This window comes from uncultured Bifidobacterium sp. (assembly GCF_959020145.1).
Classification (GTDB): Bacteria; Actinomycetota; Actinomycetes; order Actinomycetales; family Bifidobacteriaceae; genus Bifidobacterium.
Genome location: NZ_CAUEQY010000011.1, coordinates 1 through 57,671 on the forward strand (window position 1 = coordinate 1; position 57,671 = coordinate 57,671).

Consider the following 57,671-nt stretch of genomic DNA (forward strand, 5'->3'; position numbering starts at 1 on the left):
TTGCATAATGACGATTATTCGTTTCAGATACACTGTTTTGTCACCAAAGATGGATAGTGTGAAGCCATGAGTACCACTTTGAATTCGGGTATCGATCCGGCATCGTTCTCCGCCGTGACCGGCCCTGCGCAAGATCTGTTCCGCTATGCCAACGGCCCATGGATCGACATGTATCGTCTTCCTGATGATCGTTCCCGTTATGGTTCGTTCGATAAGCTCGCTGAAGATGCCGAAAACCAGATTCGTGAGATTCTCGAAGACGACGACTGCCCTGCCGAGAAGTCCCACGCCCTGTATGCGAGTTTCCTTGACGTCGACGCCATCAACGCTTCCGGACTCGCGGCCATTGAAGACCAGTTGAAGGCTATTGACGTCGCTGCCGACAAGGCTGAACTCACCCGCTCTTTGGGCGCGATGAACCCGGCTGGCGGCCCTGACCTGATCGGCATTGCCGTGTATGGCGATCCGGGCGCTCCCGAAACCAACATCATCCATATTGAACAGTCTGGCTTGGGACTGCCCGATGAGGCGTATTACCGTGAAGACCATTATGCGCCGATTCGTGAAGCATACGTCGATATGGTGGCCAAGCAGTTGAAGAACGCGAAGCTCGCCGCCGATGACGAGCAGGCCGAAGCTCAAGCCCAGCGTTTCCTCGACGTGGAGACACGTATCGCCGCGAACCATTGGGACAATGTGGCAACCCGTGATTCGGTGAAGACCTATAATCCCACCGATTATGCGGAATTGAGCGGAATGCTCGCCGATTATGATCTCGACACATGGATCGAATCCTGGCAGTCCGCATATGATCAGACTTCCGCCGCTCAGGTGCAGCCGCTTGATTTCCGAGGCATTTTCAACCATGTGGTGGTGCATGAGCCCAGCTTCCTCACCGGTCTTAACGCATTCTGGAAGGCCGCGGATCTCGACGATCTCAAGCTGTGGGCACGCGTGCATGTGATCATCGGCTCCACCTTGGAGTTGCCGCACGAATTCGATGAGACGAATTTCGAGTTCTATGGCAAGACGTTGTCTGGTCAGAAGCAGCAGCGCGTGCGTTGGAAGCGCGGCGTTTCGCTGGTCAACGGCATCTGCGGCGAGGATGTCGGCCGCGAATATGTGAAGAGGCACTTCCCCGAGTCGTCGAAGCAGCGTATGGAACAGCTGGTCGGCAATCTGATCGACGCCTACCGCGTGTCCATTTCCAACTCCGCCTGGCTTGGCGAAGAAACCAAGCAGAAGGCGTTGGAGAAGCTCTCCAAGTTCGTGCCGAAGATCGGCTATACGAACCATTGGCGTGACTATTCCGCGCTTGATGTGCGCGAGAATGCCGGTTTTGCCGAGAACATGCGTGCCGCCAACCTGTATGAGACCGGCTATCAGCTGGCCAAAGTCGGCAAGAGCGTCGACAAGGACGAATGGCTGATGAATCCGCAGACGGTGAACGCCTATTATGAGCCGACCATGAACGTGATCGTGTTCCCGGCCGCCATTCTGCAGCCGCCGTTCTTCGACCCGAACGCCGAAGACGCCGCGAACTATGGCGGTATCGGAGCGGTGATCGGCCATGAGATCGGCCACGGCTTCGATGATCAGGGTGCCCAGTACGACGGCGACGGCAAGCTCAACGACTGGTGGACCGAAGAAGACAAGGCCAATTTCGAGCAGCTCACGCAGAAACTCATCGACCAGTACAACGCGTTCGTGCCAACGCAGCTTGCCGAAAAATACGCCGACGATCCAGCTCAGGCTCCGCATGTGAACGGCGCTTTGACCATCGGCGAGAACATCGGCGACCTGAGTGGCGTGAACATTGCACTCAAAGCATATGCGTTCGCTCTTGACGAGGTGGCAGGCCGTGAGAAGAACGGTTCCATGGAGGCCATTGAAGCTTCGCTGGCTGAGGCGCCGGAAATCGATGGTTTCACCGGTTTGCAGCGTTTCTTCCTCAGCTACGCGTCCATCTGGCGCACCAAGAATCGTGACGAGCTGGCGGAGCAGTATCTGCAGATCGACCCGCACTCCCCCGCCGAATGCCGCACGAACGGCATCGCACGCAACGTGGATCTGTTCTACAAGGCGTTCGACGTGAAGCCGGAGGACGGCATGTGGCTCGATCCCGATCAGCGCGTGCGCATCTGGTAACAAACCACATCATCGGCTGGCAATCGGAGCCAAGCATGCAAGGCATCGGTGCCGCCTAATATATGTCGCCGTCGAATTCCCCGGTATCTCCCGAGAATTCGGCGGCTTCGTCATCTTCGGGAACCACGATTTCGACCGGCGCCACACTGCCCTGCCTGACGAACGGATCGGCTCCCACACGCGGTTCCGTTCCTTTCGCTTCCGGCTGGTGCTGGTCGTTCGGCTTGACGAACTTACGCAACGTGGTGACTCCCCGGTTAAGGTCGTGCCCTGCGGCGCTGGCTTCCAGCACTATGCGTGACTGCGGTTTGCCGTTCTGATCGGCCCACGTTTCCGTGGCGAGCGCGCCCGTCACGATAACCGGCTCGCCTTTCTTCAGAGATTGGCAGATGTTCTCGGATAGGTTCCGGTACGCTTTCACCGTGATCCATGTGGTGGGAAGATCCTTCCATTGCTGTGTGCGATTGTCGAAATACCGTCTGGTGCTCGCCATTCTGAACGAACTGGCATGGGGCATGCCGTCCTTGTTGAATTGCGTGGGATTGGCGCCCACATATCCGGTGATGGTGATGAGAGCTTGCTGTTGTGCCATGATCGGCCCTTTCTGTCGCATTGGTAATAAAGGGGCCGCGGAAAGCACCGATGAAGGTGCGAAAGCAACGCGCAGTCGGAGAAATGGGTTGCGAGAGAGGGGTTCTGCACGCCTTTCCGCTTCCTTGCGTTTCCGCGGTAGAACCACTATCCCTGATTCGACCATACTGGCACAAGCGCAACCGGCAAATGTGGATAAAGGACGCCGTTTCGGGCGAGTCGTGGATAGTCGGTGGATAAATCTCACTTATCCACCGCAAGGCACTGCCGATATATGCATGGTTTTTCGTTTGTTTTCCCCATAAATGTTTTCCTCACAATCATGCTTCCTCCTACCTGTTTCCAGATAAAAAAAAACGGAAGATTATGGCATATCCATAATCTTCCGTTTATATGGTGAAATAATCAGAAAAAATACGATTATTACTTCAGCAGCGCGGCGACACGATCGGCAATCACCCGGGCTGCGTCGGCGACAGGCACGGCTTCGGCGTTCTCGCCATTGCGGTCACGCACTTCAATGGTGCCATTGTTGACAGTGTCGCGGCCTGCGACGGCGATCAGCGGCACGCCGATAAGCTCGGCATCCTTGAACTTGACGCCCGGGGAAACCTTCTTACGGTCATCGAAGATCACTTCGATGCCCTTGGCTTCCAGATCGGCGATCAGTTGCTCGGCGGCTTCGAATGCAGCCGCATCCTTGCCGGTGGCCACCACATGCACCTGGGCGGGAGCGATGATGGCCGGCCATGCCAAGCCCTTCTCGTCATGGTGGGTTTCAGCAATACAAGCCATCACACGAGACACGCCAATGCCGTAGGAGCCCATCCACACCGGCACGGTCTTACCGTTCTGGTCGAGCACCTTCAGGCCAAGCGCGTTGGAATACTTCAAGCCAAGCTGGAACACCTGGCCGATTTCCACACCGCGTTCGAAGCTCAGCGGACCGGAACCATCCGGGCTCATGTCGCCATGGCGAACCTGCACGGCTTCCACAACGCCATCGGCTTCGAAGTCACGACCGTACACGAGATCGTAGTAGTCGACGCCGGCTTCGTCGGCACCGGTGAACCATGCGGAACCGCGGGCGATATGCGCGTCAATGAGGTAACGCAACGCTTCGCCGGTTTCGTTGGCGTTTTCAGCCTTTTCACCGCCGCGAGCCTGCGGGCCAAACGCCATCGGGCCAATATAGCCCTTGACGAGTTCCGGATGCTTCTTCAGATCCTCGTCGGTGGCCTCTTCGATTTCAGCCGGAGTGAACTGCGCTTCAAGACGCTTCATGTCAACGGTACGATCGCCAGGCACGCCGACGACCACCAGTTCGCGCCACGGCTCGTCATGATCGTCGTCCTGCGGATGCATCACGGCGATTACCACGTTCTTCAGAATGTCGGAGGCCTCCCACGCGCGGCCATCGGAACGCGGATGGTTGGCGTTGGCAAATTCAACCATCTGATCGATGGTTTCAGCATTCGGCGTCGGACGCTTTTCAGCGGCCGGAGTGTTGCTGAAGTCGATGGCTTCCGGTTCCGGAGTGGTCAGCGCCTCAACATTCCAAGCCTTGCCGCTCGGCGACTGTGCGAAGGTATCTTCACCGATTTCCATCGGGGCAAGGAACTCTTCGGATTCGAAGCCGCCCATCGGGCCGGCCATGGCGTGCACCGGCACATACTTCAAATCGAGACGGTTGAAAATACGCTCGTAGGCGCCACGCTCGTCCATATACGCCTTGACAAGGCCTTCCTTGTCAAGCGTGAAGGAGTAGGCATCCTTCATGATGAATTCACGGCCACGAATCAGGCCTGCACGCGGACGGAATTCGTCACGATACTTGGTCTGAATCTGGTAGAGGGTAACCGGCAGATCCTTGTAGGAGGAGTACAGGTCCTTGACCAGCAGGGTGAACATTTCCTCATGGGTCGGCGCCAACAGATAGTCGGCCTCGTGGCGGTCCTTCAAACGGAAGATGTTGTCGCCATATTCTTCCCAACGATGGGTGGCCTCATACGGCTCACGCGGCAGCAGACCGGAGAAGTGAACTTCCTGGGCGTCGATCGAAGCCATTTCCTCACGGATGATGTTTTCGATCTTGTTCAGAACATTCAGGCCCAGCGGCAGCCAGGTCCAAATACCCGGAGCGGCCTTGCGCAGGTAGCAGGCGCGCTGCAGAAGCTTATCCGATACGACATCGGCATCGGCGGGATCCTCACGCAGAGTGCGCAGGAACATGGTGGACATACGAAGTGCTTTAGTCATATGCCCAAAACTACTCAGGCAAGGGGACGTAAGCCCAATCCAACCACCCGTTCACCGACGTATGGCAACGCACGGACGGAACACAACAGTCATATCCGTCGAATCCCAAAAATCATCATACATGTCAAACAAGGCAATCGCCATACTAGAACAGCGCGTCCTGCGCGAACTCGTCACCGTCGGGAACGGCAATGTTCTGCCGGAACGCGGCGATGCCATCATGAGCCAACATATCGGATGCCTGCGCCGAGGCGAGACGCAACTCACCATCCAATCGCACCGCATCGGGCGAAACCAAGAACATGCGTTCGTTCACACCGTTCAAATACAGGCCTTGCAGGCCTTCCACACGAGACAGCGCCACATACCCCATGCCAGGCGCGAAGGTGCGCCGCAAATCCATCACCGCACGCTCGAGCGTCATACCTTGCGATTTGTGGATGGTGATCGCCCACGCGCAGCGCAACGGCACTTGGTTGACGCTGGCGAGCACTGTGTCGCCGTCCATCATTTCCCAGCAATTCGGCTTCATGGTAACGATATTGCCGTTTTCAAATTCAACGATCGGCCATCCGCCCTTGTTTTCGGCGGCAAATCCGCGCACGGTACCCAATGATCCGTTCACGAATTGGTGGTCGGTGTCGTTGCGTACGGCCATCACCGCAGCCCCGGTTTTGAGCTGCAAACGTTCGGGGGCAAGCATGTTCTTCTTCAAACGTTCCACCAGATTGACTGGTCCTGCGGCTTCGGCGAAATATTCGTGCGGCTCCTCGTTGATTTCGAACAGGCGCATGTCGTTGAGCGTGTCCGCCTGCTTGTTGACGGGAAACAGATTGACGGCCTGTTGACCAGGTTCGGGGATTGTGCCCAGTCTGGTGAGGAGCACATTGCGATCGTCGTCGTTCACGCAACCGTTGCGAATATCGGTCAATACGGTGAGCAGACTGCCGTCATCCTGACGATGCTGTTCGGTCAGGTAACAGATTGCGGGATTCAATTCCCGCCATACCAATGATTCGGTGACGAAACCATCTGGATTGAGTCCCGCTTTCGCATATCGTTCGCGGGAAGCCACGAATTCCGGGCTTGGTGTGACCAAATCGTGGTTGCGCCCACTCACACTCACTGGCGGAAGCTGGAAGAAATCGCCGGACAGCACCACTTGAAGCCCTCCGAACGGGCGTTGGTCACGTCGAATAATGCGGCACACCTGATCGACCATGTCGAACAGCCACGCATGCAACATGGAAACCTCATCGATGACGAGAATGTCAGCGCCCTGCAGCTTACGTTTGCGTCGGGTACGTATGGTTTTGATCAGATTGTCGGTGAGCGCGTTGGCAAGTCCGACACCGCTCCATGAATGAATGGTCTGCCCGTTGATATGCGTGGCCGCGATACCGGTGGACGCCGTCACCGACACCGCCGCACCTTCGGCACGGGCCTGACGCACGAACTCATTGAGCACGTAGGTCTTGCCAGCACCCGGCGCACCCGTCAGGAAGACGCTCGCGCCACTTTGCAGAATCGCCAATGCCTCAGCCTGCCGCATGCCGCACCGCCTTTCCTGTTCAATCGACCATCAATTTCGAAGAAACGGCTTCCTTACGCAATCAGTTTGTCGACAACCTGAAGCACCCCGTGATCGGCATTGGATGGAGCCACAAAATGCGCGGCTTGTTTCAACGCGGGGTGCGCATTGCCCATGGCGAACGACCACTGCCCTGCCGAAAGCATCTGCAAATCGTTGAGATAATCGCCAAATACCGCCGTTTGGGCCGCAGTGACGCCAAGCACGCGCTGCAACGCTTCGACGCCCTGTTTCTTATTGGTTGTAGCATTCATGATGTCGACCCACAGTTTGCCGGAAACCACCACCTGATAATCGTTCTTCAGTGGCGTCAGCTTTTCCGCGGCCATCGCTTCGGCATCGTCGAAATCGAGAATCGCCAGTTTGAGCATGGTGTCGCTTTCGCCGTTTGATGCGATCACATCTTCAAGCACGCTATGCAGATCGTCCACAATCTCCAGTGCCGCATAATATTTGCCGACTTCGTCAAGGAACGGCTTGTCCGTGCGCTGCACGTATGCCGCGCGCAGGCCACAAAGCACCAATCCCATATCGTATTCGCCAGCCGCGGCAGAAGCGTTCACCGTGTCGATGGTCCAGCGGGTCACATCGGTATCGACGCCGTGCACTTCGGCGATATTACCGTCAATGGCCACGACATTGCCGTTTTCCGCGATATACGAAAGTTCGCCGCCGTCAAGCACCTGCGCCGCCTTATCGGCGAACATGGCACGCAAGGTAGCGTACTGGCGTCCGGATGCCGGCACGAATTCAACGCCTCGTGAGCGCAACCGGGCAAGCATCGGCCAGAAACCTTGAGGAATCTCGCTATGCTCATCAAGCAGGGTGCCGTCCATATCGGCAACCACCAAGCGAATGTCTTGCGGGATTTCGATGCTGGTCCAATCAGCTGCGCTCACTGGAGTCCTTTCCATGTTTTCGTTGGAATATCAGATTTTCCAACGATTGTGCGATATGTGGAATCAGTTGTTGTTCAAAATGCTGGTTGCCACGATCTGATCGGCGATCGCCTTGGCTTCGGCTGCGTCAGGACCGGGCGCCGCTGCCATGAAAGCCTTACGGTAGTAGCGCAGTTCGTCCAGGGATTCGATGATGTCGGCGAGCGCGCGATGTCCACCATTCTTCGGCGGCCGGTTGTTGTATACGGCAGGATACCAGCGGCGGGCAAGCTCTTTGAACGTGCTCACGTCGATTACACGGTAGTGCAGGTGTTCCATGAGATTCGGCATATAACGGTCGAGGAATTTTTTGTCTGATCCGATGGAGTTGCCTGCGAGCAGCGGCTTGACGCCGTCCGGGGTGAAGCGGGCCACGTATTCGGTGACTTTCCGTTCGGCCTCTTCGACGCTCAGGCCGTTCTCCCATTCGTTGATGAGTCCGGAACGGGTGTGCATGGCACGCACGAAATCGTTCATATTGGCAACGGCCGCATTAGACGGCTTGATCACGAAATCAATACCCTCGTCAAGCACGTTGAGGTCAAAATCCGTCGGTACCACGGAGATCTCGCACAGTTCATCGTGGAAAATATCCAAGCCGGTCATTTCGCAATCGATCCAAATCAGTCGCGAACCTTTCGCCGTATACGTTTCGCCGTCATGTGCGTCAACCATTTTGCCTCGTTTCCTTTGCGTGTGCGCGTGCCGCTTGGCACGCTTCAGCTGAACATTCGAAGATACCGCGAGGTAGGGAGATTGGAAGGCCTACGCACCGGGAAGTCACACTTGTTTTAGCGATTTGCTTCGTACATCAAACACCGCTACTTGGCGATAGGGCGACGTTCGGTTATAAATATTCACGTTGCAGATATGAGTAAAGCCTCTTACTTTCGGTCTTTTCCGAGAAGTAAGAGGCTTTTACCGATTTTGATTACTGGAATTCAGCAATCACTGGCGGCCGGAGTAGTTCGGAGCTTCGGCGGTCATGACGATGTCGTGCGGATGGGATTCGCGCAAGCCAGCGTCGGTGATACGGATGAAACGGCCACGTTCCGGCATTTCGGCGATGTTGTGAGCGCCGATGTAGAACATGGACTGGTGCAGGCCACCGATCATCTGGTACAGCACTGCGTTCAGCGGTCCGCGGTACGGCACTTCGCCTTCAACGCCTTCCGGAACGACCTTGTCGTTAGAGGTGACGTCGGCCTGGAAGTAGCGATCCTTGGAGTAGGACTTCTTGCCACGCGGAGCCATGGCGCCGAGGGAGCCCATGCCACGGTACAGCTTGTACTGCTTGCCGTGCAGCAGCACCTTCTCACCCGGAGCTTCCTCGCAGCCTGCGAGGGTGCCGCCGAGCATGACGGTGGAGGCACCGGCAACCAGAGCCTTGGCGATGTCGCCGGAGTAGTGAATGCCACCGTCGGCGATGCACGGCACGCCAGCGGCACGGCAGGCCTGAGCGGCCTCGTACACTGCGGTGAGCTGCGGCACACCGACACCGGCCACCACGCGGGTGGTGCAGATGGAGCCTGGGCCCACGCCGACCTTGACTGCGTCAACACCGGCGTCGATCATGGCCTGAGCGCCCTGACGGGTGGCCACGTTACCGCCGATGATGTCAACGCCCTTGAACGCGGAATCGGACTTCAGACGGCGAATCATGTCGAGAGCCAGCTTGGCCTCACCGTTGGCGGTGTCGACCACGAGCACGTCCACGCCGGCTTCCATCAGAGCGGAAGCACGGTTGTAGGCGTCACCCAGGAAGCCGATGCCGGCGGCAACGCGCAGACGACCCTGTTCGTCCTTGGTGGCGTCCGGATACTGCTCGGTCTTCACGAAGTCCTTCACGGTGATCAAGCCGGTGAGGCGGCCTTCATCGTCAACCAGCGGCAGCTTCTCGACCTTGTGCTTGGCCAGCAGGTCGTGGGCGTCTTCCTTGGAGATGTTGGACGGGCCGGTGATGAGGTTCTCGCGGGTCATGACCTCGGAAACCTTGAGCCGGTCGTAATCCTCGGAGGCGATGAAACGCATGTCGCGGTTGGTGATGATGCCGACGAGCTTGTTGTCGTTGTCAACGACCGGCAGACCGGAGATATGGAAACGGCCGCACAGCTTGTCGAGATCAGCCAGCGTCACATCCGGGCTGACGGTCAACGGATCGTTGATCATACCGGATTCGGAGCGCTTGACGATGTCAACCTGAGCGGCTTGGTCGTCGATGGAAAGATTGCGGTGCAGCACGCCGATGCCGCCATTACGAGCCATGGCAATGGCCATGTCGGACTCGGTGACGGTGTCCATTGCGGCGGAGATCGCCGGGACCTTCATCGTGATGTTGCGGGTCAGATGGGTGGTGGTGTCCACTTCGGACGGAATGACATCCGTCTCGTTCGGCAGCAGCAGCACATCGTCATAGGCGAGGCCAAGCTGTGCGAAAATCGGAGGAAGTGGAGCGTACGTGGAATCTGCATTCATATCAGGAATTGTAGCCATAGACCCACTATATGAACGCGGGCTGACTTACCGCGACACGGCAGAACAAGCGGCAAACAAGGGTGTTACGAAAGTTAACTAATACCGCAAGGCAAAGCGTTTAATCAGTTTTTCCGACGCTTCGACGACCGCACCGACGCATGTCCTCCGCCATCCGCAGCATCCTCCTCCAGCATCTCGGGAATCCTATGCTTCACATACGGATACATGGTGGCGACGGTCAGCACCACGGCCGCAATCAGGAATCCAACAAGCACGTATTGGGCCTTGAAAAACAGCGTCATAATCGAGCCGAACGCGATCAGTGCCGCCCAACCCCACAGAATCAGCACAGCCCCCTGCACGGAATGACCGATGCGCAGCATGCGATGATGCAAGTGCATGCGGTCCGGATGCATCGGAGACTGTCCCTTGCGCAAGCGGCGCACAATCGCAAGACACATGTCGAGAATCGGCAGGAACAATACCAGAATCGGCAGCAGAATCGGCATGAACACCGGCAAGTAAATGCTGGCATGAATACTGGCCGGGTCAAGGCGGCCCGTCATCACAATCGACGCGCACGTGATCAAATAGCCGAGCAGCATGGAACCGGAGTCTCCCATGAACAGCTTCGCCGGATGCCAGTTGTGCATCAAAAAGCCCACGCACATGCCGACCATGGCAATGTCGATCAATGTCGCCATCGAAGCGTACGAAGGCGAGTTGCGGGCGATGATGTATGAATAAATGGCGAATGCGATGCCGCCGATCGCCACAATGCCCGACGACAGACCGTCCAACCCATCCACGAAATTGACCGCATTGATGGACGCGACGATCAAAAACGCGGTGATGGCCATCGACAGGCTCGGCGACGCCGTCACCAACGAGCCAAGCGGAAGCGAAATGATCTGCAGACCGCCCCATGCCACGAACACGGAAATCAACAGCTGACCGGCAAGCTTGAGCATCCAATCAAGATCCCACAAGTCGTCGGCCATGCCAAGCAGACTGATCATAATGGCGCCGGCGAGAATCACCCACGCCTGTTGCGATTGCGCGAACAATCCTTGAATGAACGGAATGCGGGATGCGAACAGCATCGACACGGTGAAACCGATCAGCATGCCCAAACCACCCAGTCGCGGTGTCGGAATGGTATGCACGTCTCGCGCACGCACTTCGCCGACGGCGCCGATCTCAATGGCGATATGGCGAATCAACGGCGTGATCAAATAGGTGACGCCGCCAGCAATCGCAGCAATGAACAGATAGATTCTCATACGCCCAAAGCACCGCCATTCAACGTCAAGGCCTTTCGGATAACCGGCTCGTGAATCACTCCCTCTCGAAGAATCGCAATGCCATCACGCCCATGAGGGTCAGCCGCCACAACCGTGGAAGCCACATGACCGGGAGTCGCTCCCCCGTCCAAATACAAATCAACCGCATCGCCAAGCGCCTGCACGGCCTCGTCAACGGTTTGCGCGCTTTCATCGCCGGAACGGTTGGCACTGGTGGCGGCCAACGGTCCGGTAGCGCGCAGCACACGCAAGGCGGCCGCGGAATTCGGAATGCGCACGCCCTGCGTGACCTTGCCGGTGGCGGGATCGGTACGTACCGTGGCGAGCGTGCAATCGTTATCGGCCACGGCGATCGGAGAGAACGCGCCCGGCATGAACATGGCGGACAGGCGGTTCAGCGGCACCGGCAGATCCAAATGCAGCTTCTCCATGCTTTCAATAGACGGCAATAGCACTTGCAACGACTTGTATTTCGGTCGTTGCTTCGCCGCGAACACCTTGCGGATCGCCTCAATGTTGCGCGGATCGCACGCAACGCCGTAGACCGTGTCCGTAGGAATCACAATCAATCCGCCGTCACGTACGATTTCGACAGCCTGGGCAAGGGATTCGTCTGAAATAGCGCGAATCTCGCTCATGACACCTCCCTTTTCGGCTTGCTGACCCCACCATTGTAAGGCAGGATTCTTCAACTGCGTTGAAACTGACCTTATGCGCCCAGATACGCCTTGCGCACCTGCTCGTTGTCCATCAGCTCCTTGGCGTCGCCTTCCATGGTGATGCGCCCGGTTTCGAGCACATACGCACGATCGGCGATCGACAGGGCCATATTCGCGTTCTGTTCGACCAGCAGCACGGTAATGCCCTGATCGTGCAGCTTGCGAATAATGGCGAAGATCTCTTTGACGAGTTTCGGAGACAGTCCCATCGACGGCTCGTCCATCAGAATCGTGTTCGGGTGGCTCATCAGGGCGCGGCCCATCGCCAGCATCTGCTGTTCGCCGCCGGAAAGCGTGCCCGCCTTCTGGTTGCGGCGTTCCTTCAGGCGTGGGAACATGTCGAACACCATGGCAAGATCGTCCGCCATGTGAGACCGGTCTTTGAGACTGAACGCGCCCATTTCAAGGTTTTCCTGCACGCTCATGCGCGTGAACACGTGGCGTCCTTCGGGAATATGCGCCATGCCGAGGGTCACGATCTTATTGTTCGGCGTTTTCAGCAGGTCCACGCCGTTGAACAGCACCTCGCCGGAAACCGCCGGAGTAAGACCTGTGATGGTATGCAATGTCGTGGTTTTGCCAGCACCGTTCGCACCGATCAGCGACACGATCTCGCCGTCGTTCACCGTCAGACTGATGTTTTTGACCGCTTCGATGGCACCGTAGGAGACGGAAAGATTCTTGATCTGTAGCATCAGGAGTCTTTCCTTTCGGTCGTTTCAGACGTTTCGACGGCATTGTTTTCAGCATCGTCCGCACCAAGATATGCGGAGATGACCTGCGGATTGTTGGCGATTTCCTCTGGCGTTCCGGAGGCGATGGTACGCCCGTAATCAAGCACTTGAATACGCTGGCACACGTTCATCACCAGGCTCATATCATGTTCGATCAGCAGAATGGCGATGCCGAAACGGTCGCGGATCGTGTTGATGCAGTTCAGCAGATCCTCGGTTTCCGTAGGATTCATGCCTGCCGCAGGCTCGTCAAGCAACAGCAGTTTCATGCCGGTCGCCAACGCTCGTGCGATTTCCAGCTTACGTTGCGCTCCATACGGCAGATTCGCGGCTTCGGTTTCGGCCAATCCTTCCAGTCCGAAAATACGCAGCAGGTCTATGGCTTTGGCATGCATGTCGCGTTCCTGCTTCCAGAAGGTCGGCGTGCGGAAGATCGCACCGCCCAGCCGGTAGGTGAAGGATTCGTTGAACGCCACAAGCACGTTCTCTTCGACCGTCATTTGATCGAACAGTCGAATGTTTTGGAAGGTTCTTGCGATTCCCGCACGCACGACCTGATACGTTTTCTTACCGTTCATGCGTTTGCCGTCGAGGAAGAACTCACCTTCCGTGGGCTGGTAAACGCCGGTCAGCAGGTTGAACACAGTGGTCTTGCCTGCGCCGTTCGGCCCGATCAGACCGACAAGTTCGCCCGCATTGATGGTCATGTTGAAGTCGGATACGGCTTTGAGGCCTCCGAAGGTGATGCCGAGATGCTCGGCCTTCAGAATCGGCTCGCTCATGCCTGCACCTCCTTGTCTTCGCTGGATGTGTTGATTTCGCTAGATGCGGTAGTCTCGCCGGTTTCCTTGGTTTTCTTAGATGCCGATTGAGACGCACCCGATTTGCCGTGCATCTTCACGCGTACCGGATAGAACCACTTGTTGACGAATTTCGGCAGCGAGAACTCCCAATTGCCGAACAATCCCTGCGGACGGAACACCATGATGATCACCAGCACCACCGAATACACGAGCATGCGGTATGCGGAGAACGCACGCAGCAATTCCGGCAAAATCGTCAGACCAACCGCGGCGACAATGGAACCCGTCAGCGAACCCATACCGCCGAACACCACCATGATCACGTAATTGATCGACTGCAGCCAACCGGCCATGCTTGGCGTGAGCGCACCGATATATTGCGCGAAAATACCACCCGCAATACCCGCGAAGAACGCGGAAATCGCAAAAACGAGCACTTTCATATAGGTGATGTTGATGCCGGAAGCGCCAGCCGCGATCTCATCATCACGAATCGCCTTGACCGCACGACCATAACGGGAACGCGCGAACATGAACAACAGCACCACGGTCACGACGGTGATACAGAACACCACATACAGATTGGCGAGACGGTCGATGCCGATCAGTGCCTGCCCCTGCTGGCCGTCCGCAAGTCCCTTGCCGCCGGCCACTTTCAGATTCTGGATGATCACACGAATGATCTCACCGAAACCAAGCGTGATAATCGCAAGATAATCGCCGTGCAAACGCAATGCCGGAATGCCGACAAGCACACCGAACACACATGCCACCACACCGCCGACGAACGTGACCAGCAGGAAACGCACCGTATCATCCATCTGAACGCCGTTGGCAACCAGCAGCTTGCTCATCAACGCGGCGGAATATGCGCCGATCGCCTCGAAACCGCAGCAGCCGAGCGTAAGCTGTCCGAGCACACCGATCGTCAGATTCAACGACGTGGTCATGATCACCGCAATGCAGCAAGTCATGAGAATACCCTTGACATACAGGGAAATAGCGCCCGTTTCACATACCGCAACAAGAATGCCGAACAGCACAAGCACGCCAATGGCACACAATGCATACGATTGCTTCGTGGAAAGCATTGATTTCTTCATAATCACACCTTCTCGCTTTCCGGCTCGCCCATCAGACCGGACGGCTTGACCAGCAGCACGATGATGAGAATGCCGAACACAATGGCGTCGGAGAACGCCGACGTGATCACACCGGCCGTAATCGTACCGATATACGCCTTGGTAAGACTCTCGGCCACGCCGATCAGCAAGCCACCGACCATAGCGCCCGGAATGGAACCGATGCCGCCAAGCACCGCGGCGACGAACGCTTTCAAGCCCAGCATGGCACCCATCATCGGAGAGACCTGCGGGTAGGAAATGCAGTACATAAGCGCCGCCACCGCAGCCAGGCCGGAGCCGATGGCGAAGGTCAACGTGATGGTGGAGTTCACGTTGATGCCCATCAGAATCGACGCTTCCTTGTCTTCGGACACCGCACGCATGGCCTTGCCCTGCTTGGTGAGGGAGACGAACAGCTGCAACGCGACCATGATGGCGATGCCGAGCAGCACCGTTATGATGGTCGCTCCGTCGATTTTGAGTTTGCCAAGCACCAGCGTTGGAATTTCAACGATGGTTGGCACGGTCTGATAATCAGCGCCGAACAGCGCCTGGGAGCCGTTTTCAAGCAGCAGGCTCATGGCGATCGCAGTGATCAGCGCCGTCATATTATTGCCTTTTTCACGCACCGGCTTGTACGCGGCCCTTTCCACGATAATACCCACCGCCACGCACACAAGCACCGCCGGAATCACGGCGAACCATGCGGGCAGACCGCAGGCGATAATGAACGGAATGGTAAGCATCAGCGCGTAGGAGCCGACCATGATGAAGTCGCCGTGCGCGAAATTGATCAGTCGGATGATGCCGTACACCATGGTGTAGCCGAGGGCCACAAGCGAATACACGCTGCCGATTTTCAGACCGTTGAAGATCTGACCGATGAACATAATGACCGAATCGCTCATCATCCCTCCTTTCTTGTTGTTTCGTCAGTTGAAGTCTTGTTTTTCTTGATTCCTCGCGTTTTTTCGCTATTTCGCCGGCTGGATGGTGTCTTTGTATGTCGGTTCGCCGTCGCTCATTTCCAGCACAATCACCGATTTCTTCGGAGAACCATGCTTGTCGAGCGTGAATGCGCCGGTCACGCCGGAGAAGCTCATACCTGCGATGGCGTTGCGAATATCGGCACGAGTGGCGTTTTCACCGGCTTGTTCGATGGCCCGCTTGAACATGTAGACGGAATCGTAACCGAGCGCGGTGAAGGTGTTCGGCGATTCGCCGTTATTGGCCTTCTTGTATGAGGTGATGAACTGCTGCACCTTCGTGTTGGACTTGTCATCCGGCGAATAATGCGTGGTGTACAGCACCTTGTTGTAGTTCGCTTTGTTTCCCGTGGTTTTGAGGCCGTCGTAGCCGTCGGGGCCCATGATGTAGCCCTCATAGCCGACCGCTCGCGTCTGTGGCACAATGTACGGGCCAACCGTGGAATAGTAGTACGGCGCATATAGGAATTCCGCACCAGAAGCTTCGATTTTCTGCAGCTGCGACGAGTATTCGGTATCGTCGGCGCTAGAGGAATTCTCTTCCGCCACCACGTCGAGTCCGTTCTTCTTCGCCGCCGCGACAAAAGCCTTGCCCACACCAGACGAATACGGATCGCCCGTGCCATACAGCACGGCCACTTTCTTGACCTTCAATGTTTCGGCCGCATACTTGGCGGCGATCTCGCCCTGGTAGGAGTCCTTGAAGCAGGTGCGGAACAGGTATCCGCCCGTTTCCACGGAATCGGCGGTTGCGGCCGGAGCGATGGTCGGCATCTGGTTCTGGTCGGCGAGCGGCGCGACGGCACCGGAGGTTGACGAAATGGTCGGTCCGAGCACGGCGATCACGTTCTTGTCGCCGGCCAGACGGTTAAAGGCGTTGGATGCCTCGATCACATCACCCTTGTCGTCCATGGATTCCAGTTTGATCTGTTTGCCGAAGATTCCCCCATCGGCGTTGATTTCCTTGACCGCCAGTTTGAACCCGTTCACTTCGGCTTCGCCATAGGCTGCGGCTGCACCGGAATTGGTGGTGACCGAGCCGATGGTGATCACATCGTTATCCGCGATGGTGGCGCTCTCATTACTGGTGGCGTACATGTTGCCGCCCGAACAGGCTGTAACACTCACTCCCATAACCGCCGCAAGACAGAGTGCGGCCAGTTTTTCGGCATTCTTGATTTTCACTGCCGTTCCTTCTCTTCTTGTCAGCGCAACCGGACGCCTCATCTTGTGGATGCTTCCGCAACCGGTATGCTTACCGCTGAACTGGTCTAATGCAATGGTCGGACTTCCAACTGGAACTCTATTGCAACAGAAAAACCACGTTCCCCTGGAAAAATCTCTTATTCTGAGACGCGTTGCATCACTGCTTTTTCGCGGTCATGTATCGCGGGCGACCTGTGTAATCGTTATGCACCATCACATTGCTGAATCCATATGACAGCGCGAATGCAGACAATCGTTCACCTTGCGTAATATCGTGTTCCATTACCAGCAAACCGCCGTTTTTCAGCAGTTTTGCGGCACGGGCGATAATGCGTTCCGGAATAAGCGTGCCATCTGCGGAACCGCCGTATAGCGCAAGATCGGGATCGTAGTCGCGTACTTCCGGTTGCTGCGGAATATCCGCAAGAGGCACATACGGAGGATTGGTGAGCACGATATCGATCGTGCCGTCCAGCTGGTTCAGCGTCGGCATTTGCGTGGCATCAGCGATTTCCAGATGATAGTTGCTGGCGATGCTGGGGTACTTTTTTGCGGTTTCGTTGAGATTGACGCGGGTCCATTGCGCGGTTTGCTCGCTTTTTTCGACCGCCCACACCTCGCTGCCGGGCACTTCCGTCACGAATGACAGGCCGATTGCGCCGCTTCCCGCGCACAGATCGACCACTTTCGCCGAATACATGCCGTGCTTGGTGATCCAGTCGACACCTTCCTGCACCACGAGTTCGGTTTCCTGACGCGGAATGAACACGCCCGGACCAACCTTCAGATCGAGGTAGCGGAAGGGCGCGTGGCCGGTGATATGTTGCAGCGGTTCACGCTTGGACCTGCGATCCACCATGGTGTGGAATCGCTTCAACGCAGCGTCTTCACCGCTCTGCTTCGCGCCTTGCTTCGCCAGTTCGGATGTTTCGCTTCCCATCAGCATGGCCTTGTCGACGGTCTGCAGGTCGACGCCGAATACTTCGGCGGCCAATAATTTGGCATCGTGCTCCGGAGTGTCAACACCGGACGCACGCAACATGGCCGAAGCGGATCGCACGAGTTCGAATACGGTAGCCATCGGCCGCCTTTACTTCTGATGGGCCAAGCGATCGGCTTCGTCAGCCTGAATGTCGCTGTCGATCACAGCCTGCAGATCGCCGTCAAGCACGGCGTCAAGGTTGTACGCCTTGTAGTTCGTGCGATGATCGACGATACGGTTCTCCGGGAAATTGTAGGTGCGGATTCGTTCGGAACGATCCAGCGAACGCACCTGGGAGTGACGCATGTCTGCGGCCTGTGCGGCTTCCTCCTCGTGCTTCATGGCGAGCAGGCGGCTCTTCAACACGCGCAGTGCGGCCGCACGATTCTGGATCTGGCTCTTCTCATCCTGCATGCTCACCACGATGCCAGTCGGAATGTGGGTCATACGAACTGCGGAATATGTGGTGTTCACGGACTGGCCGCCCGGGCCAGAGCTCATGAAAATGTCGATTTTCAGATCTTTCTGATCGATTTCGATCTCATCGTCATCTTCATCGGCTTCCGGGAATACAATGACGCCCGCTGCGGACGTCTGAATACGACCCTGCGATTCGGTGACGGGGATACGCTGCACGCGATGCACGCCACCCTCGTATTTGAGGGATGCCCATACGCCGTCTTCCGGAGCGGGAGTGCCCTTGGCGCGGATGGCGAGCTGCACGTCTTTGACGCCGCCCAGTTCGGTGGTGTTTTCGCTTTGCAGGGTGACGGTCCAACCGCGCTTTTCCGCATATCGCATGTACATGCGTAGCAGATCGCCGGCGAACAACGCGGCTTCCTCGCCGCCGGTGCCCGCCTTGATTTCCATGATCGTATCGCGCGCATCATCGGGATCGCGCGGAATCAACGCGGTGCGCAGTTTCTCCTCAACTGCCGGAAGCTCGCTCTCCAAACGTTTCGCTTCTTCCGCGAAATCCGGATCTTCGGAAGCCATTTCCTTGGCTGCCTCCAGATCGTCTTTCACCTGCTTGTATGCGGTGTATGCGGAAACGATGACGCCCAACTCGGCGTGACGACGTCCCAGCTTACGCATCTTATCCGGATCCGACGCGACTTCCGGCTCGGCCATCTGCTGTTCGATATTATGATATTCCTCAAGTGCGGTAACTGCCGCGGGGAACTGCTCGTCTGCCAATGTACGCCTTTTCTATCTGCTTATAAATCTGCGCTTCAGCGTGAACGCTTCGCTGAACTCCACTCAACCTGTCCATCATATAAGGTGCCTTGGAAACGCTGCCGAAGCGCGGTATTTCGCAGGCATCCCACGCATCTTACGAATATCCCGATCGCATGCACGCCAGCGCATGCGCATCCGTCGCATAATGAAAAACGCCAGCCCATAATCGGACTGGCGTTTTTCATTGCCTAAGCAATAAGACTCACTTGGCCTTCTTGCCGTAACGCTTCTCGAAGCGAGCCACGCGGCCACCGGTGTCGAGGATCTTCTGCTTGCCGGTGTAGAACGGGTGGCAGTTGGAGCACACGTCGACGGTCATGTGATCGCCGTTGTAGGTGGAACGGGTGACGAAGGTGTTGCCGCAAGAGCAGGTGACCTGCACTGCGTGGTAATCAGGATGGATACCCTGCTTCATAGTTTGTCTCCTAGAGATTCGGGGGACCCGGGTCGCTGAGCCCCTATGGCAGAGCGTGAACCGGATAACCTTGCAGAGTATATCAGAAGCCTTGACTTTGTGAAAGAGTGGGGCGTCACGGGCTTGAACCGTGGACCGGCGGATTATGAGTCCGATGCTCTAACCGACTGAGCTAACGCCCCACGTTGCAACATGCGAACATGCCAACTTGGCAAGTTTAGCAAATGGGTGGACTAGTTTTGCTTCATGAAACGCAGCGGATTGTCGATAAAGCGTCGCAAACCGATTTCCGCAGCGCCCATCAAGGCCGGACGATCGACGATATCCGCCACAAGCACGCTTGCCTCGACTTCCGGATACGCCAGCACTTGCGGGCGTACCATGCGTTCGATTCTGCGAATCAGTTCAGGTTCGAAACGCGCCCACAAGCCACCGAGCATCACCACGTCGACGTCACAGACATTGATGGTCGATGCGATTACGGAAGCCATGGCCTCCAATGCTTTTTCCACAACGGCCACGGTCTGCGCATCGCGCTGGTGCCAGCGGTCGATCAATTCGTCGATGGCGCTGCGGGTCGCGGCGGCATCGCTGCTGGCGATTCCGGCCGCGCTCACCATGGAACGCCTGCCCGCATACACTTCAAGGCAGCCGCGACGGCCGCAACGGCAGACGGGACCGCGCATGTCGACGGAAACATGGCCCAATTCGCCACCGAAACCGTGATCACCGCTCACCACACGCCCTTCGCGGATCACTGCACCGCCGATACCCACGTCGGTCGACATGTAAAGAAACGAATCCGTCGGCTTGATCCGCCCAGAATCCTTACGCTGCGTGGCATAGCCGGGAACCTGTGCCAACGCGGCGGCATTGGCCTCGTTGCAGGCAACAGGATCAAGTCGCTTGACCACATCGAACTGCTTGAGATCCAAACGTTCCCAACCGAGATTGCGCGCGCCAAGCAATCGCATATCATCGGTGACGAGACCCGGCAATGCCAAACCGGTACCGGCAAGCACATAACCTTTCTTGGCAAGCGCTTCTTCCTGCTGCAAAGCCAGTTCGTCGAGACGGGCGAAAATCGCCCGCTCATCGGCGTTGGCCATGTCGGCGTCGACCCACTGCTCCCCCACAACGGAACCGTCAAGATCGAGCACCACCACGCCATAACCGTCGGTGTTGGCCTGCAATCCCATGCCGCACAGGCGTCCACCTTTGATTTCAAGCGGAATGCTGGGGCGCCCATACAGCGATTGGCCGGAAGGCGCGCCTTCCACCAGAATCTCATTGTCGAGCATCAACGACACCAATACCGACATGGCCGCTTTGGTCAATCCGGTTTTCTTGGCAAGATCGGCGCGACTCATTGGTTCGGTGGCACGCAACAGCGAGTCGAGCACCACGGAAAGATTATGGTTTCGCAAATCGTCTTGATTGATACTCCGCAGTGAAGCCATGGTTCCCTCCTCTTTGACGCGTCTTTGCCGAAAAAGCGCACCGTCTCTATAGTCAAATCACTTTATGATGGTACACTAGACATTATAGTTCATTCATCTAACTAAATGAGGTGGCGGACCGTGCGAATTCCTTGCACTTCGTTGCGCCAGCTCACTGCAAGGAGACACAATGACTCGAACTCTCGTGGCCGGCGTCGACACCTCGACCCAGTCCTGCAAAGTGCGCGTGACCGACGCCGAAACCGGTGAAATGGTGCGCTTTGGCCAGGCCAAACACCCCAATGGCACGTCTATTGACCCGAAATTCTGGTGGGACGCGTTCCTCGAGGCAGCCCAGCAGGCCGGCGGACTTGACGACGTTGAGGCACTGGCCGTTGGCGGTCAGCAGCACGGCATGGTGATTCTCGACCAGCAAGGCAACGTGATTCGCGACGCCATGCTGTGGAACGATATAAGCTCGGCGCCGCAGGCCGCGGCCCTCATCGAAAAGATGGGCGAGGCTCCCGCCGAAGAAGGCGAACCGGAAGATGTGATTGCACGTGGTAAGCAGCGTTGGGTCAAGGCCGTTGGCTCCTCCCCCGTTGCTTCCTTCACGCTAACCAAGGTGGCGTGGGTGGCTGAAAACGAACCGGAAAACGCCAAGAAGATCGCCGCGATCTGCCTGCCGCACGATTGGCTGAGCTGGCGTATCGCCGGCTACGGCCCGGTCGCAGAAGGCGAGGACGCACACTTGGAAGCGCTGTTCACCGACCGTTCCGACGCTTCCGGCACCATCTATTACGATGCCGCTTCCAACGAATACCGCCGCGATCTGATCGCCATGGTGCTTGAGCCAGCGGAAGGTGCCGAAGCGGCACGCGAGCATGCCGACGCAATCATGCTGCCGACCGTGCTTGGACCGCACGATGCCGCCGCAGTCAAGGCAAGCCCGGAAATCGCCGGCAAGAACGTTGAGGGTGGTTGCATCATCGCACCGGGCGGCGGCGACAACGCCATGGCGTCCCTCGGACTTGGCATGAGCGTGGGTGACGTTTCCGTTTCATTGGGCACTTCCGGCGTGGCAGCAGCCATTTCCGAAAATCCGACCTACGATTTGACCGGTGCCGTTTCCGGCTTCGCCGACTGCACCGGCCACTACCTGCCACTGGCCTGCACCATCAACGGATCGCGCATTCTTGACGCCGGCCGTGCAGCCCTCGGCGTCGACTACGACGAACTCGCATCCCTGGCATTCGCTTCCGAACCGGGCGCCGGCGGTATTACGCTGGTGCCGTATTTCGACGGCGAACGCACGCCGAACCGTCCGGACGCGACCGCAACCCTTTCCGGCATGACGCTGGCCAACACCACACGCGAGAACATGGCCCGCGCGTTCGTTGAGGGCTTGCTGTGCTCCCAGCGCGACTGCCTAGAGCTTATCCGTTCGCTTGGCGCTGAGATTTCCCGCATTCTGCTTATCGGCGGCGGCGCGAAGTCCAAGGCAATCCGCACGCTCGCGCCGAGCGTGTTCGGCATGGACGTGACCCGCCCGACCACCGACGAGTATGTTGCCATCGGCGCCGCCCGTCAGGCCGCCTGGGTGCTGTCCGGCGAAACGGAACCGCCCGCATGGCCGCTCACCATCGACGGCGTGGAAACCGGCGAACCGACTGAAGCCGTGTACGAGGCCTATGCAAAGGCCCGCGGCTGATCAATCAGCATAAATCGCACTAAAACAACGCAAAATGGGTGCCGTCACAACCAACCGCAACGGCACCCATTTTCGTCTCAAACAAAATCGTGCGATATTCCGATCAAATCGTGAGGTCAAAACTGAAATCGTGCGACAACACGTCTAGCAGTAGGGCAACACGCGAATTCGCTCTGAGGGAACACCGTAACCCAACGTCAGACGATACCCTCGACATCGGCGAAGGCGGGATCGCGTTCGGGAATCTCGCGGATTACATGCGCCGGATTGCCGACTGCGATCGAATTGGCGGGAATGTCTCGTGTAACCACAGAACCCGCGCCGATAATGGAATTCGAGCCAATCGTGACGCCAGGCGTGACCGTAACGTTCGCACCAAACCACACGTTGTCACCAATCGTCACCGGCGAAGCATGTTCCCAGCCAGCCAGTCGCGTTGCCGCATCCAAGGCATGATTCGGCGTGGCAATGGTACAACGCGGGCCGATCAGGCAATCCTCGCCAAGCGTTACATATCCGCCGCCGCACACCATGAAATCCTTGTTCAAGAACGTGCCGCGGCCAATGGTCAGGCCGATGCCATAATCCACATTGAACGGCGGCGTGAATTGTACGCCCTCCCCCGCGTCGGGAACGAGCTCGTGGAACAGGCGGTAGGCCTCGTCAGGATCATCGAAGAAGATGCGGTTGATCGTGGCGCAGGTACGCATGGCCTCGCCAGTAAACTTCGGCAGCGACTTCGATTTGCGGTATTGCGTCGGCTTGCCGGCGAACAGCCTAGTCAGATCCTCGTCGGACGCGATCTGCGTCTCCGTCTCCTTCGTCATGCCCGTCTCCTTCGTCACGATTTCCACCACGCTATAGTGAACGCTCACACTATACTATATTCATCTACTTGACCTGGCATACGACATACTATCCGATGTATCGCGGCATCCGCCGAGCAGCATGTATCGTTGGCCATTGGGTCCGCACGCCGGACATTCGGGCAATCCGGAACCGTTCGGATCGCCCGTCGCCGCGAAATTCGTCCAATACCGAATCATGACACGAGACAAATCGTAATGCGCCAACGGGAAGGCTTGGCATAGGGGATGCCACGAAACACGGTAATTACAGAGTCCGTATCGGAGAATCCATCGACGAGTCCTTGTCGAAGCGCGACCTGTCTACGCATGAATCCCCTTATCATCGTCCGTGGGCAATGTCAGGCGGAACGGCGGAATCAGCATGCCGTCGCCGTCGCAGATGAGTCCGGATTCCGGATTGTTGCTCCACGCGTACCGCACCTCATCTGGCCTGCGCGCCGTCATGCGCGCCACGATATCACAGCCGTCCAGCCATGCCTCGGCCCGCGCGAATGTGGCGCAGTCGCGCCATAGAAATTCGATTTCCTGGGGAGCGTCACCGTCCAACGTCATCAGCCGGCGGCCCTCCGATCGGATCCGCTCGTCCGAGCGACTCCGCCACACACAGTGCATCCGCAACAGATCTCCGCAGACCTCGATGGTTTCCACGGCCGGTTGAGGCTGAGCCTGGCGACCGTATACCAAATCCATCGCGGCATTGAACACGCGATCCGCGACGAGCTTCTTGTCATACGGATGCAGATCGTTGCCCTCGCCGGCGTCAAGCGTCACCACCGTCGCAACGTTTTCAAGTTCGTTCGCGACGTTCCATTCCTGTTCGCGGACGAGTGGCCAGCCTCCATCCTCAATGGCGTCGATGTCGAATTTTGGAAGCTGGACGATCAGAAACGGCATATCCGGCTGATGCCATTTGACGCGCCACAATTGAATCATGGCCTTCAGCTCGTCGCCATATCGCATGGCGCGGTCGCCGGTGTTCGATTCGCCCTGATACCACAACACAGCGCGCACCGCATATGGAAAACACGGGGCGAGCATGGCATTGTACAGGCCGGTCGGCTTCCATCTGACGAAATCCTCGAATGGGCAATCGCGGTCAGCTTCGGCGGTCACGGCATACTGCCAGATGCCGGACAGATCGAAGACATCGTCTCCGATGGTCAGTGTCATCCGTTTGCCGGGCGTCACACGGCCGCCGGGCCGTTCAACGACCAGACGCATGCGGATTTCGTTCGCGCCGGCGCGCAACACGCCGGCTGCGACCGGATAGTCCCGCGGCTCATACACATTGCTTCGCCCACCGACCAACACACCATTGACCCACGTATGGTCGGCATCATTCATGGTGCCCAGACGCAGTAGGGCGGGCTTCCCCGCATCCGACGGAGGCAGGAACACGGTTTTTCTCATGGTAATCTCGCCACGGAAACCGGCAAGTCCGCGATCCTTGTACCATCCAGGCAGGCGTATGTCATGCCATGCCACGTCGCGCGGCTCGATGTTCTTGGATTCCGGACAGTCCCACGCGATCAATGGCAGCCATTCATGGTGGGCATCGGCCACAGCCTCGTATCCAAGCGCTTGGTACCACCGGTCCCGTTCGGCAACGGAATCGCGGCTTTTCTTCGATGCCACGCCATCGCCAAGATACGGCTCAAGATCAGCGAGCGCTTCGGGGAACGCCCGCAATGCGTCGGCATCCATCCAGGATTCAATCGGCGATCCACCCAATGAAACGTTCAACAGGCCGACGGGCACATTCAGCCACTGACGGATCCTGCGTCCGAAGAAATAGGCGAGCGCGGAGAAATCTCCAAGGGTTTCCGCATCGCACCCCTGCCAGAACGCATGGTCATGATCGCTGCGGGGACCGTTGAAGTCACAATCGGGAATCGCTTTGTATTGCCGCAGCAATGGGTCAGGCTCACGATTCCACTCCAGCGGATAGTCCGCACGCACCCAAGCCATGGGCAGTTCCATGTTCGACTGTCCCGAACACAGGAACACTTCTCCCGCATAGCATTGGCGCGAGATGCATTCGGTTCCGTCCTCATAACGCACCGTCAAATCGTACGGTCCGCCTGCTTTGATCGGACCGTACGGCACGCTCCATGAGCCGTCGTCCCCCACCCGCGTAGTCCGGTCCTTGCCATCGAGGCGTACCAGCACGCCGCGTCCAGGGTCGCCGGCGCCCCAGATATGTATGGTCGCACCGGCCTGCAGCACGCAACCGTCGTCAAGCAGTTTCGGCAATTGCAAAACCATGCTCGTCCGCTCCTCATTGCCCATAGAATTCAATCCCGTCGAGTATGCCGGCTGACGGCGGACGCTCTGTCGCCAGCCGGCACTGTCTACTGGTTATCGGAAAGCTCCCGATAGTCGAAGTAGTCGAATTCGGCCTGCGCGTCGTAGCCGGACAGATCGACGCAGGCAAGTCCCACGAACGCGCCGGTGAAGAAGCCGCCGTAACGTTGGTTCACGTAATCGTCGGACAGGATCTTCGCATCGAGCCTGACTGGAATCTCGGTGAAATGTTCCCCGTCGAAGGAATATTCGTAGGAATAGTATTCCGTGCGGACCTTGGTGCGCAGCCATACCGCCTCAGCCTCTTCGGGCACTACGATGGCGTCATCCTTGAGGAACGACGTATATTGGTTGAAATCGTTCTGAGCCACTTCGATGACCCTTGCGTGACGTTTCTCATCCCAAGTGATAAACGCCCATGACCAGCATAGGTCATCGTAATAGTTGGTCAGGCCTGCCATCTGCATGTAATTCTTCGGATCGAAACGCACCTTGGTTTCGGCGTCGAAATCAAATGCCTGCCAGCGACGAGCCACAAGAGACAAGTCAAACAGGTTGCACAGCGAGCCCTGACCACGCAATGCCAGTTTGCCACCGCCCACCGTGCCTATGGCGTCGGTGAACGGGACGCGTAGCGTGTTCCAATTCGGACCGAGCTCGCCGGAATCGAACTCATCATGTTCGTCACGCGTCGTTGGGGCCAAAGTCTCGATGGCATCTTTCGGAGCATCAACGTAACGCTGTCCGCCGTGACCTCCGATCACGCGCGGCCAACCGTCCTCATCCCATTCGACTTTCTGGATGGAGGTCTCGCGTCCGAGTGTGCACCATCCGCGGGTGCCATGGGCCGGTTCGGTATCATGACGCCACGGACGACCGCATAGGGAGGCGTAATACCACTCGCCGGACGGGGTGTCCACCAACGCTCCATGGCCCTGCTTCTGCAAATAGGTGTCAGGAGTGTCGAAGTTACCGATGAACGGGCCATTCGGCATAACTTCGAAGGAGCATTCGTCAAGGGTACGGGAACGCGCCACAGATTCCTGATGCTCATACACCGTGCCGCCTTCTGCGGCAAACAGGTAGTACCAACCATCCTTCTTGTATAGGTGGGGACCTTCGGTGATCTTCACCGAGGTGCCATCCCAGATGGTGCGGGCCGTTTCTGGCTTGAGCTTCATGGTGTCGACGTCGAATTCCGTCAATGTGATACCGTCGAACTGGTGGTGGTATTCACGGAAATCCCATGTCTGCTGCACCAAGTATTTGCGGCCGTCGTCGTCATGGAACAGGCTGGCGTCAAAACCGACCCCGTTGATGCGAACCGGCTCGCTCCATGGCCCGTGGATGTCCTCGGCGGTGACCAAATAATTAGTGCAATCCTTGAATGCACCATTGACCACCTTGACATCAGTGTAGATCAGCCAGAACCTGCCATCCGCATAGCTTAGGTCAGGAGCCCAGATGCCTCCCGAAGAGGGGTTTCCTCTCATATCAAGCTGGCTGGACCGGCTCAACGGGCTTGGAAGAATGTTCCAATGCACCAGGTCCTTGGACTCATGCAGGCGAACGCCTGGGAACCATTCGAAAGTGGAATTGGCAATGTAATAAGTGTCACCGACGCGAATCATTGAAGGATCGGCATGAAAACCGGTGAGCACCGGGTTGGAAATCTTCATAATGTACCTCTTGCATAAAAGATGAAGCCCGGAAGACGGAAAGGAACATCTTCCGGGCGTGGGTTGTCACATTCCGTCAGCCCTTGACCGCACCTGTCAGGCCGCCGACGATCTTCTTCTGGAAGATGGTGAAACAGATCAGGGCCGGAATCATAGCCAGAGAGGTGAAGGCCAACACCTGTGCGGTGTCAACGGAGTGTTCAGAGCTGAACATCTGTACGCCAAGTGGCAATGTGTACTTGTTGGCATCACTGAGCACGAACAGCGGCAGCATGTAGGCATTCCAGCTTCCCACGAAGGTAAGGATTCCAGTGGTGGCCACGCCAGGCATGGACAGCGGAATGACCATGCGCCAGAAGAAGCCAAGGCGGGAGCATCCATCGAGAAGACAGGCCTCCTCAAGCTCATTAGGAATCGACTGTAGGAACGGCACCAAGATGATGATGGTCTGAGGAAGTCCGAAGGCAATTTGCGGAAGGATCAGACCCCACAGGGAGTTGGCCAGACCCAGATTGCGAATCAGCAGATACAAAGGTGTAATGCCAACGGTCATCGGGAACATGAGACCAGCAGAGAACAACGCGTACATAAGCGGCGCATAGCGGAATTTGTATCGGGCGATGACAAAGCTCACCATGATGCTAAGCACCACGACGCCTACCATGGTGGCGATACCCACGATGGTAGAATTCTTCAGTTCCGTCCAGAAAATATCACTTTCGAAGACCGTCTTGTAGTTGTCGGGGACCCATGGGTTCGGCATCCCGGACGGATGGTTGGTGATCTGCGAATTGGTACGGAAACCGCCGAAGATAATGTACAGCACCGGAGTGATGCAGATGGCCACAAGCACCAGGGAGAAGAAGTAGACGATTGGGTTGCCCCATGGCGTCTTGGACGACTTACGGTAACCATTCTTCTTGCTGTACTCGCTTTTGTTGGAATGTCCTGCGATTGTTGCGGCAGTCATCACTTCACCTCACTTGCCAGGGCAGCAACCTCACGATGCTGCACTTCTTTTGCGCGCTTCCTGGCACGCTTCTCGGCTTCTTTCTGTTCAGTAACAGCACCGTCCAAGTCACGGTTCAGCACGAACTTCTGATAGACGAGTGCGATGATCAAAGAGATCACGAAGATGATCAGAGCAACGGCGGAACCATAGCCATAGTTGCCGGCTCCACGACCTTCACGCACCATGTAGGTGGCCATGGTGGACACACCAGCGGTGGTCGACACATACTTGCCCCACACGATATAGACCAGATCGAAAAGCTGCAGAGAGCCAATCATGGAAAGGAACACCCAGATCCGCAACGTCGGAGCAAGCAACGGCAACGTGATGCTTTTCTGCATCTGCCAGAAACTCGCCCCATCCACTTTGGCTGCTTCATACAGTTCATCGGGAATGGATTGCATGCCGGCGAGCATCAGAATTACGGCGAAACCGACGTATTTCCAGCTGATCAGCAACAGCAGCGTCCAAATAGCGATTTTCGGGTCGGCCAGCCAATCGGGACCATTGATGCCGAAGTTGGCCAGAATCTCATTGATGGCGCCCTTCTTCTGTAGCAACAGGCTCCATCCTGTGCCGACGATGACCTCGGAAACGACATACGGCACGAAGATGAGGGTGCGGATGAGACCACGCCCCTTGAACTTCTGGTTCAGCAGCAATGCGAACAGGATGGCGAGCGGAGCCTGGATGACCAACGAGCCGATCACGACCTCGAAGGTATGCAGAATCGCCGCCTGGAACGCGGGATCCTTAAGCGCTGTGATGTAGTTCTGGAGACCAACGAATTTACCTGTCTTGGAGGGAACTCCGTAGCCCTTCCACTGATAGAAGCCGTAATAAGCACCCAAGACGATAGGCAGAATCACAAAGCAGACGAACAGAAGAATCGCAGGTGCGGACAGTACGAAAATCTCAACATTACGACGCATTTTGCCATCGGACGGTTTCTTGGACCGCTTAGCGCGCAGCGTCACCGCGTCTTTGCTTGTACTTGACATGGTTTTCTCCACTACCAGATACGTTTCTCGAATAGGAAGGAGGGCAGATGAAGATCTGTCTATCCACCCTCCTTTGGCCGTCAACCAGCCATGTTCACTATCAGCCCTTGGACGCTGCGTCCTTCATCGCCTTGACGATGTCAGCCGAAGTCCCCTGTCCGGAAAGCAGATTCACCACTCCGGAATTAAGAGCGTTGCCAATATTTCCGCCGAGAGCGGTATCCATCCACAGCTGCATGCCATCAGACTTTTTCATAGCTTCGAGGATAGCCTTAAGATTTTCATCGGTAACCGCATCGTAAGCTTCGGCGGAAGCCGGAATGGTGCTGAACGCAGTGGCGTATTTCTCCTGATTTGATTTCTCAGCCATGAAATTGACGAAATCAACAGCAGCGTCCGGAGCCTCGGGATTGACAGCGAAACCGGTCACAGCGCCCATCAAAGCACCTTCCTCGCCTTTTCCTCCGTCCACGGTCGGGAAGGCGAAGAAGCCAAGGTCAGCCATTGGCTTCTTGTCCGGAGTCAGGTCCTTGAGAACTCCAGGCTCCCATGTGCCCATGAGCTCCATCGCAGCCTTATGATTGGCCAGCAGACCTGCGGATGAGCTGGCGCCCTGCTGGGCCGTCGTGGTGAGGAATCCTTCGTTAAAAGCATTCGCATCCAACAAATCCTTCAGATCATCTCCGGCCTTGGTCCAGCAGGAGTCGGAGAAGTCCTTGTCATTGACGCCCTTGGCGTAGGCCTTCGGAGAGCATTCGCGCATGGACAACCAGTAGTACCAGTGACCGACCGGCCAAGCATCCTTGCCGCCGAGTGCGATCGGATCGATGCCAGCGCTGCGAAGCTTCTGCACATCGGTCTTCAGCTCGCTGAAAGTGGTCGGCTCGGCATCGATGCCAGCCTGCTTGAACAAATCCTTGGAATACCAGATGCCACCAGGCTGGGCAGCGACCGGAACACCATAGACCTTGCCATCATAAGACATGGAATCCAATGAGGAAGACATTTGCTTTTTGACGGTATCGCTAATCTTATCAGTAATATCCATTACCTGGCCGGCATCAACCATGTCCTTGGTCTTGGCACCACCAAGGGTCATGTACACATCCGGGCCGGAGGCGGGATCCTGCATAGCGGTAGTCAGCTTGCCTTCGAAATCCTCGTTCTGGATGGCCTGAATCTGAACCTTGACACCAGTCTTCTTCTCAAACGCTTTGGCCAGATCCTCCCAATACTGCTTGCCGTCACCAGCTGTTGCGTTATGCCAGAACGTAATGGTCTTATCGTCTTTGGCGCCAGCGCTGGAGCCACAGGCACCCATGCCCAACATGGTCGCCACCGCAAGAGTGGCAGCTGCAATGGTTTTGAACTTCATTGTCTTCTCCTTATTGACCAAGTCATCATCGACAAAATGATGGCAACGACAGGAACGATTTCTCTCGAATGGGTCGAATCGGGAAGCATGACCGCAACGAATGCTGCCGCAGCTCCCCTGGCAGACAGAGAATCAGCCTTTGACTCCCTTCGAAAATTTCCATTCCGTTTTCGTTGTACCTACAGACTACCGAAACAAATCACACAAAGTCAAGTTTTTTGTAAAATCAGAAAACTAACTATTTTTCGTTGATTTTACAACGTTTTTAATCATTGCCAACATATCGAAAGTTTCGAAAAACGTAAACCGAAACTTTCGTTCGCATTTTCGGATATGATGAAAATGAAGAAGGAGTGACTCATGCGCAATACGGCAAAAAAAGCTACGGTACGACTCTCTGACATAGCTAAAGAGACCGGTTATTCCCTTTCCACCGTATCCAAGGCGCTCAACGGCAGAGCCGACGTTTCCGAAGAGACGCGGCAAACCATCAACGCGGTGTTGAAACGGTATGGGTATTCCCGTAAAGCGACAAGCACGAAAAGCCAACGAATTATCGAAATCGTGTTCCAAGATTTCGATAATGTTTGGGCCCTTGAAGTACTCCGTGGCGCCATTCGCGAAGCCAAGTTGCATGATTTGAACGTCATCACCACCGAAGGCGGCAATCGCCAGCACCCGGACTCATCCTGGATTGACAACATGCTGCGTCGGCAGACAGATGGCGCCATTCTTGTCTTCTCCAGTCTGACACGTATCGAACGGAACAAACTGCATTCCAGAGGTATTCCCTTCGTCTTGTTCGATCCATTCGGTAATCCAGATCCAGACACGCTGTCGGTGCAAGCGGACAACTGGACCGGAGGCGTGATCGCCACGCGGCACCTGCTCGCACTCGGACATACCAACATAGGCATCATCACCGGACCGGAGGAGATGATGTGCTCCAAGGCACGGCTGGACGGATACACGTCAGCGCTTGCGGAACATGGAATCGAAGCCGACCCCGAACTCATCACCGAAGGCGATTTCACCACTGCCGGCGGTTACGCGCAGGCCATCTCACTTCTGGAAAGGCCGAATCGTCCAACCGCAATCTTCGCCGGCAGCGATCTGCAGGCCATGGGCGTCTACGAGGCGGCAAGACAGCTGGGATTACGTATTCCCGAGGATTTATCCGTGGTCGGATTCGACGACGTGCAGACCGCCGCGTTCCTTGGCCCGGCGCTGACCACCGTACGGCAGCCGCTCCAAGATATGGCAAGGGCCGCCGTACGCATGCTGGTCGAAGCACTGTCCACCGATGACGTGCTTCAACCGCACATCATCATGCCGACATCGCTAGTGGTACGCAACAGCACACAGCAACTCGAGGGTTAATCAGCGGGGCAAACCTCACAGGCACAACCGGAGGGAGAACACAGCGCTCCTAGCCTTTCGACCCGTTTTCAACTCGTTCTAAGACGGCCCGTCGGAACACCAGCAGTGAACCATCCTGAAATTCCGTAGAAACTATGCCATGAAGCCGGCCATGCAACCGACGAACCCACCGGCCCATTCGGTGCTGAGGAAACGAGCATCGACACTCAGCAGAACCTGCCCCTGACGCACGAACGTCGCAGAATCAACCGGACCATGCATGCCAGCCACGATGACCGACAAACGGTTGTCGTCGAAAAGCACCGCCGGACGCACTCCGTCAGCCTGTACGACGGCAACAGACCCAGCTTGCGAATCGTCTCCATTCACCATCTCGTAGCGCACATCCGTGCCACGCATCGAAAACACCGCGTAATGTGTGGAATTCTGCCGGATCACTAAAGAACCGGACATAGGAATCGGCATGAGCGTCGGCAGTTTCGCTATTCTGCGGTAGCTGACATCACGCTCGTCGCGCACCACCACACCGTTCGTCGAGCCATCAGCCACATCCACCAGCGCAGGTTCCACGTCACCGGCGAGCGAGGATTTCACCCTAGGCTCGATGGCGATGCCATCGTCTTCAGTAGTAACCGTGATCTCGTCGGCCAAGCGGCCAAGACCAGCGCAAGTCACTGGCCATCCGGGGTCACCCTCATGCGTATCTAATGCACCGTTGCCGTCCAGCTTCCAATCGGCCGGATTATGTTCCCAGGATACCGGAGCGACAAAGCTCTCCCTTCCCAAGTAGCTCAATAATTCGCCGTCATGCTTTCCCCGCGTCTCCCTCACGCCGAGACACACCAGCCACCATCCCAGTTCCGGATGAAGCAACAGGTCCGCATGTCCCACGCATTGCAGCGGTTCCGACAAACCCAGATGTCGGTGGGTGAGAATCGGATTCTTCTTATCCGCATGGAAGGCACGGATTGCGGTGCCAAGATAGCAGCGTTCCCCGTCACGAACCTGCGGAATGCACTCACCCGATTCGGATGCTTCCCGTTCGTAAGCTTCGAACGCCCGAAGCAGTCCATGCGGCGCATAGATGCGCATGGCCATCTCACTGTGTTCGAAACTGGTGCCCCCCTCGGCGGTCATCAGATACACATAATCACCCACGCGATAGAGATGCGGCGCCTCAGCCCACACCGCCTCCACACCGTATCCGCGCCATATTACCGTCTTGCCCGATCCCGCAGGAAGACCGTCATCGACAAAAGTCCAAGTCTCCGGATTAATGCGTTGGGTCCAGACCTCGGTCTGGCCTTCCCATTGCGGATTGACCGCAGGACGGGTCTGGGTCCAGTACACGTTGCCATCCCCGTCCTCGAATATGTCTGGATCGATGCCTTCAGCGCCCTCAATCCAGAACGGGCCATGCCATGGCCCTTCGATAGAATCCGCTTCAAGGATAAAATTGCCCTCCGCGGCGTGGAACCGCATCAGCTCGCTTTCTGTGCAACCACCTTCCATAGCACGGCGATCATCAAGACGGGCAATGGTGCATGCAATCACATATTTGCCATGAATCCTGCGCAGCGTCGGCGCATAGACACCGCCCGAATCATCCACGAAAGGAATAAGCAGGCGCCTTGCCAAGTCAGCATCTACCACATTCGACACATGCTTCCAGCACGTCATATCCTCGGAAACGTAAATGGGAAGACCTGGGACAAGCTCAAAAGTAGAAGTCACCAACACAATTCGCTGGAACTCATCATCCCAAATCCAACTCGGATCAGGATTCATTCCACGAAGAATGGGATTGGTAATGGTAATAGTCGCGATCATAAATACACCTTATTCAGAAACGTTCGTGAGCATCGAATCATTGCGAACAATCGAAACTTTCGTTTGGCCCAAAAACGCAAACAAGCCGTACACCGGCGACATAACCGGCAGACGACTTGCCTGCGAAGGAAATTCTAGGAAGAAGGAAGGAAAGATGAGTGGTGTGCCGGAACGCCAACGCTTCGGCACACCACATCCGGCTCTGTCACAGCCGAGCCTCACTGCTTGATCCAGCGATGAATCAGGAGCCCTAACGGAAACTCCCTATTCGGCTCACGCCTCGGCCAGGGCGTCGATCATGTAGTTGTTGATCGTGGCCTTGACGGACTCGAGGTGATCGGACTTGGTGGCTTCGATGAGCTTGGACTGCGGGATATCCAGAGCGTACTCCTCGAGGGAAGCCAGGGAGGCGGTGCCGTTCTCGACGGTTGCGCCGATGCCGGAATCGAAGGAGCTGTAGCGCTCGGCCTGCAGGTTCTCGATGACCTTGTCCTCGTGCATCTTGGCCGCGACCAGCAGGCCGGCCGCGAAGGAATCCATGCCGGCGATGTGGGAGCGGAACAGGTCCTCGGCGGCGAAGGAGGTACGACGCGGCTTGGCGTCGAAGTTCAGGCCGCCGTGAGGGCCGATCTGGCCTTCGGCGAGGACTTCCCACATGACGGTGGAGGTCTCGTACAGGTCGGTCGGGAACTCATCCATATCCCAGCCGATGAGCTTGTCGCCCTGGTTGGCGTCCAAGGAGCCGAGCACGCCGGCCTCGCGGGCGGTGCGGATCTCGTGCTGGTAGGTGTGGCCGGCCAGGTTGGCGTGGTTGCCTTCGAGGTTCAGCTTCATGAAGTCGATGTCGTAGGTCTTAAGGAAGGCGATGGCTGTGGATGCATCGAAGTCATACTGGTGCATCGTCGGCTCCTTGGCCTTCGGCTCGATCAGGAACTGAGCGTCCAGGCCGATCTCCTGAGCATACTCGTGGCACATGTGGAAGAACTTGGCCATGTGCGCCTGTTCGCGCTTCATCTGCGTGTTCCACAGGTTCTCGTAGCCTTCACGTCCACCCCAGAACACGTAGTTCTCGGCTCCCAGGCGCTTTGCGATCTCCAGGGAATGCTTCAGCTGGCCACCGGCGTAAGCGTAGATGTCGGCGAACGGGGAGGTGGAAGCACCGGAAACGAAGCGCGGGTTGGTGAACAGGGAGGAGGTGTTCCACAGCAGCTTGATGCCGGTGGACTTCATGTTCTCTTCGATCTTGTCGACGACCTTGTCCAGGTTCTTGTCGGTCTCGCGCAGGGTGTCGCCTTCCGGAGCGATGTCGCGATCATGGAAGCAGAAGTACTCGACGCCGAGCTTCTGGAAGAACTCGAAGGCGTAGTCGACCTTAGCCAGAGCCTCATCCTCAGCATTGGAGTACTTGCCGTACCACGGACGCTGGGCGGTGCCGGTGCCGAACGGATCGACCAGCTCCTGATCGAACGTGTGCCACCAAGCGACGCCGAAACGCAGCCAATCCTTCATCTTCTTGCCGGCAACAACCTTGTCGGCATCGTAGTAATGGAAAGCCAGACCCTCCTGCGGTCCCTTTTCACGACCGACATACGGAATCTTTTCGATATCCCACAGACCCATGGGTTGCTCCTTTGCTATTGGTTTTTACTTTCGTAAGACCTTGCTTTTCCCGTCAAGCGGATTCCCGCCTGTCTTGATGTACATAATAAAATCAACTTCCTAAGTTTGTCAATTCAGTGAACTATTCGGCGTTTCCATTGAAAAATAGCCAATTATCAACTCAGTGATAAAGTGAACATGTTTGTTGCATCGCAGCGCTACGCAACGAAGCGCGCAATCGAAAGAAGGAATCCATGAGCGAAAACGTCGACACCATCTGCGTGCAGGGAGGCTACCAGCCCGGCAACGGCGAATCCCGCACTCCCCCGATCATTCAGGCGACAACCTTCAAATACAAGTCAAGCGAACAGATGAGCCGACTGTTCGACCTATCCGAATCCGGATACTTCTACACTCGACTGCAGAATCCAACCAACGACACCATCGCCGCGAAAATCTGTGAAATGGAAGGCGGCGCGGCCGCAATGCTGACCTCATCCGGCCAAGCGGCGAACTTCTTCGCACTGTTCAACATCTGCAACAACGGCGACCACATCGTCGCATCCTCCGCAATCTACGGCGGCACGTTCAACCTCATCAACGTGACCATGCGCAAAATGGGCATCGAATGCACGTTCGTAAGCCCGGACTGCACCGAAGAAGAGCTCGAAGCGGCATTCCAGCCGAACACCAAGGCGGTCTTCGGCGAATCCATCTCCAATCCGGCACTCATCGTGCTTGATTTCGAAAAGTTCGCGAACGCGGCGCATCGTCACGGCGTGCCGCTGATCGTCGACAATACGTTCCCGACGCCCGTCAATTGCCGACCGTTCCAGTATGGCGTGGATATCGTCACGCACGCCACCACCAAATATATGGACGGTCACGGCTCCTGCGTGGGCGGCGCGATCGTGGATTCCGGCAACTTCGACTGGATGGCGCATGCGGAGAAATTCCCCGGACTCACCACGCCGGACGACTCCTACCATGGCGTGACCTATGCCAAGGACTTCGGCAAGGCCGCTTACATCACCAAGGCCACCGCACAGCTCATGCGCGATTTCGGCTCCACGCCGGCGCCGATCAACTCGTGGATTATGGGCATGCATTTGGAGTCGCTGGGAGTACGTATGGAGCGCCATTGCGCGAACGCGCTCAAGGTGGCGCAGTGGCTGAGCGCCGACCCGCGCATCAGCTGGGTGAGCTTCCCAGGCCTTGAGGAAGACAAGTACCATGCGCTAGCTGAAAAGTACATGCCGAACGGCACTTGCGGCGTTATTTCCTTCGGCGTGCCGGGCGGCCGCGAAAAGGTGTCCGCGTTCCTCGACCACCTGAAGATGGTGTCCATCGCCACACATGTGGCCGACGCGCGCAGCTGCACCCTATACCCGGCAGGTACCACGCACCGTCAGCTCACCGAGGAGCAGCTCGTCGAAGCAGGCGTTGGCATTGACCTGGTGCGCCTGAGCTGCGGCATCGAAAACGCCGACGACATCATCACGGATCTCGATCAGGCTCTCGCCGCCGTGCAGTGATTCTCACTCAAAATCACATCAGGAAGGCCGTATCTCCCACTCAGAGGTGCGGTCTTCCTCCTATCCGAGTGGACTCGCACGCCATACTCATCTTGCACGGGCACACCAATCATCTGAAATCCCTTATATGTGGCAGATTAAGGCATCTTCAAAATCCGATTTGCGCTATATGTGGCAGATTCACACTACATTCGAGGGTATAAATCTATAGAAAAATCCCGTTAAGAAATCTCAGGTCTGCCACATATAGCGATTTTGACTTTTCCAGCACCGTGGAATCTGCCACACATAACGGTTTTCATTCAGCCTGTTGGTACGTCCAGCGACCGGCAAGCATAGTGCCAAGCACATGCTCGGGCATGGCACGCATGGCCTCCGGAGAATCGATTATGCTCGGATCACAGTCCAGAAGCACCAAATCGGCCGCGTCTGCGTCCCGCAAAGCCACGCGTCCGACCGCGGTGGACGAAGCGAGCGCCGTTTCAAAATCAAGGCACTGCTCAGGTTGGAAAGGCTCGCGATCGGAACTTTCCGTACCGAATACCGACGCGGAGATGGCCAGCCATGGGTCCAGCGGCGCGACCGGCGCATCCGACCCCATGAGCAGTTTGGTCCCCGCCTTATGCAGACTATTGAATGCGTAGGGGATTCCGGCGGGGGTGCCCCAGAATCGCGCGATGACGTCACGATCGTCCATGGCGTGCTGCGGTTGGATGCTTGCGGCAAGTCCCAGCTGCGCGAGTCGCGGAATGTCGCACTCCTTGAGCATTTGGGCATGCTCAATGGAACCATGCGCATGGGTGCGTTCGGCACAATCAAGCACAATGGTGTTCGCTTCATCGCCGATGGCATGACAGGCGATGTCGAAGCCATGTTCGACGGCGAGTCGCATGTACGACTCGATTTGCTCAGGGGCATAGCTCAATGTGCCGTAGGTTTCCGGTCTGATGCCCGAATATGGCATAGAACAGTAGGCGGAACGGGTGTTGAGCGAGCCATCGGAGATCATCTTCATCGCGCCGACGTGACCCAAACCATGACTTCCGGGCAATTCGTCTCCGGTGTGCCAGCCGTCGTCGATGGCTTGCCGGAGTCTCTCGGGATATATGCCAGCTTCGACACGCAGACCATCAAGCCCTTGCGAGAATCGGCTAATCCACGTGTCGATGTTCTCCGCCATCTCATAGTCGCGCACGCCGACCACGCCTTTACTCGCAGCGTCGTGTTCGGCGTTGCGCAACAGATGCATCAGCTCATTGGCCGCACCAGGTCCTTTGTCCAGCTTGCAGTAGGCGTCGAACCACTCAAGCTCGCCGACGAGTCCGGATTCGTCCACATCTACGCCAAGCTTGCGCGCGGCGGCAGAGTTCACCCAACCGCAATGCATATCGGCACTTGACAGCGCCACCGGCTGGTCTCCCGCCACCGCATCGATCGCGGCCAGGGTCGGCTGGGCGTCATCGGACCACAGGGAATGCCGGAAGCGCATGCCGACCACATATTGGTTCGGGTCGAGTGCGCCGCTTTCACGACGCTCCTCCAAGTGTCGACGCAACATGTCGAGCGCTTCGCCAGCACTGCGTGCATCAATCAGATCGAGCCGTCCAACGTGTACGACCACTGCGTGAAATGCGTGTGGCAGTCCCACAATCCGGGAATCACCCATATCTTCGAAGCAGCATCCGTTGGCCTTTCCGAAGGTCGCACCGAAGCTATTCGCCCGTTACCGACAGCAATGTCGACCGGCTTATCCGAACCTACGAAACACACGTTTTCAATCACACACGGCTCGCCCATACATCCTCATTTCAACGTGATGTTCTACCCGTGCCATGGTATCCCGCAGCAGCGCAGCAGCGCACGTTCGTCTCAATCAGGTCTGCCGGCGGCCGACTGTTTATCCACATTTTTTTGCGCATAACCTCGGTTATCCACTTATCCACTGTTTTTCGAATGCGAATAGACAACGTCCCATCCGAGGAATCAGAACAATGCAACATGCGTTACAGTTCATGCGCGAAGGCACGGATTCCTCGCAGGAAAGCCGTTGCAGGATTGCTCTGATTCGCAATGGGCTACCATGTCCGAAAGTCAACTGGAAGGTTCGACTGAACAATGGGAAAATCGCGCTTTTGGATATGGCCTATCCAGATATAAAAGTGGCCATCGAATACGACGGAAGACATCACGCCGGCCAATGGCTCGCCGACAGCAAGAGACGTGAAGCCTTGGAAGATGACGGTTGGGCATACATTCAAGTGACCGCCGAAAACCTTATGAACGACTTCGAGGAACGGGCACTCGCGCAACGAGTGGCCGACCGGATGAGCCAACGATTAAGCAAGCCCATCATGCTCTGTCAAAGAATGTCCTCGGGAAGGATACACATCCGCATAACGTCTCTCGCCAATGGAAGCAGAAAGATTCTCATCTGAAAGCCACTATATGTGGCAGATTTGCCATCCCCAGACAAACCAAAACCGCTATATGTGGCAGACCAGACCGGTTTCAAGCCTCAAAAGACCCCAATCAGTACCCCCTAGACGAGATTTTCCTTGGGAGACTGCCACATATAACGGAAATCATTTTTCTAAAATGCCAAAAACTGCCACATATAGGACATTTCAAACTGAAAACACGGCATAGGCATATCACCTTTTTCGTCAGATCGAAGACAGCATTTCGAAAACGTCGTCATCATCGACGACGAGGCTATCGATTTTGCGGCGGCCGAGTTCGCGCAGCCATTCGTCGGGTTCCGTATCGGCGAGCGCACGGATGTCGAGATGCAACGGCTTGTGCCTTCCGACCACCACCTCGTTAGCATCCACAGCTTGGACCGGCCCGTCGAAATGGGCAAAGGCACCATCCGAAACATCCAGCCGATCCATCCGACCCGGAAGGCGTGCGGCACTTCCCACCGATCCTTCCGTACCGTTCGAATTACCCGGGGCACCCGCACGGCCACCAGTCGGACATATGCCCAACACCGCCGCATACGTGTCATATAGCCCGCGTCGACGTACAGTGTATTCGGCATCAGATTCCTCCGCATGTTTTCTGCCGTCCACAATGTACGGCATTCCTGTGGTGATGTAGTGGAAGAAATGGCGATTGATGGCGTCGCATTCCGCCCGCATCACGTCATATACCACTTCCACACCGTTTTCCTCAAGAATGCGAAGTCCTTTGCCGGCCACGATGGGATTCGGATCGATCGAACCGACCACGACGCGCGTTATGCCGTGCGAAAGAATTAGATCGGTGCATGCCGGCTGCGATCCGACATGGCAGCAAGGTTCGAGAGTGTCGATGACCGTGGCTCCATGCATGTCGATGCCATGCTTGTCGGCGTAGTCGAAGGCCATGCGTTCCGCATGCGGTCCGCGGTAGCGGTCGTGGTATCCGGCTGCGAGAATCTCGCCGTCGCGGACCACCACCGTGCCGACCAACGGATTCGGATTCACCCAACCGGCTCCCTTATGGGCCAGTTCCAGCGCCTGCGTCATGTATTTCCGATATTGAGGCATGTCATCCATGGTTCCAAGCATATTGCGTCGATTGCGGTCCCACATTTCAAAATCGCCATGAGACATTTCGTAAATGGATAGGCGCGAACCGGTCATCCGTCCCATCGCCGTACGGCGTCGCACAATGACGCCATACAATGTTGGCAGACCAGCAAAGGAACCAGCGAGAGGAAACATCACATGCAGCGCGAAATCATGACGTCCATTCCGTTTTTGAGCCAGCCGTCGACGGAGGCGCTCAATACGCCCGAGGATCTTGCCGTCGCACAGGATCTCAAGGACACGCTTGACGCACATCGCAATGGCTGCGTCGGCATGGCCGCAAACATGATCGGCGTCTCGAAGAGCATCATTGCATTCGTGGACGAGGATTTCGGCGGTCGCATCTTCGTAATGTTCAACCCGACGATCACTGCGAAAGACGGCGCCTACGACGCCTCCGAAGGCTGCCTGTCTCTCAAAGGCGAGCGCCGCACGGTTCGCTTCCAGCGCATTGAGGTCTCGTATGCGGATCGCAAGTTCCGCGAGCGCCATGCCACATTCACTGGTTTCACCGCGCAGATCATCCAGCACGAGATCGATCATTGCGAAGGCATTATCATTTAACGACTTTTTCAGGCATGGCACCTAGCGGCTTTTCGGGCGCTCCATCTAGCGACAGGCTTAGGAAAAAATCGTTTGATGTAACAATCGTACGTAACCGCCTTACGTTACAGTTTCCGTAATGCACCGTAGGGCAGTGTCAAAGGAGATTTCATGGGTGCCATCGATATGTTCAACGATTTCGTCAAACTCATTGAAAGCGAGTCCCTGCCCGTCGAAGCCGTTGCGATTGCGGATGGCGACGCCATTATCGCGGAACGTCATTTCGTTCCCGACCAGGATCGCAATATTTATTCCCATACGAAAAGTTATGTTTCGACGGCTATTGGCATTGCGATTGAAGATGGCTTGCTGTCGCTCGATTCGCGATTGGTCGACTCGTTCCCCGAGTATGTTCCCTCCGATGCGCAACTGGAGTTGGGCCAGATCACGCTGAGGCACTTGCTGACTATGTCGAGCGGTTTCAATCATGCGTATTTGATGAACCCTGACCGGCGCAGTGGTGTTGGTGCGCCTGATTATTTACGGTACATGTTCTCTCGCAGGGTTGAGGTGGAGCCCGGCAGCACGTTCTGCTATTCGTCTGCGGATTCTGATTTGGCGGGCCGCATGTTGGAGCAGGCTGCCGGCATGCGTCTTGGCGAGTATTTGTATGGCACGATTTTTTCCAAGTTGGATCAGGGTTGGCCTGTTTGGGAATGTGATCCGCAAGGTCATCCGATTGCAGGCGGCGGGATCTACATGTCGCTTGCGAATATGTTGAAACTTGGCCAGGTCTATTTGAATGATGGCACTTGGCATGGCACGCGCATTGTCAGCGAATCGTGGGTCAAGCAGGCTTCCGGTAAGCAGATCGACACTCCGTATAGCAATATTTGGACGTGCGGTTATGGCTATCAGTTCTGGATGTCGCCTTATGAGGGGGCATATCGTGCGGATGGTGCGTACGGTCAGATTACTACGGTTTTGCCGAAGCAGGGTTTGGTTGTTGCGATTCAATGCCCGGAATCTGGTGATTTCGACAATATCGTTCGTCCTGCTTTGCATGAGCATCTGCTGCTTCCGCTTACTGCCTGATCGCACGACTTTCGCCCATACCGTCGTGTAGATGGGGTATGGGATAATTATGCACGGTATTGTGCGTGGGTTGCGTTCCGGAATCCTTGATTGAGTTTCCGTTGACCGCTCATGCAACACGCTGGAATTCCAACGTTTCTTAAGGATGGAACACAACATTGGCTGAATTCATTTACCAGATGATCAAGGCCCGCAAGGCTTACGGCGACCGTGTGATTCTCGATGACGTGACTTTGAGCTTCCTGCCAGGCGCGAAGATTGGCGTTGTTGGCCCGAACGGCATGGGTAAGTCCACGCTGCTGAAGATCATGGCCGGACTCGACACCGTGTCTAATGGCGAGGCTTCTTTGACTCCGGGTTATACCGTCGGCATTCTGCAGCAGGAACCGCCGCTGGATGACACCAAGACTGTTGGCGAGAACATCAAGATGGCGTTCGGCGAGATCGCTGAAAAGGTGACTCGTTTCAATCAGATTGGCGAAGAGATGGCCAATCCGGATGCCGATTTCGATGCTTTGATGGATGAGATGGGCAAGCTGCAGAACGATATCGATGCTGCAAACGGTTGGGATCTTGATTCTCAGCTTGAGCAGGCTATGGATGCTTTGCAGTGCCCGGATCCGGATACTCCGGTGACGGTGTGCTCCGGTGGTGAACGCCGTCGTGTGGCATTGTGCAAGCTGCTGCTGGAAGCTCCTGATCTGCTGCTGCTTGACGAGCCTACCAACCATCTTGATGCCGAGTCGATTCTGTGGTTGGAGCAGTTCCTGCACCAGTACAAGGGGGCCGTCATCGCCGTTACCCACGATCGTTACTTCATGGATAACGTGGCTGAGTGGATCTGCGAGGTCGACCGTGGTCAGCTGTACCCGTATAAGGGCAACTACACCACGTACTTGGAGACGAAGGCCAAGCGTATGGAGATCCAGGGCGCCAAGGACGCCAAGCTCGCCAAGCGTTTGAAGAGCGAACTTGATTGGGTGCGTTCTTCGCCGAAGGCCCGTCAGGCTAAGAACAAGGCTCGTCTGGAACGTTACGACCAGATGGAACAGGAGGCTCGTAACAATAAGAAGCTTGACTTCTCCGAAATTCAGATTCCAGCTGGTCCGCGTCTGGGCTCTACTGTGCTGGAAGCCGAGCATATTCACAAGGCGTTCGGCGACCGCGTGCTCATCGACGATTTGAGCTTCACGCTGCCGCGTAACGGCATTGTCGGCGTGATCGGCCCGAACGGCGTGGGTAAGTCCACCCTGTTCAAGACCATTGTCGGCCTTGAACCGTTGACGTCTGGCTCGTTGAAGATCGGTGAGACCGTGCAGATCAGCTATGTCGATCAGAATCGTGCTGGTCTTGACCCGAATAAAAACCTGTGGGAGGCCGTGTCTGACGGTCTTGACTTCATCGAGGTTGCCGGCGTTGAAGTGCCGACCCGCGCGTATGTGGCGTCCTTCGGTTTCAAGGGTTCCGACCAGCAGAAGCTCACCGGCGTGCTGTCCGGTGGTGAACGCAATCGTCTGAATCTTGCTTTGACTCTGAAGCAGGGCGGCAACCTGCTGCTGCTCGACGAACCGACCAACGATCTTGATGTTGAAACCCTTGAATCGCTTGAAAACGCACTGCTTGGCTTCCCGGGCTGCGCTGTGGTGATTTCTCACGACCGTTGGTTCCTCGACCGTGTGGCCACGCATATTCTCGCATGGGAAGGCGATGACGAGAATCCGGCCAAGTGGTACTGGTTCGAAGGCAACTTCCAGGCCTATCAGGAGAACCGTGTGGCCCGTCTCGGCGAAGACGCGGCTCGCCCCCACCGTCTCCATCGCAAGCTGACGCGCTAAGCCGTTAAGCAGACAGTCCTGTGGACTGTCTGTAGGCTTAGTCTGAGTGAGGCGACAGCCGAACGAAGGCAACAATGAGCCTTGCGAAGCAAGACCATAATTGCAGGGCCACAGGCTAGCCGTTAAGCAGACAGTCCTGTGGACTGTCTGTAGGCTTAGTCTGAGTGAGGCGACAGCCGAACGAAGGCAACAATGAGCCTTGCGAAGCAAGACCATAATTGCAGGGCCACAGGCTGACCTGTTAAGCGAACAGTCCAGTGGACTGTTCGTAGGGTCAACCTGAGTGAGGCGACAACCGAACGAGGGTAACAATGAGTCTTGCGAAGCAAGTCCATAATCGCAGGGCCGGTTAACCCCATATTTCAGCAAAGCGCCGTGCTTCGTTACGAAGTGCGGCGCTTTGCCGTATGTGAATCGTTTGACGATTACCTGCCGTTCACGCTTCTCACGCATTCGTTACAAAACAATCCGGCGAAATTTACCGCCCTTGCGTAGACTCGTTTCCAGAACGAAGCGTTTATCGTATGCGACTCAAAGAATCGAGGCCCGTTATGACACAGACAGCGCAGACAGCAATAACTCCGTTACAACGGTTGGCGAAGGTGCTTCAGCTGGGCACGCCTTCCACGTACCGCAGCCACACATATGTGAATGGCGAAAGCCTGTATTTCCCCACTGGCCGCGTGTACGGCGGTCAGGTGATCGCGCAGGCCATGATGGCCGCATCCAAAACGGTTCCGCCATCTCGTCTGCCGAATTCGATTCATGGCTATTTCATTTCCGCCGGCGATATTCGTCAGGATTTGCTGTTTGATGTGGAGAATCTGCGTGATGGCCGCTCGTTTTCCGCTCGTCGCGTGAATGTCACGCAGGCTCAGGGTTCGATTCTGACGGCCATCGCCAGCTTCCAGGAGCAGGGTCAGGATGGCATTGAGTTCGCCGATCCCATGCCGGAAGGCGTGCCGGAGCCGGAAACGTTGACCAGTGCGAAGCAGCTGATGGAGCCGTTTGCCGAAAAGTCTTCGTATGCCAAATACTATGCGGAAAAGTCGCCGTTCGACATTCGTCATGTGACGCGCACGATCATGCTGGGTGCCGATAAGAAGAGCGCCAGTAACGATTCCGGCAAGCAGCTGGTGTGGATGAAGGCCGACGGCACGGTTGACGTTCCGCAGGTCATGCATCGTGCGATGTTGGCTATGGGTTGCGATCAGGTGATGCTGGAGCCGGTGTTGCGTCGTGCCGGGTTAAGTATTGCCACGCCTGGCATTTCGTTCGCTTCGATCGATCATTCGATGTGGTGGTATCGCGATATCGACATCAATCAGTGGCATTTGTATGTGCAGGATACGCCTACCGCGGCTCACGGCCGTGGCTTGGGGCAGGCGAAGGTATACACGCAGGATGGCGAGCTTGTTGCCTGCATGACTCAGGAGGCGATGATCCGTGTTCCTGAGGAGGATTTGAAGAAGTAAGGACAATCAGGCTTTCGTTTGGGTTGCCGATTTGGTTGCCGCGGCCGCGTAACGGTTTCGTTGCGTGGCCGTTTTCATTTTCGGGCTTTCCGGACCGTCGATTGGTGGGATTTGACACAACCACTCCCCCACAATGCCGATGATCATGTCAGCGATGCATACGATTGCCGCGATCGCGCATTCGAGGATGGCCTGACTGTAGAACGTCGCCTCACCATGCGGCAGGCTCATGATGAGCTGTCCACCATACCAGCCGGCCAACGCCGCTCCTGCCACGCCCAACGCTTTGCATGACACCAGTGTGGCGAACGCCTTCTGCGGGTCCAAAGGTTTCAGCTGCGCGCGTTTTTCGGGATCTGTGGTGGTGTATTTGTGGATCTGCAATGCCATATACAGCACGACGAATCCCAGAATCGCCAACACCACGGGCACGATCCATGGAGCGCCGACCAATGGCAAACCTGAAATCTCGCCATATTTCGCCAATCCCATACCGGCCAGCAATCCTAATGCGGCAGCGAGAACATAGCACCACCAAGGGGTTCTGCGCGCTTTCATAGCGTACCTCCGATGATCCAATTGTCGGTCAGCAGTCCCACTTGCGCGGTATCGGGGGCCATGGCCAGCAGGAATGATACCGGATCCTTGCCCAGTCGCGCATCGGGATCCATGTCGAGCCATGGCGCAAGCACTGCGGCATGGTTGCGTGCGGTGGGCCACGGCACCTTGCAGTCAGGTTCGTCGCATGTCACGCCTTCCATGTCGATCAGGTCGAGATCGAAGTCTTCGCCGACGGAAGCTTCCACATTGCTTAATGCTTCGATCAGATCATGGGCGCCCATGCGCGTGGAAATCTGGATTACCGCGGCCATTTTGTCGGGGAGTCCGTCGAGTTGGCTCACATGGTAGAGGGGTGAGATGCCCTCGACTTGGTTGCCGGGAATGCCGTCCAATGTGACGATGGCCATGCGGAACTGCTGTTCGGCATCGGTTGCTGGGCTGTCCAGCGAGATCACCGCACGTTTCGATGCGGGTTCTAGCTGTGCAGAAGCGAGTGCGGTCGCTTTGGCTGCCGCGGTTCCTTCCGGAAGATCGCTGACATCAATCGTACTATAGGATTCGCCCATATCATCCGCATCATCGGTATCGTCGGCATGGTCGGCGATACCGTCACCGACTGAGCCTCCGACCATCCAATCGTCGGCGATTTCGTCGATATGGTCGCGATCGGTCGATTCATGGAGGAGTTGAGCCACGGAACCGGCATGTTCGCCCGGCAGTTCGGCATCGGGTTCGAGTGCCAGCCACGGCCCCAGCACGAACGCCCGCTGCCATGCACGGGGGTGAGGCAGCGTCAGGTCCGGATCGTCGCTGCTCTGACCGTCAAAATCGATGATGTCCAGATCAAGTGTGCGCGAAGTCCAATGGTCGGTACGCACTCGACCATGTTCGGCTTCGATGCGCTGCAATCCTCGCAGCAGTTCCATTGCCGACAATTTGGTGGTCACGGAAACAACCGCATTGTAAAAGTCGGGGGTACCATCGGGCATGCCCCACGCATCGGTACGGTACAGCGGCGAAATGCCCGTAACCTGAGTGGACGCCAGTCCGTCGATCGAACGCACCGCGTCACGCAAGGTGGCCACTACATCGCCCTGATTGCCACCCATGGCAATGATGGCATGATGCACTTGCGATGCAGCCGAAGTTGTTTCACGAGAACGTTCCACGGTTACGCTCACGTCGTCGAATGGTACGACGATTGGCGCACTCGGCTTATGCACGGTCACTTGCGTTCGCGCCACGGCAGGATATTCGAGAATCATGCTGGCAATGCGATCGGCCAGTTTTTCGATGAGATCGACATGATCGCCTTCGATAATGGCGACTATTCCTTTGGCGATGGCACCGTAATCGACGGTGTCGTGCAGATCGTCGGAATGCCCGGCTGGCGCAAGATCCAGAAACAGCGTGGCGTCGACGACGAACGTCTGCGCACGCTCATGTTCGAAATCAAGCACACCGTGTTTGCCGACCGCGCGAACGCCAGTCAATCGAATCTGATCCATGCCAGCCTTTCTTTGCATATCTCAAGGTTTAATGGTGGAAATGCGTTGCCGCTCCTACGCAGTCAAGAGCATACGAACGTATGCACCCACCGCGCGTATCAGACGTTGGCGAAAGCACGCCACGCATTGCCGATGGCCACCGCGTCACGGCTTTTTGCCACGTCATGCACACGCACGGCCCACACGCCATGTTCGGCGCACAGGGCGCTGATGGCGGCGGTCGCATTGTCTTTGCTGCCCATGCTTGGCTCGTCGATACCGGCATCGGCAAGCGCCGCGCCGACGAATCGTTTGCGCGAGGCTCCGATCAGCACCGGATACCCGGTGGCGTTGAACCGCTCCAACGCCATCATCAGCGGGAAGTTATGTTCGACGCTCGGTTTGGAGAATCCAAGACCCGGATCGATGATGATCTGTGACGGCGAGACGCCTGCCTGAAGCACGTCGTCGACCTGCTTCATGAGTTCGTCATACACGTCGTTCACCACGCCATTGGCGTACACGGACGTATTAGCGTCAGGCACGTCGCCTGCAGAGCCGGCAAGCCAACCGCGCCAATGCTGCACAATGTAGAGGCTTTCCGCGTGTTCGGCCACCGCATGGGGCACTTCGCGGTCCAGCTGACCGCCGGACACGTCGTTGATGATCTGCGCGCCATGCTCCAACGCCATGCGAGCCACCGATGCGCGCGTAGTGTCGATGGACAGCACCGCGCCTTCCGGAATCAGCGCATCCACAGCGCCTAGCACGCGGTTTTGCTCGGCTTCCTCACTGACACGTTTGGCTCCGGGGCGAGTGGATTCGGCGCCGATATCGATGATGTCAGCCCCATCTTTCATCATCGCCTCGCCGTGCGCTTTCGCATTCGCAGGATCGAGCCACAGCCCTCCATCGGAGAACGAATCCTCCGTAATGTTGAGCACGCCCATCACCAGCGTACGGTCGCTATCATGAATCGATTTCATATCAATGGTCATCCGGTTTCCCCTCCTATATCCGGTTATTGGTATTTACGATTCGACTTGCTGCAGCCGCGCCGATCACGCATGCTGCGACAGGATCAGGCTCATGGCTTCGGCTCGCGTCGTCGCGTCTCGCATGCAGCCGCGCACCGCCGATGTAACCGTACGCGATTGCGCCTTCTTTACGCCACGCATGGCCATGCACATGTGATCGCATTCGGTGACTACGATCACGCCACGTGCTTCGATACCTTCCATCAACGCGTCGGCCACCTGTTGGGTGAGGCGCTCCTGCACTTGCGGACGTCGGGCATACAGTTCCACCAGTCGTGCAAGCTTGCTTAAGCCCGCCACTTGGCCGTTCGACGGAATATAGCCGACGTGGGCCACGCCATGGAACGGCAGCAGATGGTGTTCGCATACCGAGAAGAGTTCAATATCGCGTACCAGCACCATTTCGTCGGTATCGACTTTGAACTTGGTTTTGAGCACTTCCTCGGGGCCGTGTCCAAGGCCTGCGAACAGCTCCTTGCAGGCACGCCCAATACGGTCGGGGGTGTCGAGCAGGCCTTCACGGTCCGGGTCTTCGCCAATGGATTTCAGAAACAGGCGTACTGCCTGGCGCACGCCTTCCTCGTCATAGCCGACAGGCCCGGCCGCATGGGCGGCACGGGCCTTGTCGTCGAAGAGGGTATCGAATGCTTCGGTATCGCTCATCAGTTGGTCAATCCTGCGCTTTTCTTCAGGGATTCGGGAATCGGAACCGGCGGAATGTCGGAATCCGGGCGCTTGCTGTCGCTCAGCCACACTTCACGCTTCGGCGCCTTCTTGACATTAGCGAAGATTTCCGCAAGTTCCTTTTCGTTGAGTGTTTCCTTGACGAGCAGCTGACGTACGAGCTCGTCAAGAATCTCACGATTCTCGTTGATGACGTTCCACGCTTCGGTATGCGCGGTTTCCACCAGTTTGAGCACTTCCTCGTCGATGATTTCGGCGGTGCGTGCGGAATACTTGTGGTTCAGCGATCCAAGGTCGCTCTGTTCGTCATCGGACCACTTGATGGCACCCAGCTTGTCGGAGAAGCCGTAGTCGAGCACCATCTGACGTGCGATGTTCGTCGCCTTTTCGATGTCGTTGGAAGCGCCGGTGGTCGGATCGTGGAACACGACTTCCTCCGCGGTGCGACCACCCATGGCGTACGCCATCTGGTCGAGCAGCTGGTTGCGAGACATGGAATAGCGATCTTCAGTCGGCATCACCGCGGTGTAGCCAAGTGCGCGGCCACGCGGCAGAATGGTGACCTTGGTGACCGGATCGGTATCGTTCATGGCAGCCGCCACCAGCGCGTGACCACCCTCGTGGTATGCGGTGTTGCGCAGTTCGTCGAGCGCCATGCCCTTGGAACGGCGCTTCGGGCCCGCCTGCACGCGGTCGATGGCCTCGTCGATGGCGCGGTTGTCGATCAGCTGCGCACCGGCGCGGGCGCACAACAATGCGGCTTCGTTCAACACATTGGCCAGATCAGCGCCGGTAAAGCCCGGCGTACGCACGGCGATCATACGCAGATCGACATCAGGCACGAACGGCTTGCCCTTGGCATGCACCTTCAAAATAGCCTCGCGGCCTTCCAAATCAGGCGCTTCGACGGCTACCTGACGGTCGAAACGGCCCGGGCGAAGCAGTGCCGGATCAAGCACGTCGGGGCGGTTGGTCGCGGCGATGATGATCAGATTGGTGTCGTTATTGAAGCCGTCCATCTCAACGAGCAGCTGGTTCAGCGTCTGCTCACGTTCGTCGTGGCCGCCGCTCATACCGGAACCGCCACGCTTACGACCGACGGCATCGATCTCATCGATGAAGATGATGGCCGGAGCGTTCTTCTTGGCCTCATCGAACAGATCGCGCACACGGGAGGCGCCAAGACCCACGAACATTTCCACGAAGTCGGAGCCTGCCATGGAGTAGAAAGGCACACCGGCTTCGCCTGCGATGGCTCGTGCCAGCAACGTCTTACCGGTACCTGGAGGGCCGTAGAGCAATACGCCACGCGGAATGCGGGCACCCAAAGCCTTGTAACGAGACGGATCCTTCAGGAAGTCCTTGATTTCCTCGACTTCCTGCACGGCAGCCTCTTCGCCGGCCACGTCGGCGAACTTGGTGGTCGGGGTCTGGCCTTCGAGCAGCTTGCCGCTGTTCTTCTTGCCGCCCATACCGAACATGCCGCCAGCACCGCCCATACGGCTCATCATGAACCAGAACAGACCAAAGATAATGAGGAACGGCAGCAGCGAGGTCAGCAGATACGTCCAAATGCTGCTCTGCTGCATGGTCGCCGTCCAGCCCTTGACCGGATCAGCCTTCTGTACGGCCTTGACCACGGTTGCGGACTGCGCGTACGTGTAGTAGAACTGCACGTTTTTGCCGTAGTTCTTCATACGCCCGGTATCAGGGTCTGTAGCGGAGTAGTCGCTCTTAAGCTTGAGCTTGACCTGCTGGGTGTTGTCTACGATCTGTGCGTATTCAACATTGTTGCCGTTGAGAATCTGCAGACCGTCCTTGGTGTCGATGGTCTGGGAACCGGTTCCGGCGAAAATCTGGAACATGGTCACGGCAAGCAATGCCACAACCACAACCCACAGCCATGGGGACTGCCAGAACGGACGCGGACCGCCATTGGATCCGTTGCCGTTGGACTTGTCACCCTTGCCGTTGGAATCGTTGCCATTGCCGGCGTTATTATTGCGTCCAAACGGATTGGTGAACGGGTTATTGCCGCCGCCGTTGTTATTCGGCGACTGGCCCGGACCAGGAAAACTCATGCCTGACCTCCTTCATACACTTCCGGCTTCAGCACCGCGATCGAATCAAGATTGCGGTATCGCTCGTCATAATCCAAGCCGAAACCGACCACGAATTCATCGGGAATCTCACGTCCCTTATATTTCACAGGAACATCCACCTTACGGCGCGCCGGCTTTTCCAACAGCGCAAAAATCTCCACGGAAGCGGCACCACGGCTTTTGAGCTCATCGACGAGCCACGCCAACGTGACGCCCGAATCGATGATGTCTTCCACAATAAGCACGTGACGACCGCGAACATCGGTGGACAGATCCTGCCGCACGGTGATCTTGCCGCTCGATTGAGTGCCGGAACCGTAGCTCGACAAGCTCATGAAATCCATCTCCGCGTGGATGCTCATGGCCTGCGAGAACGCCGCAAGCGTGTTCACCGCACCCTTGAGCACGCAAACCAGCAGCGGGTTCTTGCCACGGTAGTCTTCACTGGCCTGGGCTGCAGCATGGTTGATGATGTCGGCAATCTCTTCTTTACTGATCAGCTCGTGATCAATATCTTCTTGTACGTCAGCGATTCGCATGCCCACCATCTTGGCACACGCGAATGACGTGTTTCTGGCGATATGCTGAATATCCGCTGGGAAGATTCACACCTTTCTGGCCGTGCCAGTCGCAGATCAGCCTGTCGATCCCTTCAACCTGCCGTGCCATGCACGAAATGCCTGCTTCCGCAAGCGAGCGCACAATCACCCGTCTTCTGATGGCAATGTCTTGCGATTGCAACGCACGCACGTCGATGATTATCTCGCCGTTGTTCACGGTTACGCCTTGCTCGCACACGCGTTGCGCCACATCGTCAAGATATGCGCGATCGTCTTCGGCAAGCCTCGCTCCAAGCGCAAGTTTCGACACGACGTCGCTTCCCGCGAATGATGCAAGATATGGCATGAGATCGTGCCGGATTCGGGATCGCAGCGGATAGTTCGCGGGAAGAGGCTCATTTCCACCCGAATCTCCCACATCCGGCCCATTTGTGGGATCGTCCCACCAGGCAAGCCGCAGATCCTCGCAGATGCCGGTGGTTTCTTCGCGGGTCACATTCAGCCATGGGCGTAGAAAACGCACCCCGTCTCGTATGAAGGAACCGTTCATACCGCAAACCGCATCGAGGCCCGCGGAACGCAACAAACCGATGATCACGGTTTCCGCCTGATCGTTTTTCGTATGAGCCAGAAGCACGGCCGAAGCGTCGGAGCATGCGTCGACAATCGCATGATAGCGTGCTTCACGCGCCGCTGCCTCAACACCGATGCCGCGGGAGTCGGGTACGTCAATCGCACGAACACGAACTGGGTCAAGACCCAACGCAACGCAACGATCGGCGGTTGCCCGCGCAACACCGGCAGAGCCTTGCTGCAACTGGTGGTCGATGATAATCGCCCCGCATCGCAATCCCAATGAAGCGCACGTTTTCGCAGCAACCGCAGCCAACGCCATCGAATCGCGCCCACCGGAACAGGACACCATAATCAGCGGAGCGTCCACATCGGGCGCGTGCTCGCCATGACGGGCGAAACGGGCATCCTGCAATCCCAAACCGGCCGATTCCAACGCGGCGCGCAGTTCGCCGATTCCCTTGCGCAAACGTGACGAATACACCATGGCGTCACAACTTCGGTAGTGCTGCCACAAATGTGTCGATAGCGGATTTCGCGGCTTCGGAATCATCAGGATCGTTGACGATCACGGCAAAACTCAACGCACCGCCATTATGGCGCGACACATTGCCGGTCATGGAAGTCACATCTCCCAAACTGCCGGTTTTGGCACGGATAAGACCAGCTTCGTCAGCATCGTTCAAACGATTCGCAGCAGTGCCTACAAATCCTACAATCGACAGCCCCTCAGCGGCGGCGGAACCGGATCCGCTCGTCAGATTACGCTGCTGCACGTCAAGCAGGGTATGCGCGGTGAGTTTGGAATCCTCAGCCAGTCCCGAGCAGTTAACCATGGTGAGGCCTTCGGTGGAAATCCCCCGCTGAGCCAGTACCTGTTCAACCGACTGCACCGCTCCGGCCGGTGAATTGCCGGCGTTAAGGTGCAAAGCCAGCAGTCTGCCGAATTCCTCGGCCAGCGAATTGTCGGAATGCCGAAGCATGAACGCCATGATCTCGTTCAGCGATGCGGAGCTCACCGTCGCAATGGGGCTGGTCCCGTCGGGAACGGCTCCCTGTTCCACGGAACCGTTCACCGCAATGCCCCGCTCAGTCAGGCGTTGCGCGAACACCAGCGCGGCCTCGCGAGCCGGCTGCGTGCTCAAAACGGGATATGTGCTGAACGTATCGGGATCCGTAGGATTAGCACCGTTCCAGTTTCGCCCGCCATCCACGGCCATGGATGCGGTCGGCGCGTAGTACACGTGGTCCGGATCGAGTTCGGCGATGCCGTTGGGCCAACGGTCGTTGCCGAACAGGGAATCATCGTAGACGAGCGTCACGGAAGTGATGCCCCGCTGCCGCAACGCTTGGGCCGTGTTTGCCGCAAGCGTTCCCAGCCCGGCACGCCCATTGATGTGCGCCGAATCAGATTCGTCGACGCCGAGCAGCATGTCGCCGTTGCCTTTGAGCACCAATCGCGAAGTGCCATCTTCGCGCTGCTCCAAATAGGTCTGCGTCTCCAACGTCGACCCCATGTCGAGCGTGGCCGCAGCCGCATACGCCGTCAGCGTTTTCATGGTGGACGCCGGCGTATACGGCGTGTCGAGATTCTGCTCGGCCACCACATTGCCAGCCGCGTCGGCGATGGCGATGGCGTATTCACCGCCAAAATCGGAGGCAGCCGTCTCAAACTGGCTGATCAGAGCCTTTGCCGCAACGGCATCCACGGTTTTCGAAGCGTCAAGCCCTCCGACCATCGTCGCGGCCGCAATGGCATTGCCCGGCGTTTTGGCCGTGGCATGCTCGACTTCCTGCAATGTGAGAACACCCGGCAACTTGTCGAAAATGTCGCCCACGACATAGCCGACGCACAACACTGTGGTGAGCGACACGGAAAGCGCCACCGTGATGTATCGACGGCGTTTCACATGCCGGTATTCAGCCGAATCATCCATGGAACAACAACACTCCAGTCATAAGAGGAAATCGAAATGAAAACGAAAAGGCAGGAACGCGCAAGCCAGCGAACGAACGTCATCCCTTATGCTCGATCGGCTTCCATTCGGACTTGGCGAACATCGCCTGGAACGAGATCGGCACATAACTGAACATGTAGATCGGGAAGCTCAGCACATACGCGAACAGCTCCTTGTTGGTGGCGCCAATCTGATCGCGTTCCACAATAATCGTCAACGCGGCCAACGCCATCATGCCGATCACCGACGTCACAATGCCGGACGTCCAACCGGTCAACGAGCTCAACTGGCTCTGCCATGTCACGAATCCGCAGGTCGCGAACAACAGTCCCAGCAGAACGCGCGCAATACCGATCACCGTGAACGGACACAACAGCAGCGTGAAATCAACGGCGGAAAAATCGCGTTCCCTGATGGCGCGTTTGACCAAAGCCGGCCCGTAATAACGGAACACTTGCAGGAAGCCCTTGCTCCAACGCAAACGCTGACGCCAGCTCTGCGCGAAGGTGACAGGCTGCTCGTCATACAGAATCGCGGTACCGCAGTAGCCGATGCGGTCGCCGTGCAGCAAGGAATCCATGGTGAATTCCAAATCCTCGGTCAAAAGGTGGAATTTCCAACCATTATTGCGACGCATGATCTCCTGCGAGAACATGAAGCCAGTACCCCCTACATGACAGCTGTTGCCGAGCCACATGCGCGAGGCCGACAGGAATCGAGATTCACGGATGAACCACAATGCAGAACCGGAAGAGACCCAATTGTCAGACAAATTCACGGAATTGCGGTAGCTGGTGAGAATCTTGAATCCCGACTGGAACGCCTTGTTCATCTCTTCGACGTAATGCTTGTCGAGCTTGTTGTCGGCGTCGAACACGAAGAACGCATCGTACGGGTCGGATGCACCGGAATCGTTCATCTGATCGAGCAGATACGTCAGCGCGTAGCCTTTGCCCACAAGCTCCTTGTTGAAGCGTTCGATCACATGGCAGCCCATATTGCGCGCCACTTCGGCGGTATTGTCGGTGCAATTGTCGGCGACAAGCCAAATGTCGACCAGTTCGGTCGGGTAGGTCTGCGTTTGGATGCAGGTAATGAGGTTGCCGATGACGTTCGCCTCGTTTCGTGCGGAAATCAGCACCGCGTAACGCTTGTCCATCGGCGCGTCGGGAAATTTGATCGGCTTGGTGAACAGGGAGATGAGAATGCACACCGCCTGATAGACCACCCCTGCGCCACCGACGATGACCAGCAGAATGTCAAGTACGCTCAGCAGTACCATTAACGCCACCTACTTCTTGGATTGTCATCCGCGTTTTTCGTACTTCCTTCAGCTTCCCGCGACTCGCCGTTCTTCCGTTCATTGCCGGATTCCGGATTTTCGTTGGATTCCTGAGATGTGTTTTCACTCTCAAGACCCTGCAATGGCTTGCGTTCCGTTTTGTCCAACACGTGCTTCGGGATGGCGACGGTTTCGTCCGATTCCAGCGATTCCTCGGAACGGGTGATATTGTACGCCTGCTCCTGCAACTGCCGCACTTCGTCGGGAATAGGCACATGCGCACTGGATCCCTGCACCGCGCGAGGCATATTGTGCAGATGCTCGCTGAGTACTTCGGCACCTTCCACCAGCTTCGACTTCTTTTCAGGCACCGGATCGTCCATCAGCGGGGAATCGACCAGCTCGTACCGCTTTGTATAGGTGCGGAAGATCGTCTGCACGGATGCAACCACCGGCAATGCGAGGAACGCGCCCAACGCGCCGAACAGCGAGGTGAACGCCAGCACCGCGAGGAACGCCACGGCATCGTTCACATCCATGGTGCGCTGGGAGATCTTCGGCGCGAAAATCAGATTCTCGATCTGCTGATACACGCAGATAAACACCAGCACCGCCACGGCCTGCCACAATCCGCAGCTACCCCATGCGAACAGCACTGGCAACGCGCCGCCGATATACGTACCCAACATAGGAATGAACTGCGAAACCACACCGCAGAACAGCGCCAACGGTAGCCAATAGGGCACGTGCAGCAGCATCAGACAGATTCCTGTGAAGAACGCGTTCAGCAACGCGAGAATGGCGCGGGAGAACAGGAACGACGAGATCTGGCTCTGGCTCACCGTCCATACGAACAGGAATCGCCGCTGAGCCGCCGGAGCCATCCACTGGCATGCGGCACGACGCAGTTTCGGACCAGCCGCTGAAATGTAATACGTGGTCATGATTATCGTCATGAGGTTAATCAGGAACGAAAACAATCCCGACACCGTATTCAGCGCGGTACCCGCGAAATCAGTGACCCACGACGTTTGAATGTTCTTCAGAATCTCATTGCCGAGATTATTGATCTCAGGAAGCTGGAAATTCGCGTATTGACTGGCGAACTGGCACATCTGCTCATACAGGTCGGGCAGACCGTTCACCAAGGCGATCATCTGCTGCACGAACAGGTTGCCGAACAGTGTGAACAGCACGCCGAGCATCACGGCCAGCATCAGCAGCGAGAACAGCGACGCGAACGAACGTTTCCAGCCATGCTTGACCAGCGGCACCACCACCGGCTCCACCGCGAGCGCGATGAACAGCGAGACGATGATGTCGATCACCAGATATTCGATTTTGCCCCAGCTGCGCCAGCAGAAAGTAAACCCCACAATGGCTATGGCGATGTATAGCAGCGCACGCCCCAGCCATTCCGGTGGTTTTCGGGGATCTCCTTTGGCTGGAAACAGGGTGCCGAGGTCCCATCGCTGTTCGCTGGTGTTCGCACCGTTTTCGCTCTGCGTATTGTTCATTCGCTGTTCGCTGTCGCTCATGGCTCCCTATTGTAGCGATAGGCGTCGTGTACAGGCTGAGCTATTGTGGTAGTTATGCTGAACGTTTCAATTGTCATCCCCGCTTGGAATGAAGAGGAGCGTATCAACGATTGCCTGTTGA

The 57,671-nt window shown here is 56.9% G+C and carries 47 protein-coding genes, 1 tRNA gene and 1 pseudogene (1 of these 49 running past the window's edge); 10 read left to right on the top strand and 39 right to left on the bottom strand.

From position 1 onward, the window contains the following. The first annotated feature begins 66 nt into the window (after positions 1 to 66). Positions 67 to 2,148 carry a M13 family metallopeptidase gene (locus Q5H33_RS05095; RefSeq protein ID WP_302423363.1) on the top strand — a complete coding sequence of 694 codons (2,082 nt, stop codon included), beginning with the start codon at positions 67 to 69 and terminating at the stop codon, positions 2,146 to 2,148. A gap of 55 nt (positions 2,149 to 2,203) precedes the next feature. Here Q5H33_RS05095 and Q5H33_RS05100 read toward each other — a convergent pair whose 3' ends face one another. The 18 genes from Q5H33_RS05100 to Q5H33_RS05185 form a co-directional block, all read right to left on the bottom strand. Further along, positions 2,204 to 2,740 (bottom strand): single-stranded DNA-binding protein, encoded by a 537-nt coding sequence (locus Q5H33_RS05100; protein ID WP_302423364.1) that lies wholly within the window; start codon positions 2,738 to 2,740, stop codon positions 2,204 to 2,206. Between the two features lie 422 nt (positions 2,741 to 3,162). After that, positions 3,163 to 4,998, bottom strand: coding sequence for a proline--tRNA ligase (locus Q5H33_RS05105; RefSeq protein WP_117810666.1), 1,836 nt, complete (start codon positions 4,996 to 4,998; stop codon positions 3,163 to 3,165). 145 nt (positions 4,999 to 5,143) lie between these two features. Next, positions 5,144 to 6,550 carry a PIF1 family DEAD/DEAH box helicase gene (locus tag Q5H33_RS05110; protein WP_065440619.1) on the bottom strand — a complete coding sequence of 469 codons (1,407 nt, stop codon included), beginning with the start codon at positions 6,548 to 6,550 and terminating at the stop codon, positions 5,144 to 5,146. A gap of 53 nt (positions 6,551 to 6,603) precedes the next feature. Beyond that, positions 6,604 to 7,488 (bottom strand): Cof-type HAD-IIB family hydrolase, encoded by an 885-nt coding sequence (locus Q5H33_RS05115; protein WP_302423369.1) that lies wholly within the window; start codon positions 7,486 to 7,488, stop codon positions 6,604 to 6,606. Between the two features lie 63 nt (positions 7,489 to 7,551). Beyond that, a complete protein-coding gene (gene orn, locus Q5H33_RS05120; RefSeq protein WP_117659957.1) occupies positions 7,552 to 8,202 on the bottom strand; it encodes an oligoribonuclease in 651 nt (216 codons plus the stop codon). Positions 8,203 to 8,475: 273 nt separating this feature from the next. Next, positions 8,476 to 10,020, bottom strand: a complete 1,545-nt coding sequence (gene guaB, locus Q5H33_RS05125) for an IMP dehydrogenase (RefSeq protein ID WP_055063073.1) — start codon at positions 10,018 to 10,020, stop codon at positions 8,476 to 8,478. Positions 10,021 to 10,124: 104 nt separating this feature from the next. After that, positions 10,125 to 11,285, bottom strand: a complete 1,161-nt coding sequence (locus tag Q5H33_RS05130) for an MraY family glycosyltransferase (RefSeq protein WP_117810669.1) — start codon at positions 11,283 to 11,285, stop codon at positions 10,125 to 10,127. After that, positions 11,282 to 11,944 carry an L-threonylcarbamoyladenylate synthase gene (locus Q5H33_RS05135; RefSeq protein WP_065438019.1) on the bottom strand — a complete coding sequence of 221 codons (663 nt, stop codon included), beginning with the start codon at positions 11,942 to 11,944 and terminating at the stop codon, positions 11,282 to 11,284. Before Q5H33_RS05135 ends, Q5H33_RS05130 begins: the two co-directional genes overlap by 4 nt. A 71-nt stretch (positions 11,945 to 12,015) precedes the next feature. Further along, positions 12,016 to 12,720, bottom strand: coding sequence for an ABC transporter ATP-binding protein (locus Q5H33_RS05140; protein ID WP_022245065.1), 705 nt, complete (start codon positions 12,718 to 12,720; stop codon positions 12,016 to 12,018). Further along, a complete protein-coding gene (locus Q5H33_RS05145) occupies positions 12,720 to 13,541 on the bottom strand; it encodes an ABC transporter ATP-binding protein (RefSeq protein WP_226555434.1) in 822 nt (273 codons plus the stop codon). The genes Q5H33_RS05140 and Q5H33_RS05145 overlap by 1 nt, the downstream gene beginning before the upstream one ends. Beyond that, entirely contained in the window at positions 13,538 to 14,665 is a 1,128-nt protein-coding gene (locus Q5H33_RS05150; RefSeq protein ID WP_065440625.1) for a branched-chain amino acid ABC transporter permease, read from the bottom strand. The genes Q5H33_RS05145 and Q5H33_RS05150 overlap by 4 nt, the downstream gene beginning before the upstream one ends. Before the next feature lie 2 nt (positions 14,666 to 14,667). Continuing rightward, entirely contained in the window at positions 14,668 to 15,594 is a 927-nt protein-coding gene (locus Q5H33_RS05155; RefSeq protein ID WP_022245068.1) for a branched-chain amino acid ABC transporter permease, read from the bottom strand. A gap of 66 nt (positions 15,595 to 15,660) precedes the next feature. Beyond that, positions 15,661 to 16,806, bottom strand: a complete 1,146-nt coding sequence (locus tag Q5H33_RS05160; RefSeq protein ID WP_171842401.1) for an ABC transporter substrate-binding protein — start codon at positions 16,804 to 16,806, stop codon at positions 15,661 to 15,663. Between the two features lie 229 nt (positions 16,807 to 17,035). Then, positions 17,036 to 17,959 (bottom strand): peptide chain release factor N(5)-glutamine methyltransferase, encoded by a 924-nt coding sequence (gene prmC, locus Q5H33_RS05165; protein WP_226586501.1) that lies wholly within the window; start codon positions 17,957 to 17,959, stop codon positions 17,036 to 17,038. Between the two features lie 9 nt (positions 17,960 to 17,968). After that, positions 17,969 to 19,057 carry a peptide chain release factor 1 gene (prfA, locus tag Q5H33_RS05170; RefSeq protein WP_004219762.1) on the bottom strand — a complete coding sequence of 363 codons (1,089 nt, stop codon included), beginning with the start codon at positions 19,055 to 19,057 and terminating at the stop codon, positions 17,969 to 17,971. Between the two features lie 244 nt (positions 19,058 to 19,301). Beyond that, entirely contained in the window at positions 19,302 to 19,514 is a 213-nt protein-coding gene (rpmE, locus tag Q5H33_RS05175; protein WP_003808371.1) for a 50S ribosomal protein L31, read from the bottom strand. Between the two features lie 108 nt (positions 19,515 to 19,622). Further along, positions 19,623 to 19,696, bottom strand: a tRNA-Ile gene (locus tag Q5H33_RS05180). A 51-nt stretch (positions 19,697 to 19,747) separates the two neighbouring features. Then, positions 19,748 to 20,974: an ROK family protein gene (locus Q5H33_RS05185; protein ID WP_004219767.1), complete on the bottom strand. Its 1,227-nt coding sequence runs from the start codon at positions 20,972 to 20,974 to the stop codon at positions 19,748 to 19,750. Between the two features lie 169 nt (positions 20,975 to 21,143). On the opposite strand from Q5H33_RS05185, the gene Q5H33_RS05190 reads away from it, so the two are divergent. Next, a complete protein-coding gene (locus tag Q5H33_RS05190) occupies positions 21,144 to 22,664 on the top strand; it encodes a xylulokinase (protein WP_004219768.1) in 1,521 nt (506 codons plus the stop codon). A gap of 197 nt (positions 22,665 to 22,861) precedes the next feature. Here the strand turns inward: Q5H33_RS05190 and Q5H33_RS05195 are convergent, their stop codons facing one another. The 7 genes from Q5H33_RS05195 to Q5H33_RS05225 form a co-directional block, all read right to left on the bottom strand. Continuing rightward, positions 22,862 to 23,491 carry a sugar O-acetyltransferase gene (locus Q5H33_RS05195; RefSeq protein ID WP_033524224.1) on the bottom strand — a complete coding sequence of 210 codons (630 nt, stop codon included), beginning with the start codon at positions 23,489 to 23,491 and terminating at the stop codon, positions 22,862 to 22,864. A 60-nt stretch (positions 23,492 to 23,551) separates the two neighbouring features. Continuing rightward, a complete protein-coding gene (locus Q5H33_RS05200) occupies positions 23,552 to 23,737 on the bottom strand; it encodes a carboxylesterase family protein (RefSeq protein ID WP_368043742.1) in 186 nt (61 codons plus the stop codon). Positions 23,738 to 23,833: 96 nt separating this feature from the next. Then, complete coding sequence (locus Q5H33_RS05205) at positions 23,834 to 25,798, bottom strand: sialate O-acetylesterase (protein ID WP_302423385.1); 1,965 nt, start codon at positions 25,796 to 25,798, stop codon at positions 23,834 to 23,836. Positions 25,799 to 25,884: 86 nt separating this feature from the next. Then, on the bottom strand, positions 25,885 to 27,516 hold the full coding sequence (locus Q5H33_RS05210; protein ID WP_302423387.1) for a glycoside hydrolase family 43 protein: 1,632 nt from the start codon (positions 27,514 to 27,516) through the stop codon (positions 25,885 to 25,887). Between the two features lie 76 nt (positions 27,517 to 27,592). After that, entirely contained in the window at positions 27,593 to 28,486 is an 894-nt protein-coding gene (locus Q5H33_RS05215) for a carbohydrate ABC transporter permease (RefSeq protein WP_003808319.1), read from the bottom strand. Further along, the gene (locus tag Q5H33_RS05220; protein WP_302423389.1) at positions 28,486 to 29,529 is read right to left on the bottom strand and encodes a carbohydrate ABC transporter permease; all 1,044 of its coding nucleotides are present in this window, start codon (positions 29,527 to 29,529) and stop codon (positions 28,486 to 28,488) included. The genes Q5H33_RS05215 and Q5H33_RS05220 overlap by 1 nt, the downstream gene beginning before the upstream one ends. Before the next feature lie 100 nt (positions 29,530 to 29,629). Further along, complete coding sequence (locus Q5H33_RS05225) at positions 29,630 to 30,904, bottom strand: ABC transporter substrate-binding protein (RefSeq protein WP_302423391.1); 1,275 nt, start codon at positions 30,902 to 30,904, stop codon at positions 29,630 to 29,632. Positions 30,905 to 31,264: 360 nt separating this feature from the next. Here Q5H33_RS05225 and Q5H33_RS05230 point away from each other — a divergent pair, with 360 nt between their 5' ends. Next, positions 31,265 to 32,284 carry a LacI family DNA-binding transcriptional regulator gene (locus Q5H33_RS05230; protein WP_033499251.1) on the top strand — a complete coding sequence of 340 codons (1,020 nt, stop codon included), beginning with the start codon at positions 31,265 to 31,267 and terminating at the stop codon, positions 32,282 to 32,284. Positions 32,285 to 32,416: 132 nt separating this feature from the next. On the opposite strand, the gene Q5H33_RS05235 is transcribed toward Q5H33_RS05230, so the two are convergent. Next, on the bottom strand, positions 32,417 to 34,114 hold the full coding sequence (locus tag Q5H33_RS05235) for a glycoside hydrolase family 43 protein (RefSeq protein ID WP_302423393.1): 1,698 nt from the start codon (positions 34,112 to 34,114) through the stop codon (positions 32,417 to 32,419). A gap of 273 nt (positions 34,115 to 34,387) precedes the next feature. Beyond that, a complete protein-coding gene (gene xylA / locus Q5H33_RS05240; RefSeq protein ID WP_055063065.1) occupies positions 34,388 to 35,734 on the bottom strand; it encodes a xylose isomerase in 1,347 nt (448 codons plus the stop codon). Positions 35,735 to 35,967: 233 nt separating this feature from the next. On the opposite strand from xylA, the gene Q5H33_RS05245 reads away from it, so the two are divergent. Next, the gene (locus tag Q5H33_RS05245) at positions 35,968 to 37,248 is read left to right on the top strand and encodes an O-acetylhomoserine aminocarboxypropyltransferase/cysteine synthase family protein (RefSeq protein ID WP_065438009.1); all 1,281 of its coding nucleotides are present in this window, start codon (positions 35,968 to 35,970) and stop codon (positions 37,246 to 37,248) included. A gap of 298 nt (positions 37,249 to 37,546) precedes the next feature. Here the strand turns inward: Q5H33_RS05245 and Q5H33_RS05250 are convergent. Next, positions 37,547 to 39,045: pseudogene (locus Q5H33_RS05250) on the bottom strand (amidohydrolase). Between the two features lie 194 nt (positions 39,046 to 39,239). Between Q5H33_RS05250 and Q5H33_RS05255 the strand changes: the two are divergent. Next, the gene (locus Q5H33_RS05255; RefSeq protein ID WP_226557236.1) at positions 39,240 to 39,683 is read left to right on the top strand and encodes a DUF559 domain-containing protein; all 444 of its coding nucleotides are present in this window, start codon (positions 39,240 to 39,242) and stop codon (positions 39,681 to 39,683) included. A gap of 228 nt (positions 39,684 to 39,911) precedes the next feature. Here the strand turns inward: Q5H33_RS05255 and Q5H33_RS05260 are convergent, their stop codons facing one another. After that, positions 39,912 to 40,874, bottom strand: a complete 963-nt coding sequence (locus Q5H33_RS05260) for a bifunctional diaminohydroxyphosphoribosylaminopyrimidine deaminase/5-amino-6-(5-phosphoribosylamino)uracil reductase RibD (protein WP_302423394.1) — start codon at positions 40,872 to 40,874, stop codon at positions 39,912 to 39,914. An 84-nt stretch (positions 40,875 to 40,958) separates the two neighbouring features. Between Q5H33_RS05260 and Q5H33_RS05265 the strand changes: the two genes are divergently transcribed. From Q5H33_RS05265 to Q5H33_RS05280, 4 genes are all read left to right on the top strand, one after another. Further along, entirely contained in the window at positions 40,959 to 41,384 is a 426-nt protein-coding gene (locus Q5H33_RS05265; protein ID WP_034880543.1) for a peptide deformylase, read from the top strand. A 150-nt stretch (positions 41,385 to 41,534) separates the two neighbouring features. Then, a complete protein-coding gene (locus Q5H33_RS05270; RefSeq protein ID WP_034880541.1) occupies positions 41,535 to 42,458 on the top strand; it encodes a serine hydrolase in 924 nt (307 codons plus the stop codon). Between the two features lie 158 nt (positions 42,459 to 42,616). Next, entirely contained in the window at positions 42,617 to 44,293 is a 1,677-nt protein-coding gene (ettA, locus tag Q5H33_RS05275) for an energy-dependent translational throttle protein EttA (protein WP_302423396.1), read from the top strand. Between the two features lie 551 nt (positions 44,294 to 44,844). Continuing rightward, positions 44,845 to 45,768, top strand: a complete 924-nt coding sequence (locus Q5H33_RS05280; RefSeq protein WP_034880540.1) for an acyl-CoA thioesterase II — start codon at positions 44,845 to 44,847, stop codon at positions 45,766 to 45,768. 6 nt (positions 45,769 to 45,774) lie between these two features. Here the strand turns inward: Q5H33_RS05280 and Q5H33_RS05285 are convergent, their stop codons facing one another. The 10 genes from Q5H33_RS05285 to Q5H33_RS05330 all read right to left on the bottom strand — a co-directional run bounded on the left by Q5H33_RS05285 (position 45,775) and on the right by Q5H33_RS05330 (position 57,550). Further along, entirely contained in the window at positions 45,775 to 46,326 is a 552-nt protein-coding gene (locus tag Q5H33_RS05285; RefSeq protein WP_034880539.1) for a DUF3180 domain-containing protein, read from the bottom strand. After that, positions 46,323 to 47,837, bottom strand: a complete 1,515-nt coding sequence (gene folK / locus Q5H33_RS05290; protein ID WP_302423399.1) for a 2-amino-4-hydroxy-6-hydroxymethyldihydropteridine diphosphokinase — start codon at positions 47,835 to 47,837, stop codon at positions 46,323 to 46,325. Before folK ends, Q5H33_RS05285 begins: the two co-directional genes overlap by 4 nt. A gap of 98 nt (positions 47,838 to 47,935) precedes the next feature. After that, a complete protein-coding gene (gene folP, locus Q5H33_RS05295) occupies positions 47,936 to 48,814 on the bottom strand; it encodes a dihydropteroate synthase (RefSeq protein WP_302423401.1) in 879 nt (292 codons plus the stop codon). Between the two features lie 63 nt (positions 48,815 to 48,877). Continuing rightward, positions 48,878 to 49,516, bottom strand: coding sequence for a GTP cyclohydrolase I FolE (folE, locus tag Q5H33_RS05300; RefSeq protein WP_022245396.1), 639 nt, complete (start codon positions 49,514 to 49,516; stop codon positions 48,878 to 48,880). After that, positions 49,516 to 51,618 carry an ATP-dependent zinc metalloprotease FtsH gene (gene ftsH, locus Q5H33_RS05305; RefSeq protein WP_022245397.1) on the bottom strand — a complete coding sequence of 701 codons (2,103 nt, stop codon included), beginning with the start codon at positions 51,616 to 51,618 and terminating at the stop codon, positions 49,516 to 49,518. Before ftsH ends, folE begins: the two co-directional genes overlap by 1 nt. Then, positions 51,615 to 52,178, bottom strand: coding sequence for a hypoxanthine phosphoribosyltransferase (hpt, locus tag Q5H33_RS05310; protein WP_171842400.1), 564 nt, complete (start codon positions 52,176 to 52,178; stop codon positions 51,615 to 51,617). Before hpt ends, ftsH begins: the two co-directional genes overlap by 4 nt. After that, on the bottom strand, positions 52,165 to 53,259 hold the full coding sequence (tilS, locus tag Q5H33_RS05315) for a tRNA lysidine(34) synthetase TilS (protein ID WP_065435547.1): 1,095 nt from the start codon (positions 53,257 to 53,259) through the stop codon (positions 52,165 to 52,167). Before tilS ends, hpt begins: the two co-directional genes overlap by 14 nt. Positions 53,260 to 53,263: 4 nt before the next feature. After that, on the bottom strand, positions 53,264 to 54,709 hold the full coding sequence (locus tag Q5H33_RS05320) for a D-alanyl-D-alanine carboxypeptidase/D-alanyl-D-alanine-endopeptidase (protein WP_302423406.1): 1,446 nt from the start codon (positions 54,707 to 54,709) through the stop codon (positions 53,264 to 53,266). A 79-nt stretch (positions 54,710 to 54,788) separates the two neighbouring features. Then, the gene (locus tag Q5H33_RS05325) at positions 54,789 to 56,012 is read right to left on the bottom strand and encodes a glycosyltransferase family 2 protein (RefSeq protein WP_034880526.1); all 1,224 of its coding nucleotides are present in this window, start codon (positions 56,010 to 56,012) and stop codon (positions 54,789 to 54,791) included. Beyond that, positions 56,012 to 57,550 carry an AI-2E family transporter gene (locus Q5H33_RS05330; protein ID WP_004219863.1) on the bottom strand — a complete coding sequence of 513 codons (1,539 nt, stop codon included), beginning with the start codon at positions 57,548 to 57,550 and terminating at the stop codon, positions 56,012 to 56,014. Before Q5H33_RS05330 ends, Q5H33_RS05325 begins: the two co-directional genes overlap by 1 nt. Before the next feature lie 54 nt (positions 57,551 to 57,604). Here Q5H33_RS05330 and Q5H33_RS05335 point away from each other — a divergent pair, with 54 nt between their 5' ends. Continuing rightward, positions 57,605 to 57,671, top strand: the 5' end (the start) of a protein-coding gene (locus tag Q5H33_RS05335) for a glycosyltransferase family 2 protein (protein WP_034880524.1). It continues 857 nt past the right edge of the window; the window shows 67 of its 924 coding nt (coding positions 1-67); it begins with the start codon at positions 57,605 to 57,607; its stop codon lies off the right edge, out of view.

Coding starts and splice junctions, on each gene's coding strand:
- Q5H33_RS05095 (WP_302423363.1), top strand. CDS start 67: ATGAGTACCACTTTGAATTCGGGTATCGATCCGGCATCGTTCTCCGCC.
- Q5H33_RS05100 (WP_302423364.1), bottom strand. CDS start 2,740: ATGGCACAACAGCAAGCTCTCATCACCATCACCGGATATGTGGGCGCC.
- Q5H33_RS05105 (WP_117810666.1), bottom strand. CDS start 4,998: ATGACTAAAGCACTTCGTATGTCCACCATGTTCCTGCGCACTCTGCGT.
- Q5H33_RS05110 (WP_065440619.1), bottom strand. CDS start 6,550: ATGCGGCAGGCTGAGGCATTGGCGATTCTGCAAAGTGGCGCGAGCGTC.
- orn (WP_117659957.1), bottom strand. CDS start 8,202: ATGGTTGACGCACATGACGGCGAAACGTATACGGCGAAAGGTTCGCGA.
- guaB (WP_055063073.1), bottom strand. CDS start 10,020: ATGGCTACAATTCCTGATATGAATGCAGATTCCACGTACGCTCCACTT.
- Q5H33_RS05130 (WP_117810669.1), bottom strand. CDS start 11,285: ATGAGAATCTATCTGTTCATTGCTGCGATTGCTGGCGGCGTCACCTAT.
- Q5H33_RS05135 (WP_065438019.1), bottom strand. CDS start 11,944: ATGAGCGAGATTCGCGCTATTTCAGACGAATCCCTTGCCCAGGCTGTC.
- Q5H33_RS05140 (WP_022245065.1), bottom strand. CDS start 12,720: ATGCTACAGATCAAGAATCTTTCCGTCTCCTACGGTGCCATCGAAGCG.
- Q5H33_RS05145 (WP_226555434.1), bottom strand. CDS start 13,541: ATGAGCGAGCCGATTCTGAAGGCCGAGCATCTCGGCATCACCTTCGGA.
- Q5H33_RS05150 (WP_065440625.1), bottom strand. CDS start 14,665: ATGAAGAAATCAATGCTTTCCACGAAGCAATCGTATGCATTGTGTGCC.
- Q5H33_RS05155 (WP_022245068.1), bottom strand. CDS start 15,594: ATGAGCGATTCGGTCATTATGTTCATCGGTCAGATCTTCAACGGTCTG.
- Q5H33_RS05160 (WP_171842401.1), bottom strand. CDS start 16,806: ATGGGAGTGAGTGTTACAGCCTGTTCGGGCGGCAACATGTACGCCACC.
- prmC (WP_226586501.1), bottom strand. CDS start 17,959: ATGGCTACCGTATTCGAACTCGTGCGATCCGCTTCGGCCATGTTGCGT.
- rpmE (WP_003808371.1), bottom strand. CDS start 19,514: ATGAAGCAGGGTATCCATCCTGATTACCACGCAGTGCAGGTCACCTGC.
- Q5H33_RS05185 (WP_004219767.1), bottom strand. CDS start 20,974: ATGGCTTCACTGCGGAGTATCAATCAAGACGATTTGCGAAACCATAAT.
- Q5H33_RS05190 (WP_004219768.1), top strand. CDS start 21,144: ATGACTCGAACTCTCGTGGCCGGCGTCGACACCTCGACCCAGTCCTGC.
- Q5H33_RS05195 (WP_033524224.1), bottom strand. CDS start 23,491: ATGACGAAGGAGACGGAGACGCAGATCGCGTCCGACGAGGATCTGACT.
- Q5H33_RS05205 (WP_302423385.1), bottom strand. CDS start 25,798: ATGGTTTTGCAATTGCCGAAACTGCTTGACGACGGTTGCGTGCTGCAG.
- Q5H33_RS05210 (WP_302423387.1), bottom strand. CDS start 27,516: ATGAAGATTTCCAACCCGGTGCTCACCGGTTTTCATGCCGATCCTTCA.
- Q5H33_RS05215 (WP_003808319.1), bottom strand. CDS start 28,486: ATGACTGCCGCAACAATCGCAGGACATTCCAACAAAAGCGAGTACAGC.
- Q5H33_RS05220 (WP_302423389.1), bottom strand. CDS start 29,529: ATGTCAAGTACAAGCAAAGACGCGGTGACGCTGCGCGCTAAGCGGTCC.
- Q5H33_RS05225 (WP_302423391.1), bottom strand. CDS start 30,904: ATGAAGTTCAAAACCATTGCAGCTGCCACTCTTGCGGTGGCGACCATG.
- Q5H33_RS05230 (WP_033499251.1), top strand. CDS start 31,265: ATGCGCAATACGGCAAAAAAAGCTACGGTACGACTCTCTGACATAGCT.
- Q5H33_RS05235 (WP_302423393.1), bottom strand. CDS start 34,114: ATGATCGCGACTATTACCATTACCAATCCCATTCTTCGTGGAATGAAT.
- xylA (WP_055063065.1), bottom strand. CDS start 35,734: ATGGGTCTGTGGGATATCGAAAAGATTCCGTATGTCGGTCGTGAAAAG.
- Q5H33_RS05245 (WP_065438009.1), top strand. CDS start 35,968: ATGAGCGAAAACGTCGACACCATCTGCGTGCAGGGAGGCTACCAGCCC.
- Q5H33_RS05255 (WP_226557236.1), top strand. CDS start 39,240: ATGCAACATGCGTTACAGTTCATGCGCGAAGGCACGGATTCCTCGCAG.
- Q5H33_RS05260 (WP_302423394.1), bottom strand. CDS start 40,874: ATGACCGGTTCGCGCCTATCCATTTACGAAATGTCTCATGGCGATTTT.
- Q5H33_RS05265 (WP_034880543.1), top strand. CDS start 40,959: ATGCAGCGCGAAATCATGACGTCCATTCCGTTTTTGAGCCAGCCGTCG.
- Q5H33_RS05270 (WP_034880541.1), top strand. CDS start 41,535: ATGGGTGCCATCGATATGTTCAACGATTTCGTCAAACTCATTGAAAGC.
- Q5H33_RS05280 (WP_034880540.1), top strand. CDS start 44,845: ATGACACAGACAGCGCAGACAGCAATAACTCCGTTACAACGGTTGGCG.
- Q5H33_RS05285 (WP_034880539.1), bottom strand. CDS start 46,326: ATGAAAGCGCGCAGAACCCCTTGGTGGTGCTATGTTCTCGCTGCCGCA.
- folK (WP_302423399.1), bottom strand. CDS start 47,837: ATGGATCAGATTCGATTGACTGGCGTTCGCGCGGTCGGCAAACACGGT.
- folP (WP_302423401.1), bottom strand. CDS start 48,814: ATGACCATTGATATGAAATCGATTCATGATAGCGACCGTACGCTGGTG.
- folE (WP_022245396.1), bottom strand. CDS start 49,516: ATGAGCGATACCGAAGCATTCGATACCCTCTTCGACGACAAGGCCCGT.
- ftsH (WP_022245397.1), bottom strand. CDS start 51,618: ATGAGTTTTCCTGGTCCGGGCCAGTCGCCGAATAACAACGGCGGCGGC.
- hpt (WP_171842400.1), bottom strand. CDS start 52,178: ATGCGAATCGCTGACGTACAAGAAGATATTGATCACGAGCTGATCAGT.
- tilS (WP_065435547.1), bottom strand. CDS start 53,259: ATGGTGTATTCGTCACGTTTGCGCAAGGGAATCGGCGAACTGCGCGCC.
- Q5H33_RS05320 (WP_302423406.1), bottom strand. CDS start 54,709: ATGGATGATTCGGCTGAATACCGGCATGTGAAACGCCGTCGATACATC.
- Q5H33_RS05325 (WP_034880526.1), bottom strand. CDS start 56,012: ATGGTACTGCTGAGCGTACTTGACATTCTGCTGGTCATCGTCGGTGGC.
- Q5H33_RS05330 (WP_004219863.1), bottom strand. CDS start 57,550: ATGAGCGACAGCGAACAGCGAATGAACAATACGCAGAGCGAAAACGGT.